The sequence below is a fragment of the Paractinoplanes toevensis genome (assembly GCF_018332695.1).
GTDB lineage: Bacteria > Actinomycetota > Actinomycetes > Mycobacteriales > Micromonosporaceae > Actinoplanes > Actinoplanes toevensis.
Window position 1 is genome coordinate 1 of the sequence record NZ_BOQN01000105.1, and the last position, 42,236, is coordinate 42,236.

Genomic DNA, 42,236 nt, shown 5'->3' on the forward strand with positions numbered 1-42,236 from the left:
GCCACCCCGCAAGCAGCGTGCGACACCAGCACGTGCCGCGACTCTCGCGCAACGGAAACACGCACGCAGCCCCCGCGCGGCAACGCCTCGCGGGGGCTGCCCCATACGGCGCTCTGCGCTGCCAGAGGGCGTTTTATGCCTATTCGGCCGGTCGGTGGCGGGTCGAAGCCACGTCGTGGGGCCGGCATCGCAGATCTTGTGGCGTTGCTGCTCTGTCCGCACGCTAAGTCCACTAGGTTGCATCTGGCCGGGCTGTCGGGGTGGGTTGCGAGCTTGGGCCGGGCCCGCCCGCAGCGGGCGCGCGGAGGGTGGGTTGCACCGGCCGGGACCGCGTGCCATGGGAGTGCTTCGGCGCGTACGGCAAAGGTTTGATCTTCCGCGCGAAAGCAGCCGGCCTCCGTCTCGAGGAAGCCTGGCCGGGGTCCCGTTCCTTTTGGACATTGGCGGGACCCCGACCCGAAAGATCTTTGGAGACGCTCAGGAGCGTTCGGCCAGCCGTTCCTCGTGGTCGAGTTCGCGCTCGAGCACGCGCAGGCCCTCGTCGGTGAGGTTGCCGGCGTCCCGCCATCGCAGCAGCTCCTCGCGCTGTGCGTCGATCACCTCGCGGCGCACCGCGAGTGCCGCTTCGTACTGGGGGGACACCGGCACCTCGTCCGATTCGGACCGCTCGATCAGGTCGAGCCGCCGGCGGTACCGCTCGAGCCGGATCGTCAGCTGCTTGCGCATGCTCTCGATGGCCTTGTCCTCGATGTGGTCGTGCTCCTCCTGCTTGATCTCGTCGAGCCGGTCGATCGCGGCCTGCACCGCCGCCGACCGGGCCTCGTTGCGCTCCCGGGCCAGGTCGGCCTTGTTGGCCCGCAGCCCGAGCCAGCGCACCAGCGGCGCGAAAGTGAGCCCCTGACCGAGCAGCGTGACCAGCACGACCACGAAGGCGCAGAACTGCATCAGGTCGCGGTCCGGCACGTTCTCGTGCAACGTGAAGATCGCCGCGAGGGAGATGACGCCGCGGGTGCCGGCCCAGCTGAGCGCCACCACCTCGCGCTTGTCGAGCGCCTTGTCCTCCCGCCCCTCCGACGAGCCGCCCAGCCGGGCATGCATCCGGCTGGGCAGCAGTTGGGTGACCACCAGCCAGAGCGGGCGCAGGAGCAGGACGGCGCCGACCGAGATGGCCACCGCGATGACGATGGTGCTGGTCTCGTACTCGTGCAGGTGGTCCACGACCTCGGGCAGCTGCTGACCGATGAGCAGGAAGACGAAACCTTCGAGGACGAAGTCGACGAGCCGCCACACCGCGCTGGTCTGCAGCCGGCTGGCGCCGGTGGAGTGGCGGGGCGCGTTGTGCCCGATGATCAGGCCGGCCACCACCACGGCCAGCACGCCGGAGACATGGACACTCTCGGCGAGCAGGTAGGCCGCGAACGGGGTGGCCAGCGAGATCGTGTTGGCACTGATCGGGTCCTCGCGCAGGGTCCGCAGCAGTCGCACCAGGTAGGCGATGACCACGCCGGCCACGACGCCGCCGGCCGCCGACATCACGAACCGGCCGACCGCGGTCGGGAACGAGAATCCGTTGCCGTCCACGGAATCGACGGCGACGGCCAGGATGGTCAGCGCGGTCGCGTCGTTGAGCAGGCCTTCGCCCTGGATCAGGGTGATCATGTTGCCGGGCAGGCCGGCCCGGCGCCCGACGGCGAGCGCGGCCACCGGGTCGGGTGGGGCGATCGCGGCGCCCAGCGCCACCCCGGCGGCCAGCGTCGCCCCGGCCACCCAGAGGTGGAAACCGACGCCGACGAGCATCGCGGTGGCCAGCACCAGCAGCACCGAGAGGCTGATGACGATGCGCAGGTTGTGCCGGATGTCGAGCAGTGAGGAGTCCAGCGCCGCGTTGTAGAGCAGCGGCGGGATCACCAGGGTGAGGATCAGTTCCGGGTTGAGCGGAATGTTCTCCCCGGGCAGGAACGCGTAGACGATGCCGATGATGGTCAGCAACGCGGCCGAGGGAAGCCCGGTCCGGCGGGAAACCCACCGGGTCGCCACGATGACGGCCACGGTTATCAGGACATAGAGCAGGATTGCCTCGAGATGGTGCACCCGCTCCATCTTTCTATGACGGGCCGCGCCAGGCAGCGCAGCCCGTCACAAAAAGCCGATCAGTAGCGGTAGTGCTCCGGCTTGTACGGGCCGTCGACGTCGACGCCCAGGTATTCCGCCTGCTTCTTGCTCAGCGTGGTCAGCTTGACGCCGAGGGCGTCCAGGTGCAGCCGGGCCACCTTCTCGTCGAGGTGCTTCGGCAGCACGTAGACCTGCTTCTCGTACTCACCGGGCTTGGTCCACAGCTCGATCTGCGCGATGACCTGGTTGGAGAACGAGTTCGACATGACGAACGACGGGTGACCGGTCGCGTTGCCGAGGTTCATCAGGCGACCCTCGGACAGCACGATGACCGAGTGGCCGTCGGGGAAGGCCCACTCGTGCACCTGCGGCTTGATCTCGATCTTCTTGACGCCCGGCACCTTGGCCAGGCCGGCCATGTCGATCTCGTCGTCGAAGTGCCCGACGTTGCCGACGATCGCGTTGTGCTTCATCCCGGCCAGGTGCTCGGCGGTGATGATGTCGGTGCCGCCGGTGGTGGTGACGAAGATGTCGACCTCGCCGAGCACGTCCTCGATCCGGGCGACCTGCATGCCGTCCATCGCGGCCTGCAGCGCGCAGATCGGGTCGATCTCGGTGACCACGACGCGGGCGCCCTGGCCGCGCAGCGTCTCGGCCGCGCCCTTGCCGACGTCGCCGTAACCGCAGACGAGCGCCAGCTTGCCGCCCAGCATCACGTCGGTCGCCCGGTTGAGGCCGTCGACCAGCGAGTGCCGGATGCCGTACTTGTTGTCGAACTTGCTCTTGGTGACCGAGTCGTTCACGTTGATGGCCGGGAAGAGCAGGGTGCCCTCCTTGGCCAGCTTGTAGAGCCGGGCCACGCCGGTGGTGGTCTCCTCGGTGACGCCGCGGATCTCGGCGGCGATCTTGGTGAACCGCTGCGGGTCGTCGCCGAGCGACTTGCGCAGCGTCTCGAGGATGATCGTGTATTCGTGGCTGTCGCCCTCGCCGGGCTGCGGGACGGCGCCGGCCGCCTCGAACTCGACGCCCTTGTGCACCAGCAGGGTGGCGTCGCCGCCGTCGTCCAGGATCATGTTGGGGCCGAGGCCGTCGCCGAACTCGAACAGGCGCATGGTGGCCCACCAGTACTCGTCCAGCGTCTCGCCCTTCCAGGCGAAGACCGGGACACCGGCCGGCTTCTCGACGCTGCCGGAGCCGACGACGACGGCGGCGGCCGCCTCGTCCTGGGTCGAGAAGATGTTGCAGGACACCCAGCGCACCTGCGCGCCGAGGGCGACCAGGGTCTCGATCAGCACGGCGGTCTGCACGGTCATGTGCAGCGAGCCGGCGATGCGGGCGCCCTTCAGCGGCTGCGACTCGCGGAACTCCTCGCGGATCGACATGAGGCCGGGCATTTCATACTCCGCCAGGCGGAGCTGGTGGCGACCGGCCTCAGCCAGCGTGAGGTCGGCCACGGCGAACTCCAGGCCATTCACAACCTGCAGTTTTTCGGACATGAAGAGGGCTCCTCCCTCTCAGGAGGCGCCCTTGCGTCAGCAAGCCGGCGGCCGAGCGTGGCGGACCCCACAGATGAGCTTGGGTCCGTTGCAGCGCCTCTCGACCGGGCCTTTACAGGGTAACCCGAGCCTGCGATTCTTAGCCGCCCCCCATGTGATTCGACGGCAGGTAGGGACGTGCCAGAGCCGCTACCTCGGGTTTTCCGGCCCAGGACCATTCGCGTACAACTGACGCTCGCCATCACGGCGGTCGTCGCCCTCGTGGTGGCGCTGGCCGGTCTGGCGATCGTTCTGTACGCCGATCATCGCGATCGCGACGCCGTGGACGCGGCGCTGACGACCCGGGTCGCGCAGGTGCGCACGGCCGCGGCGAAGTCCGGCTCGCTGCCCACCGACGGCACCTTCGCCGTACGCCTTCTGGACGGCACCGGCCAGCGCGCCCTGGTCGGCGCGAAGACGAAGTTCTCGGAAACCGTCAAGGACGGCTATTCCACCGTTACCGCCGAGGACGGATCACATTGGCGCTCATGGGCCGAAACACTCAAGACCGGCACACAGCTGCAGGTCTTGATCGACCTCCAGGACGTGGAGGATCAGCATGACGGAAATGTCAGGATGATTGATCTCATTGTGGTTCTCGCCGCGATCATCGCCGCGGTGGGCACCTGGTTCGTCGGCGGTCTCGTGATGCGCCCGCTGGTCAAGCTCGCCCAGGGCGCCCAGGCGATCACGCCCGACGCCCCCACCCAGCGACTGCCGGTGGTGACCAGTCCGCCCGAGGTCGCCGACCTCGGCCTGGCGCTCAACGAGGCGCTGGACCGGATGAACATCCCCGACCGCGAGCAACTCGCCAGCGACGCGGCCCAGGAGGCGACCGAGCACTTCGCCAAGGAGGCCGCCGAGAGCCTGCGCGCGCCCCTCGCCGACCTCGGCGAGGGCCTCGACCAGCTGCTGGACAACCCCGACCTGCCGGTGACCCAGCGCCACCTGGTGCTCGCCGCGATCCAGACGGAGTACCGCCGGATCGTCACTCTCGTGGACGATCTCGGGCCCAAGTCGCACTCGTAAGCATCAAAGACCTTCCATAAACCCTCAAAAACACCTCATCCTGTACGGCGTGAAGCACCCGTACCGGATTCGCGAGATCGCCGCCCGGGCCGGCCTGAGCGAGGCCACCGTGGATCGAGTGCTGCACCAGCGGGGCGGGGTACGGGAGAGCACGGCCCGCGAGGTCCATCAGGCCATCGCCGCCCTCGACCGGGAGATCCCGCAGTCCCCGGCCGTCCCGATCGACGTGATCGTCCCGGAGTCGATGGCCGCCGCCGTCCGGCAGGCCCTGGAGACCGAGCTCCCGGTGGTTGTCCGCCCCCGCTTCCACCCCGTCGCCGACGCGGTGGAGGTGCTGAACCGGGGGCGGTCGCAGGGCGTGATCCTGACCGCGCCGGACACTCCGGAGATCATCGAGGCGATCGGCCGGGCCGGGGTGCCGGTGGTCACCCTCGGCACCGACCTGCCGGCCAGCAAGCGCGTCGCGTTCGCCGGCATCGACCAGGCCGACGCCGGTGCCACCGCCGCCTATCTGGTCGGTCAGTGGCTCGCCGATCGGGCCGGTGACGTGCTGGTGGTGCGCGGCACCGGCGCGGACGGTGAGGACGAGCGGGTGGCCGGTTTCCGGGCCGCGATGACCGCCCGGAAGCTGATCGAGGCCGCGGCGGTCGATCAGGTGCTGGCCGGCAACTCGGCGATCCGGGCGGTCTATGCGCCGGCCGGCGACACCGCCGGGGTCGTCGACGCCTTCGCCGAGCAGCACCGCGTCTATGACGTGTTCGTCGCGCACGGCCTCGATGCCGCCAACGCCGCGCTGCTGCGTGCCCACAAACTGTCCGCGGTGCTGCACCATGACCTGCGCGCCGACGTGCGGCAGGCCGGCCTGACCATCCTGCGATCCCAGGGCGTACTGCCCGGCCCGATCCACACCCAGCCGGCCGCCGTCCAGGTGATCACCCCGTACAACGCAAGTCTCTAAAAATCTTTGTGGTCGGCTGTCCGGTTCCGGTCCGGCCGTTCGTCACCCTGGTGAAAGTCAACCTGAGGGAAGTGGGACAGCGATGAAGTACATGATGTTCGTCTGCACCGACACCGAGCCGGAGACCGACGAGTCGATCGTCCCGGACATCTTCCAGTGGGTCGCCGACAACGACGCGTCCGGCCGCCGGGTCGCCGGCAACCAGCTGGTCAGCCCGTCGTCGGCCACCACGGTCCGGGTCCGCGGCGGCGAGGTTCTGCTCAGCGACGGGCCGTTCGCCGAGACGAAGGAGGTCATCGTGGGCTTCGACATTCTCGAGTGCGCCGACCTCGACGAGGCGATCGCGGTGGCCGCCGCGCATCCGATGGCCTACAACGGCCGGCTCGAACTGCGCCCGTACCACGGATGACGGATCTCCCCGACTCCTACGGCCGGATCGTCGCCACCCTGATCCGGCTGACCGGGGACTGGAACCTGGCCGAGGACTGCGCCCAGGAGGCGATGGCGGCCGCGCTGGAGCGGTGGCCACGCGACGGTACTCCGGACAATCCGGGCGGCTGGCTGATGACGGTCGCCCGGAACCGGGCCATCGACGTGCTCCGCCGCTCCTCCGTCGAACAGACCAAGCTTCGGGAGGTCGCGATGCTCTTCCATCCCGGGGAGCAGCACGAGATCGAGGACGACCGGCTGCGGTTGATCTTCACCTGCTGCCATCCCGCGCTCGCCCTCGATGCCCGGGTCGCGCTGACCCTGCGGACCGTCGCGGGCGTGCCGACCGCGGACATCGCCCGGGTCTTCCTGGTCGGCGAGTCGGCGATGACCCGGCGCATCACCCGGGCCAAGTCGAAGATCACCGAGGCCCGCATCCCCTATCGGGTGCCCGAAGGGCAGGCGCTCGTCGAGCGCCTGCCCGGGGTGCTGGCCGTCCTCTACCTGCTCTTCACCCGGGGGTACGACGCGGACGGCGAACCCGCTTTCGCGGACGAGGCGATCCGGCTCGCCCGGCTGCTGACCACGTTGATGCCGGCCGAGCCGGAGGTGTCCGCGCTGCTGGCGTTGTTCCTGTTGCAGCACTCGCGGCGGCACGCGCGCCGGGACGCGCTCGGTGATCTGGTGCCGCTGGATCGGCAGGACCGGTCCCGCTGGGATCACGCGGCGATCGCCGAGGGCCGGGCGATCCTGTCCGGCGCGGCGGTCACCGGCCCGTACGCCGTGCAGGCCCACATCGCGGCCGGGCACACCGCGGCCGGCAGCGACTGGGTGTCGATCGCCGGCTGGTACGACCAACTGGTCCGGATCCAGCCCACGCCGATGGTCGAGCTGAACCGGGCGGTGGCGCACGGTTACGCGTACGGTCCGCAGGCCGGGCTGGCGCTGCTCGCCGGCTTCGACGGCTACCCGGCGGTCGCGATCGAGGCCGATCTCACCGCCAAGGCCGGTGACCGGGACCGGGCCGCCGCCCTGTTCCGCGCGGCGGCCGCGGCGGCTCCTTCGGAGGTGGAGCGCCGCGCCCTGCTGGCCCGCGCGGCCGAACTCTAGGCGGCGGCCAGCCGGTTCGACTGGGCCAGTGCCCGGGTCGACCAGCGGACCGCGTCCATGTACTGGCCGGCCAGGTCGAACGTGCCGAACTCGCCCTTCTCGTACGCGTCCACCGCGCGCAGCACCCGGCCGAGACGCCCGGTGCCCTCGGTCAGCGCTGCCACGATCGCGGGCGCCAACGGGAACTGTTCGGCCATCTGGTCCGGGCCGATGTCCAGGAGGTGGGCCACGCCGCTGATCACGCCGGCCATGAACGCGCCGTCGGACGAGGCGCCGAACCAGGTGGCGATGTTCTCGCAGAGCCGGGCCCGGGTGAGCACGGCCAGCATGTGCTCCTCGGTGGTGGTGGCCGCGTCGTCCAGCGCCATCAGCAGCGCCCACTGCCGGATGTGCGGCAGGCCGACCATGACCACGGCCTGGCGCACCGAGGAGACCCGGTTGGCGTGCCCGGCCGCGACCGAGTTGCTGGCCCGCAGCACGCGCAGGGACAGCGGCGGGTCGCTGGCGATGATGTTGACGATCTTGTGCAGGTCCGGCTCGTTGTCGCTGAGGGCGCCGACCAGTTCGAGGCGGCGCAGATGGGACGGGGACAGGCTGGCGACGGTGAGCACCTGGGGGTGGCTGAGCGCGTAGCCCTGGCGCAGTTCCATGCCGTACTTGTCGGCGATGGCCAGCTGCGCGTCGGTCTCCAGGCGCTCGGCCACGATCTGGATGTTGGGGTACTCGCGGCAGGCGGCGACCACCTCGTCGAGGCGGGACAGGTCGCCGTCGAGCAGGTCCAGCTTCACGTAGGAGGCCAGGCTGAACAGCACCTCGTGGCCGGATCCCCAGACGAAGTCGTCGAGCGCGATCCGGTAGCCGGCCTCGGCCAGCTTGGTGATCCCGGCGACCACCTCGTCGTCCATCTGGACGGTCTCCAGCACCTCGAGCACGACCTGCTCCGGACCGAACGGCAGCGCGATGTTGCCGACCAGGAACTCCCTGGTCAGGTTGATGAAGCAGAGCCGATCGCCGGCGACCTCGCGGATGCCGAACTCGGTGAACGCATTCACCATCACCGTGCTGGTGGCGTAGGTGTCCTGCCGGCCGGCCGCAACGGCGTCCATGCTGCCGCGGAACAGCAGCTCGTAGGCGACCACGTCGCCGTGGACGTCGAAGATCGGCTGCCGTCCCACGTGCACCAGCTGGGTGCCGTCCGAGCTCGCCGAGGGTTTCACACCGCTTGCTATCGGTTGGCAACCGGAAGATCTGACGAAAACGTAAAGGTCAGAGTGTTGTCTGCCAGATCCGGTCGGCCGCTACCAGCAGCAGAGCGTCGCCGCGGCCGGCCACCGCGACCGGCGTGGCGGGCGCGTCGGCGCTCTTCCCGTCGATCCACAGGCCGCCGCCGACCAGCACCGGCCGCCCGCCCGCGATGGTCAGGGACCGGACGCCGGCCGGGTCGCCGCCGAACGTCTCGCCGGCCGTCCAGGTGCCGCCCCGCCGGTGCCACAGCTGGAACTCGGTGTCGTGGATGCCGGCCGCGACCACCTCGTCGCCCTGCCGGACCACCCGCTGGATCTCGGTGACGCCCTCCTCGGTCGGTGGGTACTCCCGAGCCCAGCCCGCTCCGCCCACCCAGGCGGCGGCCTGCCCATCCGCGCTGCCGAACACCGCCCACCGGCCGTCCGGCAGGGTGATCGCGTCCCGGGCCACGGTGTCGCCGGCCAGCCCGGGGTCGTTCTCGTGCAGGGTGAAGGTGCGCCCGTCCGGGGACAGCCAGGCCGCGGCGCCGCTGGTCCGGTTGCCGGCGATGGCGAAACCGGCCGGTCCGGCGGCGATCGGGCCCACGTCGACCGCGGTGTCCCCGCCGTACGTCTCGAACGGCGCCGCGTTTTCCACCATCCGGTCGCCGTCGAGCCGCCAGGTGCTGACCCGGGGGTTGCCGTGTGCGCCGCCGGGCACCGCGCCGACCATCGCGACCCGCCCGTCCGCACAGGCCACGCTGGTGATCACCTGCTGCGGGCCGTAGTAGCTCGTCGGCAGCGGTGCGAACGTGACCGGCTGCCAGCCGGCGTCGGTGCCGGTCCAGGCGGCCGGCCGGGTGCTGCCGTCGGCCGCGCGCAGGCCGCCGACCACCCACCACCGGTCGCCGCAGTCGGCCGCGTCCCGCAGGTCGGCGCCGCCGGATCCGGGTAGATCGACCGGTTCCCACCGAAGCGGGTGGTTGCTGCAAGCGCTGAGGGAAAGCACCAGGATCGCGGCAGCCAGACCGCAAGAAAACGATGGCCTCATGTAACCACCGAACAATCTCCCGAAAATATACGACCGAACCTTGTGGACTGCGTCACAGCGATTCTATGGTCACTGCACCTCCCGGCGTCCGTCCCGCTTGGAGAGTCGCTCCCCTCGAGAAAGAGCTCCGTCCATGTTTCTGGAGAGATCTCGGTTGGCCGCCGCAGTGGCGGCCGGCCTCGCCATTGCGGTCGGCGCGACCGGCACCGCGTACGCCTCGGAAAAAGCGCAAGCGAAAGTCACCCGCGCGGCCATCGACCCGGCGCTCGTCGCCGGGCGCGGCGCGAACGTCGCGTTCCAGGAGCAGGAAGCCGAGAACGCCGCCACCAACGGCACGGTCATCGGCCCCGACCGCACCGCCTACACGCTGCCGGCCGAGGCCTCCGGCCGCACCGCGGTCAAGCTCACCCCGGGTCAGTGGGTCGAGTTCACGCTGCCCAAGGCGGCCAACGCGATCACCGTGCGATACAGCATTCCGGACGCGGCGAACGGTGGCGGGATCACCGCGCCGCTGGCCGTGAAGGTCCGCAACACCACCCGAAGCCTGTCGCTGACCTCGCAGTACTCGTGGCTCTACAACCAGTATCCGTTCAGCAACGACCCGACCGCGGACCTGCTGCACCCGGACTGGTGGATCACCGAGTGTGCCTGCGTGCCGGCCGCGACCCCGGACGCGCCGCCGATCAGCAAGCCGTTCCGGCCCAGCCACTTCTACGACGAGCAGCGGCTCCTGCTCGGCACCACCTACCGGGCGGGGGAGAAGGTCCGGCTGACCGCCTCGGCCGGTGCCGCCTGGACCGTGATCGACCTGCTCGACTCCGAGCTGGTCGGCGCCCCGAAGGTCAACCTGCTGGCCGCGAACGTGCTGCTGTTCGGGGCCGACCCGACCGGGCGCCGCGACTCGGCGCCGGCCTTCGACAAGGCCATCGCCTTCGCGCGCAAGGCGCATCTGAAGGTGTACGTGCCGCCGGGTGTCTTCCAGGTCAACCGGCACATCGTCGTCGACGACGTGACGATCGAGGGTGCCGGAAACTGGTACACGATCATCAAGGGGCGTTCCATTGCCCTGCCAGTTCCCGCTCCCGACAATTCGGTCCATTCGGGCGTCGGCTTCTACGGGAAGTACGTTGCCGACGGTGGCTCGAGAAATGTCCACCTCGCCGGCTTCGCCATCGAGGGTGACGTCCGCGAACGCATCGACACCGACCAGGTCAACGGCATCGGCGGCGCGATGAGCGACTCGACCATCGACGGCCTCTACATCCACCACACCAAGGTGGGCCTGTGGTTCGACGGTCCGATGTCGAACGTCAAGGTCACCAACAACGTGATCGTCGACCAGATCGCCGACGGCCTCAACTTCCACACCGGGGTCACCGGGTCGGTCGCCCGCAACAACTTCCTGCGCAACACCGGCGACGACGCGCTGGCCATGTGGGCCGAGGGCACCACCAACGCGAACAACACGTTCGACCACAACACCGTGCAGACGCCGGTGCTGGCCAACGGCATCGCGATCTACGGCGGCACCGACATCACGGTCTCCGGCAACCTGATCGCCGACCCGATCCGGGAGGGCAGCGCGCTGCACGCCGGCTCCCGCTTCGGCGCCCAGCCGTTCGCCGGGCACCTGTGGTTCACCGACAACACCACCGTCCGGGCGGGCACCTACGAGCTGAACTGGAACATCGGGCTCGGCGCGATCTGGCTCTACGCGCTGGAGAGGAACATCGACGCGGACATCCAGGTCGTCGGCGACAGCTTCCTCGACAACACGTACAACGCGGTCATGATGGTCGCCGACTGGCCGGTCAAGGACCTCTACTCGATCACCAACACCCACTTCAGGAACATCAAGATCGACGGTACGGGTACGAGCGTGCTCAGCGCCCGCGTCGCCGGGTCCGCCACCTTCGAGAACGTCGACGCCCGCAACGTCGGCGCGGTCGGCGTCAACAACTGCGGATCGTTCAATTTCACCCCGGCCGGCTCCGAGTTCAAGGTCACCGACCTGGGCGGCAACGACGGCGGCTGGCTCGCGCCGTGGATGCTGCCGAACACGATCACCTGCAACGACCGTCCGCCGGTGGTCGCCCCGCCCGCGCCTTCCACCTGGTAGATCCGCTACGGCAGCCCCGCTCGTTGAATTCGGGCGGGGCTGTCGTGTGTTGGTAGCCTGGGCCGCTGAACTCGGGACTCGGAGGACGTTTGTGAGCCAAACACTGCTGGTGACCGGCGGTGCCGGATTTGTCGGGACCAACCTCATCCGGGCCCTGCTCACCGACTATCCGTCCGCCGCGATCGTGTCGCTCGACAACTACTTCACCGGTGTCCCGGAAAACCACGTCAACGACCCCCGGGTGACCTATATCGACGGCTCGACCGTCGACCTCGCCAAGACCTGGGCCGACCGCGGCCTGCCCAGCCCCGAGATCGTCTTCCACCTCGGCGAATACTCGCGGATCGTGCAGTCCTTCGACGACCACGACCTGACCTGGGAATTCAACCTGCTCGGCACCAAAGAGGTGGTCAAGTTCGCCTCGGCCAACGGGTCGAAGCTGATCTACGCGGGCTCCAGCTCGAAATTCGGCAACGACGGGCAGGACGAAAACCTCAACCCGTACGCCTGGACCAAAGCCAAGAACATCGAGTACATCCGGAACTATTCGTCCTGGTACGGCCTCGACTACGCGATCACCTACTTCTACAACGTGTACGGCCCTGGCCAGATCACGGCCGGCCGCTACGCCACGGTGATCGGCATCTTCGAAGACCATTACCTGCGCGGCGAGCCGCTGCCGGTGGTGTCGCCCGGCACCCAGACCCGCGACTTCACGCACGTCGACGACATCGTCCGGGGCATCGTGCTGGTCGCCCAGAAGGGCAGCGGCGACGGCTACCTGCTCGGCATGGGCCGCGAGTGGCCGCTCATCGAGGTCGCGAAACTCTTCGGCGTGCCCTGCGAGATGGTGCCGGCGCTGCGCGGCGAGCGGGTGCGCGGCCAGGCCGACACCACCCGGGCCGGCGAGCTCGGCTGGCGCCCGCAGAACAGCCTCGACGCGTACATCGCCCGTTTCGTCAGCACCCACCGGCCGGGAGAGTTGGCTCACTGATCGGCCCGGGACGCCCCACGACCGGGTTGACTGGCGTGAGTGCGCCGCTCCCTGATCTTCGTACTGGCCCTGGCCTGCGGCCTGACCGTGGCCAACCTGTACTACTCGCAGCCCCTGCTCGACCTGATCGCCGACGCCTTCGGCGTGAGCCAGGGCGCGGCGACGATCGTGGTCACCCTCACCCAGATCGGGTACGCGCTGGGCCTGCTCTTCCTGCTGCCCCTCGGCGACCTGGTCGAGAACCGCAAGCTGACCACCCGCCTGCTCGTCGGGACGGCGACCGCCCTGCTCCTGGCCGCGGTCTCCCCGGCGTACCCCCTGTTCCTGGTCGTTTCGGTCTTTGTCGGGGTGACCTCGGTCGTCGCGCAGATCCTCGTGCCGCTGGCGGCGCACCTGGCCCCGCCGGAGCAGCGCGGCGCCCTGGTCGGAAAGGTGATGGGCGGCCTGCTGCTCGGGATCCTGCTGGCCCGCACGGTGTCGAGCTTCGTGGCCGACCTCTTCGGCTGGCGAGCGATCTACTTCGTCTCGGCGGCCCTGATGATCGTGCTGGCGGTCATTCTGCGGCGAATGATCCCGGTTCTTGAGCCGTCCCACACCGCCGGCTACGGCAAGCTCCTGCGCACCGTCGGCGATCTGGCCCGCACCGAGCCGACCCTGCGCCGGCGGGCCCTCTGCCAGGGGCTGCTGTTCGGGGCGTTCAGCGCTTTCTGGACCGCCATCGCCTACGAATTGATCGGCGAACACGGCTTCGGCCAAGCCGAGATCGCGATCTTCGCGCTGGTCGGGGCGGGCGGCGCGACCGCCGCGCCGCTGGCCGGCAAGCTGGCCGACCGAGGGTACGGCGTAATCGCCAGCGGCGGCGCGATCCTGCTGGTGGGCGCGATGGCCGTGCTCGCCGCGGTGGGCCACGGGTCGGTCGTGGTGCTGGCGGTGGCCGGCTTCCTGCTCGACTTCGCGGTACAGGCCCACCAGGTGATGAGCCAACACGAGATCTACGCGCTGCGCGAAGACGCCCGAGCCCGGATCAACACAGTCTTCATGACCACGGTCTTCACCTGCGGCGCCCTCTCGTCAGCGGCGACGGGCCTGCTGCACCACCGCTACGGCTGGACGGGAGCCTGCGTCCTGGCCGCCGCCCTGTCCCTGGCCGCCTTCGCGGTGTGGGCCGTCGGCCGCCGAGCATCCCGCCGCCGCCCAGCACCGGCCGTCGCCCGCTGAGGCCCGGCGCCGGCGTCTCTCCGTTCGCGTTACGGACCCTGATCTTGTGGATCTGCGGTTAGGAGCGCGCAGTAACTCGACGAGATCGCGGCGGGTTTGGGGGTGACGCCTTGCGCGAGAGGCGCGCTGCGGCCGGTTGGGTCGCCTGGCTTGCGCTGGTAGGCGGGGGCTTTTTGCTGCCTCGTACTTATCGGGGTCTTTGTTTCCTTGGGTTTCGGAAGGGGGTGGGTGTTGGCAGGATTAGGGCGTGACCGATGGTGCGCTTGGTGTGGCTGTGGTGGGGTTTGGGTGGATGGGGCGGGTGCACGCGCAGGCCTATGCGCGGGTGCCGCACCATTTTCCGGGGGCGCCTCGGGTTCGGCTGGTTGCGGTGGCCGACGATGTTCCGGGGCGGGCTGAGGGCGCGGCGGCGCAGTTCGGGTTCGGCGCTTTTCGGGTGGACTGGCGGGAGTTGCTGGATGATCCGGCCGTTCAGGCCGTCAGCGTTACCGTGCCCAATTTTCTGCATCGCGAAGTCGGGGCCGCGTTCGTGGCGGCGGGGACGCATGTCTGGATTGAAAAGCCGGTTGGTTTGTCGGCTTCGGAAGCGCGGGCTTTGGCCGGGTCTTCGGTGCAGGTTGCGGTTGGCTTCAACTATCGCAATGCGCCGGCCGTTGCTCGGGCGCGCGAACTGCTGCTCGGTGGACACATCGGGAAAGTCACTCATGCTCGATTTCGGCTGCACAGTGACTATGCCGCTCACCCTGATGGTGCGCTGACCTGGCGTTACTCGCGCGAGCGCGGCGGCAACGGTGTTCTCGGGGATCTCGGGTCGCACGGGGTTGATCTGATTCGATACCTGCTTGGCGAGATTTCCGCGGTCGTCGCGGACACCGCCATTTTCATTCCTACCCGGCCGCGGCCTTCCGGGGCGACCTCGGGGCATGAGCGGGGGAGTGGCGAACCGGGGCCGGTCGAGAACGAGGATTGGTTCGGGGCTCTGCTGCGGATGGATTCCGGGGCTCGGGTGGTGCTCGAAGCCAGCCGGGTCGCCGTTGCCGAGCAGAACAGCTACGGCTTCGAGATTCACGGAACCGCGGGCGCCTTGTTCTGGGATTTCCGGCGAATGGGGGAACTCGGCGTGGGCACCGGCGCGTCCCCCCAGGACGTGCCGGTGCACACCATTTTCGCCGCCCCCCTCGACGGCGATTTCGCGGCGTTCCAGCCGGGCGCGGGCATTCCGATGAGCTTCGACGACCTCAAGGTCATCGAGGCGTACCGGTTTCTGCGCTCGATCGCCGATGGTGGCACCTCGCACGGTGCCACCATCGATGACGCCATTCGCAGCGCCGAGGCGCTGGACGCGATCGGCCGGTCCGCCGAGACGGGAGGCTGGGTCAGCGTTCCCCGGTAGCCGGCTGGACGATCTTGGCGGTGTTCAGTGGGAGCAGGTAGGCGCCGCGCTCCGGGCCCGAACCGACCACCGAGACGCAGATCAGGTCGCCGGTCGTGACGTCGCCCGCGTACAGGTCGTCGTGCAGCATCTTGGCGGTGCTGGCGCTGACCAGGTTGCCGAAGCGGCGCGCGTTGGTCGGGGCCTTGTCCGGCGGCAGCTCGGCGAGCCGCGCGAACGACTCGACCAGTGCCGGACTCGCCTGGTGCGTGTAGATCCTCTTCACGCGGTCGACGTAGCCGGGCAAAGCGTTGTTGAGCGCCGCGTGATTGAGCATCATGCCCTGCGTGTAGTAGCGCTTCACGGCCGGACCGTTCATGCCGTAGCAGGCCAGTTCGGCCGCTTCCGGGGTGCCGTAGGGATGCCGCGAACCGCCACCGAAATGGTGGATCAGCGGGTCGGTGAAGCCGGGCTCGTCGCCGAAGGCCTGCGAGTCCCGCGAGTACAGCACCAGGCCGGCTTCTTCGTCGTTCCGGCTCAGCACCATCGCCGCCGCGCCGTCCGAGAAGATCCCGGCCGACGCCCACAGGCTCTTGCCGAGCGGATGCGTGGTGTTGTGCAGGTAGATCGGGTTGACGCCGCCGTCCAGATCGCCGGTGATCCGGGACGGCGCGTTGTAGGTGACGATCAGGGTGTGCCGCGAGTTCATCCGGGCGGCCAGTGCGGCCGCGCGGGCCAGCCCGGCGCAACCCGCGCCGATCTGGATCGGCACGACGTGGTCCGGCAGCTGCAATTCCCGGGCCATCCGGAAGGCGTCCTGGTCCAGCATGATTTCGTACGGCGAGCAGGTCACCAGGATCATCGTGTCGATGTCCCGTGGTTCCAGGTCGGCGGAGAGCAGCGCCTCCCGCCCGACCTCGGCGATCCGGCCCAGGTCGGCGAATGTCCACGGATCCCAGCTCTTGCCCTGAATGCCGAGCACCCGTTCGACGAGTTCGCCGCTCATCAGCCCGCCCGTGCGGGCCGGGATCTTGGCGGCGTCCGCCCACTCGTTGATGGTGAGGACCCGCCCGATGAGGGTGGCGAGGCCCGTGATGGCGTACGGCAAAGGCAGTGCACTGTCGACAGTCATCACTCCGGCTTTCGGTCGACATGTTTGACAGCTCAAAGTCTGTTGATCACCGCTCGGTCGATACACCGGGGAAATCCCTAGTACCTAGAGTTCGTACGTGTCCAGCGATCTTGAAGCTGAGGCGTTGGTTGCGGCAGCGCTCCGGTCATCCGACCCGCGCCTGTTGTTCCAGGCCTTCCTGGTTTTGACCCGCAATTCCGGGGCGTTGGATCTCCAGCCTCTCGTCGGGGAAATGTCCCGATTTTCCGTGCAGGAACCGTTTCTGGCGGCCGTAGTTACCGGGGTCGCGCTTTCCCGTGCGGGCTTACCTGGTGCTGTTGTTCATCTGGAACGCGCGCTGGCGCTCTTCGACTCGCTGGGTCTGCACGACGACCCGCTCTATCTCGAGTGCGCGATCTTCGTGACCCTGACGCTGATCCGCCCGCACGAGGCCCGTCTGAAGTACGCCGGCTACGTCGACCGCCTGAGCTTCGACCCGGTCGCCCGCGCCCGGCTCCTCGCCATGATCGGGCTGGGCGACGCCTGGGCCGGCAACCTGGTGCGCGGTCAGGCCGAGATGCTCGAGGCCCGCGACCTGGCCCTGCAGGCCGGCCGCCCCGACGTGCAGGCCGAGGTGACCTCGTGGCTGATCAAGTGCGAGGCGCTGCGCGGTGACCTCTCCTCCTCGGCCGCACACCTGGCCGAGGCCCGAACCTTGGCCGCCCGGAACGGCTCGGCATGGGTGGCCGGGCACATCGTCGAGGGCTCGGCCACGCTGCACTTCGCCCAGGGCGACACCGAGGCCTGGGTGGCGATGCTCGAACTGATGGTGGCCGGCGGCATGGGCGTCGATTCCGGCCTGACCTTCGAATACCGCTGGGAGCTGGCGACCCACCACGCCCTGCACGGCTCCCTCTCCACGGCCGCGAGGCTGCTCGACGGCGTGCCACCCGCGCCCGTCTTCCTGCCCGGTGGACCGGCGATGGCGGCCTGGCGTTCCTGGATCGAAGCACCCGACGATGAGCAGCGGATGCACGAGTTCGAGTCGGTGCTGCCGGAGTTGACCCGGCCCGCCGAGCGGTTGCCGCGCGCCCGGATGGCCTGGCTGCTGGGCGCGCACCACGGCCGGCGGGGTCGGCGGGCCCCCGCGGTGCGCCTGCTGGAAGCCGCGTGCGCCGGCTACGCCGCGATCGGTGCGGGCGGCATGCTGGCTCTCACCGAGGCCGATCTGCTCGGTGTCACCGGAGGTCGCCCGTCCTACACGCCGCCACCGCCGCTCGCCTCGAAACCGGGCGAGGCGGCCCTGACCGGCGCCGAGATCCGGGTGGCGGTCGCGGTGGCCGACGGTCTCAGCAACAGGGAAGCGGCCGAGCGCCTGTTCGTCTCGGTGAAAACCGTCGAATTCCACCTCGGCAACATCTTCCGCAAGCTCGACGTCCGGAACCGCACCGAGCTGGCCCGCCGCCGCGACACCCTGTAGTTGATTTATTTGCCTTTCGGCAAATGTTCCGCCCCCGGCTGGCCTATAAAGGGGGGTGTCGGGCTGAAACGTGCGCTGGTCCGCTCGCTTTTCAGCAGATCGGGCCCTGATGGATGAGTCTTCGGCGGGGAACGGCTCGATGCCCGGTGACGCGCTCGCCCGGCTGGCGGCGCGGCTGGTGCGAGCGCCGATGGCGGCACTCCTCATGACGCGTGACGAGGCCGTGGAGACTTTCGGCCATTTCGGGTTCGTCACCCCCGGTCGGCTGCCGCTCGCCGATCCGCTCTACTCGCAGGTGATCACCGACGCGCGCGTGGTGCGCAGCGACGACGACACCTGGCCGGGATTCGGCAACCAACTGGCCGTACGCGCGGTTCTCGGCGTTCCGGTCCGCGACGACCGCGACGACGTGATCGGCGCCCTGCTGGCGATGGACCGGCGTCCGCACCGGTGGACCGCCGAAGACGTGACCTCCCTGCTGGCCGTGGCCGACATCGGCGGAGTGCGCTCCCGGGCATCGGCCGACCCCGACGACGGTTCCGCGCATAGCCTCGCCAGCCGTTTCCGCACCTGTCACCACGCCGTCGAGCGGAGCCTGCGCTCGTCCCGAACCGGAGGCGAAGCCGCCCCCCGCCTCCTCGAGGCGGTCGCCACCGCCCTCGACTGGCCGGCCGCCGAACTCTTCCTGGTCGACGAGCAAACCGGAAACCTCGACGCCGTCGGCCACTGGAGCAACTGGCCCGGCGAGCCGGACGACCTCTTCGGCCACACGCCGATCAAGGGCGCCGGCATCACCGGCCGGGTGTGGCAGACCGGCCGCCCGATCTGGGTCGACGACATCACCGTCTACACCGACCTGGTGACCCCGTTCGAACGTAACCGCGTCGAAGCCGCCGCCGACCACGGCATCCGCACCGTGATGGCAACCCCGGTCTGCGACGGCGACACCCTCCTCGGGGTGCTGACCTGCTACGCCGGCAGCTCCCAAAGCCACCAGGAACTACTGACCGTGCTCCTCGACGGGGTGGCCGCCCAGATCGGCATCTGGATAGCGCTGCGCCGCGCCGAACGCCTGGGCCACGAACTGAGCCGCACCCAAGACGACTTCATCGCCCTGGTAGGCCACGAACTCCGCACACCGTTGGCCTCGATCACCGCCCACGCCGGCATGCTGCACGACGAGCTGGACGCCCTGACCGTCGACCAGCAAGAAATGATCGAAACCATCGCCCGCAACGCCGGCAGCCTGCAAAACACGGTAAACGCCCTGCTCGACCTGGCCGGCCTGGAAGCCGGCCACCTGCCGATGCGCCGTAAGAAAATCGACCTGTGCGACCTGATCACCGCCGCGGTGAACAGTGCCCGCCCGCGAATCGCGGCGAACGGCATCCGCCTGCACACCGAACTGCCGAAAACCATCCGGCTGACCGCCGACCCCGACCGGCTACGCCAGGTGATCGACGACATCCTGGCCAACGCGGTCCTCTACACGCCACTGGGCGGCGCGGTGCGGGTGACCGCGACCATCGACGAGACCGCGATCCAGTTCCAGGTGGCCGACACCGGCATCGGCACCCCTACCGACGAGCGGGCCCGGGTTTTCGACCGGTTCTTCCGCGGCAGCAACGTGCGCCATCACGGGACTGCCGGCAGCGGGCTGGGGCTGAGCCGGGCACGCGCGATCATCAACCTGCACGACGGCCACATCCACCTGACCAGTAACGCCCCGACCGGCACGGTGGTCACGGTGCGGTTGCCCGTGCCGCCGTGATTTGTGGTGCCCCCGGCAGGAATCGAACCTGCGACACACGGTTTAGGAAACCGATGCTCTATCCCCTGAGCTACGAGGGCCTACGGCCCTTATCTTACCGACCTGGGGATACCCACGAGTGCCCGGGCGTCCCGTGGAGTTCCGAGTGGTGCCATTGGGTGTTGGTGGCGGTTTCGTCGTCGGCCGGAGCACGTTCGGCTTGGCGTGCCCAGCGGTGACTTCGCGAGGAGTCACCCGCCTGTTCCGGCACCGGCACCGCGGGGTGCACCTCCTGGGGCGGCGACGCCGGACACTTCTTAGCTTGCCGACTGCGCAGATCGAATGTGAGCGCTTCTGCAAATCGAACACCGCCCGTCCTGCAAATCGAAAGCCGACTGCCCCGCAGATCGAAACCGGCGTGGTTACCATGACGTGTGCCCACACCGCCGCTGATTCCGCGTCGCGCCGCGGCGCAGGTGGACGCCGCACTGGCCGACACCCGCGTGGTGCTCATCAGTGGAGCGCGCCAAGCCGGCAAGAGCACTCTCGTCCGGCTCGTCGCCGGCGATCGGCTCGCTGAGCGCCGCGACCTTGACCGAGCCCAGGACCGGGCGGCCGCGCTTGCCGACCCGATCGGCTTCGTCGACTCCCCGGAACTGCTGGTGATCGACGAGATTCAGCGCGATCCGGAGCTCCTGCTGGCTATCAAGGCCGCCGTCGACGAGGACCCGCGCCCTGGTCGATATCTGCTCACCGGGTCGTCCCGGCTGTTCGGCATGGTTGCTGCCCCGGACGCGCTGCCGGGCCGGATGGAAACGATCGAACTGTGGCCGTTCTCGCAAGGAGAACTCGACGGTGAACCGGACGGATTTGTCGACGCCGTCTTCGCCCGCGGCCCGGATTTGCGGCACGAGTCGCAGGTGACCAGGGCCGACTATGCCGCCCGAGTCGTGCGGGGCGGTCTGCCCGAAGCTACGACCCGGGATGACCCGCGCCGCCGCCAGCGATTCTTTGACGCGTACGTTCAAGCACTTATCGACCGTGATGTTCGGCAGCTGTCCGACATCCAGCACAAAGGGGAACTGCGCAAACTGGTGCGCCTGCTGGCGGCCAGATCCGCCACTCTCATCGCAGCGAACTCGCTGGAATCCGCGCTCGGACTCAGCCGGCCGACGATCGCGCGTTACCTCCGGGCACTGGAGGAGATCTTTCTTGTGAAACGGATCCCCGGCTGGTCTCGCAACCTCGGCACTCGAACCACCGCCAGCCCCAAGCTGATTTTCGTCGACTCCGGGATCGCTGCCAACGAGGTCGCGACCGACGCCCGGGCGCTGCTCCGGCCAGGGGCGCCATTCGGCCCACTGCTCGAAACCTTCGTCCTGTCCGAGCTGTCCCGCCAACTCACCTGGTCCGAGCAGCGGATCGACCTCTCGCACTACCGTGACCAGGCCAGGTACGAGATAGATGCGGTACTCGAGAACAGATCCGGCCAAGTCGTCGGCATCGAGGTCAAGGCGGCCACCACCGTCGGACCTGACGATTTCCGCGGGCTGCGGCGCCTCGCCGACCGCCTCGGCGACGACTTCATCGCCGGGATCGTCCTCTACACCGGAACATCCACACTGCCGTTCGGTGACAAACTTCGCGCCATGCCAGTCAGCGCCCTGTGGCAAGTCCGTGCCCCGGCGGCGACCTGAGCTCGCTCACCTCGCGTAGGAGATGCCAGTTGGCAGGCCCAGCGTGGTGCGCAAGTCGAAGTCGCGCCGCAGTGTTTCGCCAGCCCCGATCACGCTCTTACCTGAGAGCACCGGTCGTCGCTTCTGAATTCTCGGAGACTCTTTCTTTCGCCTGATCCCGGCACGGCGACGTATTGAAGGAGGGGTGCCTACACGGTAGACGCGGCTCCGCATACCTGGAGAATGCTCAGTTCACCAGGTGCGGGACCAGTCCGGTGGGGGCACGACCGGGAGGTCTGGTTCGCCGGTGATTGGCTCCAGGGCATACAAGATGGTGAGTTCGTCGCTGTCGGGGTCGGTTTGTACTCGGCCGTAATTGCCGTTCGTGGTGACCAGGAACCAGTAGTCGGGAGCGGGGCTGCCGTCGTCCAATAACGCTCGGGCTCGCGCGACTCGGCAGATCGCCTGGGCAAGTTCCAACTCGGTGGCGTTCGTCAGTTCCCGGAGGCGGTCGCCCGCGCTGAACTCGTGGCCGAACTGTCCGCCGGTGGGCGTGATCAGAGCGATCGGATCCGGGCCCGGGTGCTCGTTGAGTGCGTCGTGCGGGCCGGTGTACACCAGTTCCGGCGGCACGTTGTAGACAGCGTGCAGCGCCTGCCGCAATGCCTCGGCGGGCACCCTGCTGTCGAAATAGATTCCGTAGGTCATGACTCGCCCCTGTAGCTCCTGTGGTGCTTGAAGACCTCGAGCGCCGAACGCCAGTCCGCGTCGCTGACGCTTGGACCGCGGCGCAACGCGGCCCGAGCCGCCTCGAGGTCGCCGCCGGAGCCGATCAGCTGCTTGAGCACCTTATATTCGGGCCGGGAGAGACTCACGAAGCCTGGCCCGGACACCGGGAAGACAGTCCCGGTCGATTCCACGGCATATGACCGGCCGTTGACCCCGTACCGGTTGCTGTCGGCGTTCCACCTACCCCCGGCCGGCGGAGATTTCCGCCAGGTTGGCAGCCACGTCCGTGCCGGAGAGCACCACGGAGTTGTCGGGCCGAATGCTGTTGAGATTGTGCCGGGGGTTCGGCGGCAGCAAGGGGATCTTCGCCGCCGGTCCCAGGGCCGACATGGAGCCGGACGGCGTGAGGCGGCGGGACTCGCCGGGACGGCCTCCCTGGGCGAGGTGCGCGACCCTTGCCTGGGCCGCGGCGACGTTGTCCGGCTCGTCGGCCGCTCCGCCGGTGGTCGTTCGCCGCTTCGGAGGATCGCCGCCACCGCCTCCGCCCGACTGCGGCGGCTGATCGGGCGTACCCCCGTGCGGCGGCGTTCGAGGTTTCGCCATGACCGTCCGCCGTTCGTCCGCGTCGAGCTCTCCCGGTGACGGTATCGACGACTATCAAGTTTCGTGACCGGTGGGCGTACGGAACGTAGCCTCGGCGGTATGACGGATATGCAGACGCGGACCCTGAATTTGGCGGATGTCGACCTCGTTTATGACGTTCGTGGGGCGTTTCCGCCGGTTGGTGGGCTTCCCGTTCTGCTCATGATCGGGCAGCCGATGACCGCCGACGGGTTTGCGGTGCTGGCCGGGCACTTCCGGGACCGGACCGTTGTCACCTATGACCCTCGTGGGCTTGGGCGCAGCGTTCGCAAGGATGGGCGGGACTCGCACACCCCGCAGGATCAGGCGGGTGATCTGCATCGGCTGATCGGGGCGCTTCGGGTGGGGCCGGTTGATGTCTTTGCCAGCAGTGGCGGGGCGGTCACCGCGCTCGAGCTTGTCGCCCGGCATCCGGCGGATGTTCGCACGCTGGTGGCGCACGAACCGCCGATCAACTCGGTGTTGCCGGACGCGGCGGCGGCCGAGCGGGCGCGGGCCGGTTTCCATGATGCCTATCAGGCCAAGGGGGTCGGGGCGGGTATGGCGGCCTTCATCGTGATGACGTCCTGGCAGGGAGAGTTCACCGACGCGTTCTTCGCGCAGCCCGCGCCGGACCCGGCGATGTTCGGCATGCCGGCCGAGGACGACGGTAGGCGGGACGATCCGTTGCTGTCGAAGAAGTCCTGGCCGATCACCGACTATCAGCCCGATGTGGCGGCGCTGAAGGCGGCGCCCACCCGCATCGTCATCGCGGTCGGCGAGGAGACGCAGGACGCTTACACGGCGCGCACCGCGCACGGTGTCGCCAAGCTGCTCGGGCAGGAAGCGACCGTGTTCCCCAGTCACCACGGTGGGTTTCTCGGCGGGGAGTTCGGTTACGCCGGCAAGCCCGCGGAGTTCGCGGCGAAGCTGCGCGAGGTGTTGGAGGTCAGCTGATCCGGCCGGAGTGCAGCCGGATCACGGTGTCGGCGACGTCGATCACGCGCTGGTCGTGGGTGGCCACGATGACCAGCGTTCCGGTGCCGACCGCGGCGCGCAGCGCGTCGAGGACCAGCGCGACGTGGTCGTCGTCCTGGTGGGCGGTCGGCTCGTCGAGTACCGCCACCGCGGGGCTCAGGACCAGTGCGCGGGCCAGGGCCGTGCGCTGCTGTTCGCCCAGCGAGGTGTCCTGTGCGGGGCGGTGGGCGATGGCGGTCAGGCCGAGCCGGTCCAGCGATTCCGGAGGTTCGGAGAGTCCGCGCAGCGCGGCGGGCAGCAGGACGTTCTCAGTCACGGTCAGCGACGGTTCCAGGGCCAGGCGCTGCGGCAGCAGCGACACGGTTTCCCAGGCGGGAGCGGGGAACGGGGGCCGGCCACGCACCAGCACCGAGCCGCTGGTGGGGGCCATGACCCCGGCGATCAGGTGGCAGAGCGTGGTCTTGCCGGAGCCGGATCGCCCGGCCAGCACGGCGACGGTGGCCGCTTCCAGCGTCAGGCTGATCTCGTGCAGCACGAAGGTGTGGCTGACGTTGTGTACCTCTACCAGCGGCATGTTCACTCCGGCCGGTGCAGTTCGACGTGGCCGTCGACGATCTTGACGGTTAGCGAGCCGTCGGGGAAGAGGGCCAGCGCGTCCTCGGGCAGTTGCAGTCGGCCTTGGCCGTCGATCGTGGTGGTGTGCCGCTGGTCGGCGGAGACATAACCGGTCAGGACTCCGTGGCGCAGGCGGAGCACGGTGTCGGCGGCGGCGATCGCCCGCGCGTCGTGCGTGGCGATCACTACCGCGCTGCCCTGTGCCGCTCGGGCCCGCAACAATCCCAGGACCAGGGCGGCGGAGTCGTCGTCCAGCTCGGCGGTCGGCTCGTCGGCCACCAGCAGCGCGGGGGCGCCGACGGCGGCCGCGGCCACCGCGAGGCGCTGCTGCTCGCCACCGGACATGACTGCCGGCAGAGCGGTGGCCCGGGCCGTGAGATCAACTTCGGCAAGAGAATCCAGAACAGCCAGGCGTACGCCGCGCAAGCGGGCCATCTGTGCGATCTGTCCACGAGCGTCCAACTGCGGGAACAGGCTGTGGGTGGGGCGTTGGGCCACCCACCCGATTTCGCGGCGGCGCAACCTCTGCAACTGGCGGCGAGTCAGACCCGACACCGGCGTGCCGCGATGCCGCAGTTCCCCGCCGGCCGGTCGTTCGCGCAGCGCGAGCAGGGCCAGCAGGGTGGACTTGCCGCTGCCGGACGGGCCGGTGATGGCGCTGATCCGGCCGCCGAGCACGGTGACGTCGACGCCGCGCAGCGCCTGGGTGGGGCCGGTCGGCGCGGCGTAGAGCTGCAGCAGCTCGCGGCCTTCGAGCAACGGTTCAGTCGTCACGGTAGGCGTCCTCCTCCGCGGTGGCCGCGCGCACCGTGGTCAGCGCCACCGCCAGCAGGGCGGCGACGGCCGCGGCCGCGACGGTGACCGCCAGGCCGAGCGGCGAGAGCTGGAAGGCGAACCGGGGGAGCAGCCCGGGCTGGTCGTCGAGCAGGCGCCCGCCGAGGGGTGCGAGTGCCGCCACGCCGGCCACCGCCGCGGCCGCCGACACCGCCGCCAGCAGCGCGAATTCCAGGGCCCGGGCCCGGCGCACCCGGGCCGGGCCGAGGCCGACGCGGGCCAGCATGAGGTCGGTCGGGCGGCGCAGCGCCGTGCTGCGCTGGGCGTAGACGCACAGGGTGAGGACGGCCAGCAGGGCCAGGTAACCGGCGACGGCGACCTGGTAGCCACGGGCTCGGTCGGTCGCGACGTAGGTGGCGTCCTGCCGGAGCAGGGTCGCGCTGGTCACCGAGGAGGCGGCCGGCACGTCCAGCGCGCCGGTGGAGCTCCACAGGGAGGTGCGGAACAGCTGGACGCCGGCCGGCAACTCGGTGCGCGGGCGCAGCCGCGGATCTTCGGGGCCGAGCTTGGCGAACATCGGGGTGGCCGCGACGACGTACATCGGGCGGCCCTGCATGCCGGGGAACGCGGGCACCCGCGCGGCCACCGTCAGGTCCTCGGTAGAGGCCCCGATCGACACCCGGATCGTGTCGACCAGGGCGGACGCCGGATCGCCGACGACGATGGCCCGGACCGAGCCGCTCCCGTTCGTCTCGGAGGCGGTGCCCGGGTCGGCCGCCAGCGCCCGCACGGCCGAGCGGGCGGCCGCCAGGTCGGGGCCGTTGCCCCACAGCGCGACGTCCAGGAACCGGGCCGGGTCGATGACCAGCAGGTCCTTCCGGAAGTCGTCGAGCGGGGTCAGCACGTCGCTGCGCCAGACCAGGGTGTTCCCGTCCGGCAGCGGCGGGGTGCGTACGCCGGGAACCGGTGCGTCCGGCGGCGCGCCCAGGGTCGGGTCGTTGGGCGGCACCGACACGGCCGCGTCGTCGAGCTGGGCGGAACCGTCGTCCAGGACCGCGACCCGCTCGGCGCCGGCCGCTACCGCGATCCGGTCGTCGGCGGTGGTGGTCGTGGACTCCACCGCCGACAGGCCGAACAGCAGCATGCCCAGGCCCGCGGTCACCACCGTGACGGCGAGCCGCCGCTCGGCCCCGCCGGAACCCAGCCGTCGGCGGGCGAGCCACACCGCGGCCCGCCGTGGCGACGAGGGTAGCCGGGCACCACCGGCCAGCAGGCCGGGCAGCCACCCGGCCAGTACGCCGGCGGCGGCCAGCACGAGCAGCGGGACCAGCAGGTCGACGGTGGAGGCCCGGCCGCCGGCGCTCACCAGGCTCGCCGCCGCTACCAGGGCGGCGACCACGATGATCGCGGGCCACGGCAACGGTCGCCGTGCGGTTGCCGGAGGCGATGCCCGTACGCGAAGGAAAGCGGCGACCGATCCGACTGCCGCCACCGAGACGACTCCGGCACCCACCGCCGCCGCGCCCGTCAGGGCGGCCGGCGCGAGCGATTCCGAGATCGTCCCGGGCGGGCCGAGCAGTGCCATCAGTTGCCACGTGGCGAGCCAGCCGAGGACCGCGCCGATTGCCGCCGGCAGCAGATGTTCGAGCAGCCACAGCCCGCCCACCCGCAGCGGGGTCAGGCCGACGGCGACCGCGTGCCGCACCTCCCGGTCCCGGCGGCGCGCCGACAGCAGGGCCACGGCCAGCACCGATGCGAAGCCCACGCCGATCGCGGCCCACTCCACCGGCCGGGTGCGCTGCCGCACCGCCTCGGTGGTGGCCTGGGCCGTCGCGACGATCCGGCCGATGCCACTGGCGAACCGCAGCGCGAGCGGGTCGTCGCCGTCGGCCGGCGAGGCGGTCGCGTACTTGCGGCGGACCTGTTCGAGGCGATTGGCGGTCGTTTTCGTCTCGGCGAAGGTCGCGCCGGGCGCGAGCGACGCCTCGACCGACCAGAACATCTGGTCCTTCGTCGCTTTCGCCAGGCGTTCCACCGTCGGCACCTCGCCGACCAGGAGGTACGCCGGGAGGGTGCGGTACTCGGTGTCCTCGGGGGTGTCGCCCCGCCGCAGCGCCCATTTCCGCCCGCCCGGCAGCCGGCCGGTGGCGTCCACCGCATAGACGCCGTTCACGGTAGTGGTGACCCGTTGCGGCTTGCCGCGAGTGCCCCGGACGAGGGCGAGCACGATCTGATCACCAGGCTGCACGCCGAGGTCGGCGGCCATCGGCCGGGGCAGCCACAGTCCGTCCTGGCCGGCGGGCGCACCGACCGCGGTCAGTTCGGCGGCCGGCGAGCCGACCGCGAACAACCGGCCGCGCTCGCGTCCGTTGACCGTGAACCCCCAGAAGTCGGGGCGGGCCAGCTCGGCGCCGACCGAGGCGCCGGTCAGATCGAAGTCGGTCAGGCCGGGCACCGACCGCAGGTCGTCGACGACCGACTGCTGGTCGAAGGCGGCTGGGCCGACGTTGGCCGAGATGCGTACGACCGCGGCGTCGTTCTGCCGGGTGGTTTCCGCGACCTCGCCCAGGCGGACCTGGAAGGCGGCGTTGTCGGAGGCCTCGGCGAAGATCGGCCCGGCGGCGCCGGCCGCCGACAGCACCAGGAACGCGGAGACCGTCAGCACCGACCAGGCCCGCTGCCGCAGCCCGCCGAGCACGGCGGCGGCCGTAAGGGTCATGACGCTGCCTCCGGCCGGTTGCTGAACCGCTTCAGCAGTGAAGCTACAACACCTCGGCTAATGCCCACATAGGCCACAAAGCTAGTTGCGTTATCGTTGCGCGGCTATCGAGCGCGAGGAGTGCATTGGTGGATGGCCGATTGCGGGTCGAGGGCCTCGGATCGTTCCGTGCGTTCGTCGACGGCGACGAGATCGAGCTGGGCCCGCCGAAGCAACGTGCCGTCTTCGCCGTGCTGGCCCTGTGCGCCGGCACGACCGTCTCCCGGGAGCAGCTCGTCGACCGGATCTGGGGCGAGGCACCGCCCGCGACCGCGGCCGGCAGTCTGCACACCTATCTCTCCGGCCTTCGCCGCGCGCTCGGACCGGCGAAGGACCAGCTGGTCAGCAGCCGGGCCGGATACTGCCTGCGGCTCGAGCGGGCGGCGTTCGACGTCACCGTGGCCGAGGATCGGGCGGGGGCTCAGGCGCTGGAGCTGTGGGGGAACGGGCCGGCCTTCACCGGGGTCCCCGGGCCGTTCGTCGCGCAGGCCCGGGACCGCCTGGCCGCACTTCGACTGCAACTGCTGATCGAGTACGCCGAGCAGGCCCCGCCCGGCGAGGTCACCGCCCGGCTGCTGGCTGAGGTCCCGGCCCACCCGTTCGACGAGCGGTTGCGCGGCACGCTGATGACCGCCCTGCACCGCACCGGCCGCACCGCCGAGGCCCTGAGCCAGTACGCCGACCTGCGCCGGGTGCTCGCCGCCGAGCTGGGCATCAGCCCGTCGCCGTCGACCCAGGCCGTGCACGCCGAGATCCTGGCCGACGACCGCCGACCGCCGCGACCGGCTCAGCTCCCGCACGACAACGACGCCTTCGTGGGCCGTGCCGAGGAACTGCTCACCCTGCTGACGCCGGGCCGGCGGCTCGTCATGATCGTCGGGGTCGGCGGGATCGGGAAGACCACCCTGGCCATCCGGGCCGGGCACCTGCTGCGCGACAGCTACCCGGACGGGCAGATCTACATCAACCTGCGCGGGTTCGATCCGTCGCACGCCGCGCTGACCCCGGAAGCCGCCCTGCACCAGCTGCTCACCTCGGCCGGTGCCCGCAACGTGCCGAGCGGCCGGGAACAGCGGGCCGCGCTGTGGCGCAGCATGCTGGCCGACAAGCGGGTGCTGCTCGTCCTGGACAACGCCGCGTCCACCGACCAGATCGAGGACCTGCTGCCCGGCGGCGGCACCTGCTTCGTGGTGGTGACCAGCCGCAACCGGCTCTCCGGGCTGGCCGTCCGGCATTCGGCCCGCCGGATCTCGCTCGGCGCGCTCAGCGACGACGAGTCGTTGCGGCTGCTCAGCACGCTGATCGGCGCGGACCGGGTGGGCGCCGAGCCGGCGTCCGCCCATCGGCTAACCGCGCTGTGCGACCGGTCGCCGTTCGCCCTGCAGATCGCGGCCGAGCAGGTCGTCTCGGCCGCGGGCACCGGCATCGAGGACCTGGTGGCCCAGTTGGAGCGGTTCCGGCTGGACACCCTGCAGCTGGCCGATGACGTGCTCTACTCCGTACGCGGCGTGTTGTCCTGGTCGTTCGCGGCGCTCGCCGCGGACGCGGCCCGAGCGTTCCGCCTGCTCGGCGTCTTCCCCGGGCCGAGCGTCACGCGGTCGACGGCGGCCGCTCTGTTCGGGTCCGGAGTGGACGAGGCGGCGGTCCGCCTGGATCGGCTGTGTGCGCTCAGCCTGATCGAGGAGGACGACGGCCGGTACACCATGCACGACCTGGTCCGGGCCTACGCGGCCGAGCTGGCCGGCGAGCTCACACCGGACGAGCGGGGTGACGCCCTCGGCCGGGTCCTCGCCTGGTACCGCGTGTCGCTCTCGGTGGTCGGCGACCGGATGGTCGGCCGGGGCGCGCCTATGGAGCCGCCGCACACCGACGTTCCGCCGGCCCTGTTCGCCGGGCAGAGTGACTCCCTGCGCTGGTGCGGCCAGGAATGGCAGAACATCGTCGCGCTCGCCCGCCGGGCCGGCCGCGGTGGCCAGCACGAGTCGGCGTGGCACCTGACGCAGTTGCTGTTCAACTACTTCTACGCGGCCGGCCGGCCCCTCGAGTGGCTCGAATTGCTGGGCGTGGGGATGCGCGCGGCCGAGACCTCGGGCAACCGGGTGGCCCAGGCGATCATGTTCAACCACCGCAGCGTCGCGCACTCCCGGCTGGGCCGGAACGACACCGCGGTCGAGCAGTTGCGCCGCGGGCTGGAGTTGCTCGACCAGCCGGCCGACTGGCAGCACCGGATCAGCCTGCTCGGCAACCTGGCGTCCACGCTGCGCGAGGCCAAGGAGTACGAGGCCGCGCGCACGCCGGCCCGGGAGGCGCTCGAACTCGCCCGCCGGGAGGGCATCGACTACTACCTGGCCGCCACCCACGACGTGCTCTGCGAACTCAACGCGGAGACCGGGCGGTGGGCCGAGGCGATCGAGGAGGGGCAGCCCGGCCTGGAGTATGCCCGGCGGTCCCACAGCCAGCTGGTCGAGGCCAACCTACTGATCAACATCGGACTGGCGCAGCACGGTCTCGGCCGACCGGCGGCCGCCGAGGAGACGTTCGGCGAGGCCCTGCGGATCAGTCAGGACGCCGGCGACCGTTACCACGAGGGGCTGGCGCTGTTCGGCCTGGCCCGGGCGGGCGCGGGCGCCGCCCTCGCCCGCCGGGCTCTCGCCCGGTTCGAGGAGATCGACGCCGAGGAGGCCGGCGAGGTCCGTGCCTATCTCGCGGCGCTCACCTAAGTACGCTGCCAGATCAGCACCGCGTCGACGCGGTTACGGGCGCCGAGCTTGGTGAAGATCCGGTTCACGTGGTTCTTCACGGTCTTCGGCTGCACCTGGAGCAGGCCGGCGATGTCCGCATTGGACCGGCCCCGGCTGATCCAGTCCATGACCTCGGCCTCGCGCGGCGACAGCGGCCCTCGCCCGTCCCGTGGCTGGTCGGCCGGGCGGCCGTGCGGGACCAGCGCGAGCCGGTAGCGGGCGGTGGCCGGATCCCGGCGGTGGGTGTGCGGCCCGGCCAGGCCGTTGAGGGCGTCGGCGAGGGCACCCGTCGAGGGCGCGACCCCGCTGCCCGGGGTGATTACCACCTCGACCGAGGGCAGCCCGTCGATCTGCACGTCGAGGCCTTTGCTGGCGAACTCGTGGCGGATGCGGGCGAGGATCTCCGGACTGGAGATCGCGATGCGCACCCGGCCACCCGGTTTGGCGGGAACCGTGATCACGTGCGTCAGTCTGGGGGATCTTTCTTCATGAATGCTTCACGCGGCTCGCGCCGGCTCGGCCAGCATGCCCGTGTCGACGCTGCCGTCCACACCGACGGTGAGCCGCCAGGCCGCGTCGCCGCCGTCGACGGCCACTACCGTCCAGCGCCGGGCCGGCTCGGCGAGCAGCCGTTCGACCTGGTAGGCCTCGCGGCCTTGGGGCCGATCGGCGAACAGCAGGATCCCGCCGTACGGGTCGTCGAGTTCGGCGGCCGCCTCCGCCAACCGGTCAAGATCCCACCCGGCGAAGTCGGAATCGGGCGGAAAACCCACACGGATCGCCCGGACCCGGCCCGACCAGGGGCTGGTGGTGAGCCGCCGGGACCACGACCGCACCAGGTTCCGGGCCAGTTCGAGGTCGCCCTCCACGCTGACCAGCCCGCCGGCCTCGGCCAGGTTGAGCAGCAGCCGTCCACCGTCGACGACCCCGACCGAGACGAGCAGCGGGTACGGCTCCGGGATCCGGTCGTCCACCGCCGCGTTCGCCAGCTGGTGCACCGACGCCGCCCAGGTGCGGCCCTGGTCGGTCGCGGTCCAGCCGGGCGGGGGTGCCTCGTCGGGGGTGGTCAGGCGCAGCCGCACCGACTCCGGGCCCAGGACGACAGCGCCGACGGCGGGAAGGGCGGCGCACCCCGTCGCCAGGGCACGTAACGCGTGGTCGACGGTCCAGGCTCCACTTCTCACGCCGGAATCGTCAGCGGCCGGCCCGCGGCTGTCAACGAGGGCCGTGGGCCCATGGGCCCACATTCGCGTACTTCGATCTGGACCGCAGCCGGTCGTCATTCCTACGTTGATCAGCGTTGACCGGACCAGCGAAGGGACGACCCGATGGCGAACCTGAACATCACCTACACGGAGATGTCGGACAGCGCGACCCGGATGCGTAACAACAAGAACGAGATCGACTCGCGGCTCACCGAGTGCAAGGCGATCGTGGACAACCTGACCGGCTCGGGCTTCGTCACCGACCAGGCGTCCGGCAAGTTCGACGAGGTGCACACCGAGTTCGTGAACGCGGCGAACGAGCTGATGGAGAACCTCGACCTGCTCTCCGAGTGGCTGGACAAGGCCGTCGAGGCGCTGCGCGACATGGACACCCAGCTCGCCGGCTCGCTGAACAAGTAATGCGCATGCTGATCACGCTCGCGTCGCCGGGGGCGTGGTCGGCCGACGTGGTGGTGGACGCCGATCCGGCCACGCCGGTCCGGGACATCGTCAAGAACCTGCTCGACAGCCTCGACGTTGCCCCGGCGCAGGGCCCGATCTACCGCGACGACCGGCCGCTCGACCTCGACCTTCCGCTGTCCGCCAGTGGCGTGCACGACGGCTCGGTGCTGTGGGTCGGCGGGCCGGGTCCGGCCCCGTACGCCACCGGCGGTCTCGTCACGATCCGGGCCGTGACGGGCGCCGGGGCCGGGCGGATCTGGTCCCTCACCCCGGGTGAGCACCGGATCGGCTCGGCCCCGGCCTGCGCGATCCGGCTGGACGGGCTCGAGCCGGTGGCCGCCGTCGTCCGGGTCACGTTCGACGCCGCGGTCTACGTCCGGGGCGAAGGCCTGCTGCTGGACCGGGTCGACCTGACCGGGGGTGAGGTCGTCTGGCGGGAGACCGCGCAGCTGACCGCGGGCGGCACCGCCCTGGAGGCGCACCCGGTGCGCTGCCCGGACGCGATGGTCGAGCCGTCACCGGAGAGCGAGTACCTCGACTACAACCGCCCGCCGCGGTTGCTCCCGCCGATCCGCCCGGACAAGTTCAAGATCCCGGCCGAACCGAAGGCGCCCACGCCGAACGCTCTGCCGTGGCTGGCCGCCGCCCTGCCGGCGGCGTTCGGCGTGGTCATGTCCACGGTGCTGCGGAACCCGATGTACCTGATGTTCGCGGCGATGTCGCCGGTCATGGTGGTCGGCAACTGGTGGTCCTCGCGCCGCCAGGGTGGCCGCACCTATCGGGCCCAGGTCGCCGAGCACCGGGCCCGGGTCACCGCGATCGAGGCCGACATCGCCGAGACCACCGTCCTGGAGCGACAGGATCGCCGGGTCGCCGCCCCGGATCCGGCCGAACTGCTGATCGTGGCCACCGGTCCGCGGGCCCGGCTGTGGGAGCGCCGCCGCACCGATCCGGATCATCTGGTCACCCGGATCGGCATCGCCGACCTGCCCAGCGCGATCAAGGTGGAGGCGGCCGGGCAGGACCGGCAGACCGGGCGGCAGCTGAACGACGTACCCGTCGCGTTTTCGATCGTGCAGGCCGGCGTGGTCGGCGTAGCCGGCCGCGGTGAGTGGCCGCGCCGCCTCGCCCGCTGGATGATCGGCCAGCTCGCGGTCGCGCAGAGCCCCCGCGACCTGCAGCTCTACGTGCTCACCGACCCGGACGGCAGCGCCCTGTGGGAGTGGGCGGCCTGGCTGCCGCACACCCGCCCGCTGCTCGGCCAGCAGACCCTGACCCTGCTCGGCACCGACGCCGAGACGATCGCCCGGCGGATCGCCGAGCTGATCGAACTGATCGAGGCCCGGCGGCAGGCCCGGCTGAACGCCGGCTCCGGTGCGGCGATCGGCGACCCGGACGTGGTCGTGGTGCTGGACGGCGCCCGCCGGCTGCGGTCCCTGCCCGGCCTGGTCTCGGTGCTGCTCGGCGGCCCGGCCGTCGGCGTCTACTTCGTCTGCGTGGACAGTGACGAGCGCACCCTTCCCGAGGAGTGCACGACCGTGGTCGTCGGCGGCGACGGCCTGCCCACCACGCTGCGGCAGCAGCGGGCGGCGACGATCGAGGGCATCCGGGTCGACGAGGTGATCGACGAGTGGTTCCCGACCGTGGGCCGGCGACTCGCCCCGATCCGGGACGTCAGCGACACCCACGGCGACGCGGCGCTGCCCGGTTCGGCCCGCCTGCTCGAGGTGCTCGGGCTGGAGGACCCGTCGGTGGCCGCGGTCAGCGCCCGCTGGACCTCGTCGCCGCGCGGCACCCGGGCGATCGTCGGCGTCAGCCTGGACGGTCCGTTCGCGCTCGACCTGGTCCAGCACGGTCCGCACGGCCTGGTCGCGGGCACCACCGGGTCGGGCAAGTCGGAGTTCCTGCAGACCGTGGTGGCGTCGCTGGCGGTGGCGAACCGGCCGGACGCGATGAACTTCGTGCTCGTCGACTACAAGGGCGGCGCCGCGTTCAAGGACTGCGTCGACCTGCCGCACACCGTCGGGATGGTCACCGACCTCGACACCCACCTGGTCGAGCGGGCGCTCACCTCGCTCGGCGCCGAGCTGACCCACCGGGAGCACCTGCTGGCCGCGGTCGGCGCCAAGGACCTCGAGGACTACCTCGACTACGCGACCCGGCGCCCGGTGCCGGAACCCATCCCGCGGCTGCTCATCGTGATCGACGAGTTCGCCTCGATGGCCCGGGAACTGCCCGACTTCGTCACCGGCCTGGTCAACATCGCGCAGCGCGGCCGGTCGCTCGGCATCCACCTGATCCTGGCCACCCAGCGCCCGAACGGCGTGGTGAACGCGGAGATCCGGGCCAACACGAACCTGCGGGTCGCGCTGCGGGTGACCGACGCGGGGGAGAGCGCCGACGTGATCGACGCCCGGGAGGCGGCCAGCATCTCGGCGGCGACCCCGGGCCGCGCGTACGCCCGACTCGGGCACAGCTCGCTGATCCCGTTCCAGACCGGCCGGGTCGGCGGCCGGCGGCCGCGGTCGAACCGGGCCGAGGCGGTGGTGGTGCCGTTCCTGCACCCGGTGGGCTGGCAGGACCTGGGCCGGCCGGTGCCGCAGCGACCCCGCAGCCTGGCCGAGGCCGACGAGGCGACCGACCTGTCGGTGCTGGTGGCGGCGATCCGGCAGACGAACGACATGCTCGGCCTGCCCGCCCAGCGGCGGCCCTGGCTGCCGGCGCTGCCGACCCTGTCGGTGACCGATCTGTCCGACGGGACCTGGGCCGTGCAGGACCTGCCGCGGACGCAGCAGCAGGTGCCGATGAAGCTGGACCTGGACACCTTCGGCCACCTGCACATCGTCGGCGCACCGCGGTCGGGCCGGTCGCAGGCGCTGCGCACGATCGCCACCGCGGCGGCCTCCGCCGCGGGTGTCGCCGACCTTCATCTGTACGGGCTGGACTGCGGCAACGGCGCGCTGCTGCCGCTCACCAAGTTTCCGCACTGCGGCGCGGTCGCCCAGCGCACCGACGTGGAGCGCGCCGCGCGTTTGCTGCGCCGGCTGCACGAGGAGGTGCAGCGCCGGCAGCGGGTGCTCGGCGAGGGCGGGTTCGCCGACCTGTCCGAACAGCGCGCGGCCGCCCCCGCCGCGGACCGGCTGCCGCACATCCTGCTGTTGATCGACCGCTGGGAGGGGTTCATGGGAACCCTCAGCGAGCACGACAACGGGACGCTCACCGAGATCGTGCACATCCTCATGCGGGAGGGCGCCAGCGCCGGCGTGCACCTGATCGTGGCCGGCGACCACAGCCTGCTCAGCGGCCGGATGAGCTCGCTCTGCGAGGAGAAGCTGGTGCTGCGGCTCTCCGACCGCAGTGACGCCACGATGGCCGGGCTGAACCCGCGGAAGATCCCGGAGAACCTGCCGCCCGGACGCGGTTACCGGGCGATCAGCGCGATCGAGGTGCAGGTCTCCCTGATCGCCGCCGATCCGAGCGGCCCGGCCCAGGTCGCCGCGATGCACGCGATCGCGGGTCAGCTGACCGAACGCGAGGTCTCTGTCGAGAACAGGCTGCGGCCCGCCAGGATCGCCGCGATGCCCAGTCAGCTGACCTTCGAGCAGGCCTGGTCGTCGGCCGGAAAACCGGGGCCGGGGTGGGCGCTGATCGGCGTCGGCGGCGACGATCTCGCCCCGGTCGGCATGGATCTGCTCGGCGACCAGCCGACGTTCCTGATCGCCGGGCCGTCCCGATCCGGCCGCAGCACCGCGCTGCGCGTGATGGCCGAGTCGATGCTGCGCACAGGCTTCGAGCTGGTCATCGGCGCGCCGCTGCGGACCCCGTTGACCGACCTGGCCGGCCGCCCCGGCGTGCGCGGGATCGTCAGCGGCGACAGCCCGACCGAACAGGAGTTCGCCGCCCTGGTAGATCCCGGTGACGGGCCGGTCGCGCTGTTGGTCGACGACGCCGAAGCCTGGCGGGACGTCTCCTGCCGGGACTGGTTGCGCCAGCTGATCCGGACCGCGTCCGGCCGGCGGCGGGCGGTGGTCATCGCCGGCGAGATCTCCTCGGTCGCGATGGGCTTCTCCGGCTGGCAGGTCGAGGTCAAGAAGAACCGCCGCGGCGCCCTGCTCTCCCCGCCCACCCTGAGCGCCGGCGACCTGGTCGGCGTGCGGCTGTCCCGGGCCAACCTGGCCGAGCGGGTGGTGCCCGGCATGGCCCGGGTGCACCTCGGCGACGGCACCCTGCAAACCGTTCAGATACCGACTATGGAAGCGGTGAGTTGATGGCCGACATCGTGGTCAAGGACCTGGCCGACCTGGCCCGGGACCTCAGCGAGCTGATCAGCCAGTTCGAGGGCGCGCTCGACTTCCAGGACGATTTCAAGGGCCAGTGGGGGCAGCACAACGCGAACCTGTCGATGGGTGACTTCGCCGACAACTGGACCGGCAGCCGGGACAAGATGGTCGAGGCCATGAAGAAGTTCCGCGACTCGGTCGAGGGCGCCGACCAGGCGTGGGCCGAGGCCGAGGCGAAGATGGTCGCCAGCCTTCAGGAGGGCGACAAGTGAGCGACGGCCGCCTCGGCACCCTCCGCAAGGCCGACCCGGCCGAGATCGACGCGGCGCAGAAGCGCTACGAGCACATCTCGATGACCATCGACGACGCGGTGGCGAAACTGCAGAAGATCGTCGACGCCGGTGACGAGGGACTGCGCGGCCAGTGGGTGGAGCCGCTCAAGGAGGACGCCGAGTCCCTCAAGGACAGCCTCACCAAGGCCGCGGTGCGCTACCGCGACGTCGCGAACGAGGCCAAGAAGTACGAGCCGGACCTGCAGCACGCGATCGACGAGGTGAACGCGGCCGAGCGCGACGAGTCGGCCGGCACCGATTCGCTGACCAGAGCCAACGGGTTGCCCGACCCGCAGAAGGACGCGGACGGCAACATCCCGCCGGCGGAGCAGCAGAAGGGCACCGACAAGCAGCGCGCGCAGGAGGAGGCGAACTCGGCGATCACCGCGGCGAAGAACCGGCTGACCGGCGCGCTGGACGCCCTCGACGTGGCCGGCAAGCGCTTCGGCGACGCAGTGAACTGCAAGAACTACGACGACGGGCTGACCGACAAGATCAATTGGCGGGTGATGGCCATCTTCAAGAAGATCAGCGAGATCTTCGGGATCATCGCGATGGTCCTGACCGCGCTGGCCTTCCTGATACCCGGGCTCAACGTGCTCGCGATAGCCGGGTTCGCGGCCGGTGCCGTACTCCTGGTGGCCGACAGCATCCTCCTGGCCGGCGGCGACGGCAGTGTGCTCAGCGTCGTCCTGGACGCCGTCGGGCTCGGCTTCGCCGGCCTCGGCGCGGCGTTCGGCGCCTTCGGCAAGTCGATCGAGGGCTTCACCAAGTTCCTCAAGGGACTGCCCTACCTGAAGTTCAAGCCCGGCGTCGGGCCGAACGGGCAGATCATCGAGCTGTTCGACTTCAGCAAGCCGCTGATGATCGGGGCCGGCAAGCCCGGCTTCTTCGACGTCGGCAAGAGCTGGCTGAGCGGCCTCTTCGAGCTGGGCAACCTCAAGAACCTCGGCTGGCTGAGCGGCCTCGGCACGTTCGGCAGCGGGTTCAGCTGGGCGACCGGCGGTCTCAAGTGGATCTTCGGATCCTGGGGCGGCCTCAACCAGATCTTCAACCTCGGCGCGGGCCTGATCATCGCGGGCCTGCAGGCCACCTCCAACCCGGCATTCGAGAACGCCTGATGATCTCCTGGTACTGGGACTGGGTTCCGGCCGCCGCCAGCGACGACTGGACGGCGTCGCTCGTGAAGCTGCTCGACGAGTGGCTGGGCGTCGGCGTCGACGCGCCCGAGATGGGCGCCGCGCTGGCCCGGGACCTGCTCGCGCGCACCGACGGCATGCCCGCCAACTGCCGGCTCATCTGGGGCGGCGGCTTCCTCGAGGAGCGGCCACGCTGGCTGCCGCTGCTCATCCTGGCCGAGTTCCGGCCGGCCCGGCCGGAAGATCCGGCCTACCTGATGGCCGAGGTGGGTGCCGAGGGCTTCGCCGATGACGTACGCCCACCAACCGTCGACTATCTGACGACCGAGCGGGGCGACGGCGTACGCGTGTTCGCGATGGCGAGCTCGAACGGCGAGGGACTGCACGGGCGGGTCAACGCGGCGCTGCGCCTCGACGACCAGGCCGTCGACGTCCTGCTGACCACCCGGGTCAAGGCGCTCGACCAGCTCGCGGTGATCGGCTCCGGGGTGGAAGCCGTGATGCACATGATCGCCACTCAGCCGTTGGAGTTCATCCATGCTGGACTTTGAGCTCATCGTCCCCGAGGGCTGGGTGCACGTTCCCACCCTGCCCGAGCTGCGCCGGGTGCGGGCCAAGACGATCGAGGCGATCGTGCGGCACGCCCTGCCCGACACGCTGCCCCGGGACAAGGCCGGACCATGGCGCCGGATGCTGAACCGCGACCTCACCGACGCGACCGACCAGGCCGAACGGCAGGGTGCCCGGGCCGTCGTGCTGCCGGTGACCGAGATGCACGGCATGCGGCTGCCCGGCACGCTGCTGCTGTCGGTGATCGAGGACGACGGCGAGCCGCAGGACCCGCGGTCGGTGCTGAACTCGATCCTGGCCGACGCCGGCCCGGACGGCATGGCGCTGGAGATCGACGGTTGCCCGGCGGCCCGGGTCCGCCAGGTCGTCGACAGCGGACCGATCAAACGCAAGGCGCCGGCCGTACGCGTGAACTACTACGTGGCCGCGCCCGACGCCCCCGGCGTCTGGGGCGTACTGACCTTCACCGTGCTCACCGACGGCGACGTCGAGGCCGACCCGGTGCAGGCCATCGTGCTGCTGTTCGACGCGGTCGTGACCACCCTGCGCTGGGCGCCGGACGTCGACCTGCCGACCGAGGACGAGCTGCTGACGGAAGGAACGAGCCGGTAATGGTCCGCTTGCCGAGACCGACCCGGCCGGTGGCGCTGGGCATCGTGCTGGCCCTCGCCGTCCTGACCGGCGCCGGCGGCTTCGCGGCCCGGCAGGCGGCCAACGCGGCCGAGCCGCTGCGGGGCAACCAGCTCACCGCGCCCGACGTGCGCATCCTGGTCGGCGCCGCGTCGTCGTGCACCGCGCTCACCCCGGCCCGGCTGGCCGGCCAGGTCATGGTGGCCTCGCACTTCACCGATCGGCCGGTCGGTGACCTGCGGGCGGGCGGCGCCATCGGGGTGGCCGCGCTGACCCCGGGGCAGTGGCAGCAGAACGCGCCGTGGACCGGCGCCGAGCCGACCGACCGCGCGGCCGCGATCACCGGCCTCGCCCACCTGATGTGCCGGCTCGTCGGCCAGTCCCGCGCCCTGCACCTGGACGAGGACCCGTGGCGGATCGCGCTGGCCGCGTTCCGGCTCGGGATGGACCAGGTGGTCGCGGCCGGCGGCATCCCGGATCGGGCCAAGGACTATGTGGACACCGTTTCGCGGTACGCCACCTGGTATGCCCTGCAACCGGCCCTGGGCGGCGGCGGCGCGCCTTCTTCTCCGGCCGGTGGTGCGGCGGTGATTCCGGTGCCCGACGCCTACCTGCAGGCGGTCGTCGACGCCGGCAAGAACTGCGCCGATCTGCCGCCCAGCCGGGTCGCCGCCCAGATCATGGTGACCTCCGGATTCAGCGCCACCAAGCTCGGCGCGGTCGGTGAACAGGGCATCGCCCAGTTCCAGCCGCAGGCCTGGACCGAGGACGGCTCACCGTGGGAACCGGGCTACGCCATCCCGGCCCTCGGCCGGGCGATGTGCAAGCTGATCGAGCAGGCCGGCGGGCAGTACCCGGCCGCCCTGGCCGCCTTCGACCGGGCGGCGTCGGCCGACGCGGTGACCAAGGCCGAGGCGGAGTACGCCAAGGACCCGCGGCTGCAGATCGCCAAGCCGTCGGCGGCCCCGTCGGCCTCGGCCGCACCGAAACCGGCCAAGACGACCACGAGTCCGGCCGCGAAGCCCACCAAACCGGCGCGGGCCAACCAGCCGGCGATCAAGGGGGCCGACTCCACCGGCCGCGGCTACGGGCCGTACTTCATCCTCAACCTCGTCACCAAGATGTGCGCCGACCTGCCCGGTTACGGCGCCGGACCGCGCGACGGGCCGGTCACCCAGTTCACCTGCAGCAAGACCGGCGACGACAACCAGGAGTGGACATTCGAGCCGCGGGCCGTCGACGGCGAGGGCTACCAGCTCTACTGGATCCGCAACACCGACGACGGGTTCTGCATCGACCCGCCCGGCAACGAGGCGGTCGCGTCCGGCACCGAGCTCACCGAGACCGGCTGCTTCGACCAGGACAACCAGTACTTCCGGCTGGAACCGAAGAAGACGGCGGGCGGATTCGTCTACTACTGGCTGCGCAACACGGTCGCCGACATGTGCATCGACGTGCCGGGCGCGGGCAACGGCGGGTCCGACGTACGCCTGGCTCTGGTGCCCTGCCTGGCGAACGACGACCACGAGTGGGCCCTCCTCGAGAAATCCGAGTGGTGAGATGCCGACGATGAGGTCGCGGGTGGCGGCACTGGCCGCCGCGATCACCGTGCTGTTCGCGGCTCCGGCCCAGGCCGCGCCGCCCGCGAACCAGCTGTATTACACGGTGACGGTGTCCTACCAGAGCGCGCCGGAGAACCTGTGGGAGATCGCCACCCGGTTCCTCGGCGACGCGAGCCGGGCCGGTGAGATCCTCGACCTGAACGCGGGACGGGTGCAGCCCGACGGCGACCGGCTCGCCGATCCGGGCGACCTGACCGCGGGCTGGCAGCTCCTCCTGCCGTGGGACGCGACCGGCGCCGAGCTGCACAACGGCCCGCTGCCGGCCGGCGCCGGCTCGTCCTCCGGGTGCGCCCGGTCGTCGGACACCCCGGCCGAGGCGTCCTGGGCGCAGACCCTGCTGACCCCGAGCCGGGCCTGGCCGGTGACGAACGGCGCGGGCGTCAAGGTCGGCATCGTCGCCTCCGGCGTGGACGGGTCGGCGGCCGAGCTGGCCGGCCGGGTCGCCCCGGGTGCCGACGTCGTGGCCGGCGCCGGCCGCGGGGACGTCGGCTGCGAAGTGGCCGGGACCAACCTGGCCGGCATCGTGGCCGGCGACGACGACACCTTCGGGGTGGCGCCCGGCGCCCGGATCGTGCCGGTCCGGGCCGGCAACCAGGCGCGCTCGGCCGCGACCGGCATCTCCGTCGCGGTCGCCGCCGGCGCCAAGGTCGTCCTGCTCGGCGTGGGTGCCGACGCCTCGGACGCCGACGTGCGGGCCGCCGTCAGCGACGCGATCTCCCGGGACGTGGTGGTCGTGACGCCCGCGTGGGCGAAGGGTGAGGCGGCCGACGGCCTGCTCCGGGTGGGCGCGATCGGGGCGGACAAGCAGCCGGCCTTCCCGTACGCGGCCGAGTCGGTGGACCTGTTGGCCCCCGGCACCGGCGTGACGAGCATCGGCGGGGTGGTCAGCGGCGACGAGTACGCCGCGGCCTACGTGGCCGGCACTGTTGCCCTGGTCCGGGCGGCCCACCCTGGGCTACGGGCCGCCGACGCGACCCGGCAGGTCCTGTCCACGACCACGGATCGGCTGGTCAACCCGGTCGCCGCGGTGAACACGGCGCTGCCCGCCGGGGTCGGCGTGAACGCCGCCGCCGCGCCGCCGTCCAGCGGCCTCGGCACGCTGAGCCGGGTGCTGCTGTGGATCGCGGTGGCCCTGGCCGTACTCCTGCTGCTGCCCTTCCTGCTGCGGCGCCCGGCCCGCATGGTGACCGGCGTGGCCCGCCGGCGCTGGGCGCTGCGGCAGGCCCAGCGGGCCCGGGCCCGCCTGACCGCCGACCACGACGACCCGTTCTGGGAAGCGCCGGTCAGCGGTCCCGGTCGGAGCTGATGTCCTCCTGGTAGGTGGCGCCGCCGTCGGCCTCGCTGGTCAGCAGCCGGGCGCCACCCTCCGGCGGGCCGGCCAGGGACTGCTCGCCGGCCGCCAGCTCGGGGAACTTCGCGTCGAACGCCGGGCGCTCCGAGCGGATGCGCGGCATCCGGTCGAAGTTGCGCAGCGGGGGCGGCGACGAGGTCGCCCACTCCAGCGAGTTGCCGTGGCCCCACGGGTCGTCGACGTTTACCAGTTGGCCGACCTTGTAGGAGTGCCAGACGTTGTAGACGAACGGCAGGGTGGCCAGGCCCAGCACGAACGAACC

At 70.7% G+C, this 42,236-nt stretch carries 33 protein-coding genes, 1 tRNA gene and 1 pseudogene; 21 read left to right on the top strand and 14 right to left on the bottom strand.

The window, feature by feature from the left end; all coding sequences use genetic code 11:
* Positions 1-477 precede the first annotated feature (477 nt).
* Together Ato02nite_RS39055 and ahcY are read right to left on the bottom strand one after the other, a co-directional pair.
* The gene (locus Ato02nite_RS39055) at positions 478-2,100 is read right to left on the bottom strand and encodes a Na+/H+ antiporter (protein ID WP_213011738.1); all 1,623 of its coding nucleotides are present in this window, start codon (positions 2,098-2,100) and stop codon (positions 478-480) included.
* 50 nt (positions 2,101-2,150) lie between these two features.
* Positions 2,151-3,608 carry an adenosylhomocysteinase gene (ahcY, locus tag Ato02nite_RS39060; protein ID WP_213011739.1) on the bottom strand — a complete coding sequence of 486 codons (1,458 nt, stop codon included), beginning with the start codon at positions 3,606-3,608 and terminating at the stop codon, positions 2,151-2,153.
* Positions 3,609-3,785: 177 nt separating this feature from the next.
* On the opposite strand from ahcY, the gene Ato02nite_RS39065 reads away from it, so the two are divergent.
* From Ato02nite_RS39065 to Ato02nite_RS39080, 4 genes are all read left to right on the top strand, one after another.
* Positions 3,786-4,676 (top strand): HAMP domain-containing protein, encoded by an 891-nt coding sequence (locus tag Ato02nite_RS39065; protein ID WP_213011740.1) that lies wholly within the window; start codon positions 3,786-3,788, stop codon positions 4,674-4,676.
* Positions 4,677-4,725: 49 nt separating this feature from the next.
* On the top strand, positions 4,726-5,634 hold the full coding sequence (locus Ato02nite_RS39070; protein WP_213011741.1) for a LacI family DNA-binding transcriptional regulator: 909 nt from the start codon (positions 4,726-4,728) through the stop codon (positions 5,632-5,634).
* 82 nt (positions 5,635-5,716) lie between these two features.
* Entirely contained in the window at positions 5,717-6,043 is a 327-nt protein-coding gene (locus Ato02nite_RS39075; protein WP_213011742.1) for a YciI family protein, read from the top strand.
* Positions 6,040-7,173, top strand: coding sequence for an RNA polymerase sigma factor (locus tag Ato02nite_RS39080; protein WP_213011743.1), 1,134 nt, complete (start codon positions 6,040-6,042; stop codon positions 7,171-7,173). The genes Ato02nite_RS39075 and Ato02nite_RS39080 overlap by 4 nt, the downstream gene beginning before the upstream one ends.
* Here the strand turns inward: Ato02nite_RS39080 and Ato02nite_RS39085 are convergent.
* Together Ato02nite_RS39085 and Ato02nite_RS39090 are read right to left on the bottom strand one after the other, a co-directional pair.
* Positions 7,170-8,390 (bottom strand): EAL and HDOD domain-containing protein, encoded by a 1,221-nt coding sequence (locus Ato02nite_RS39085; RefSeq protein ID WP_246607954.1) that lies wholly within the window; start codon positions 8,388-8,390, stop codon positions 7,170-7,172. The two genes, Ato02nite_RS39080 and Ato02nite_RS39085, sit on opposite strands and share 4 nt — an antisense overlap.
* A 49-nt stretch (positions 8,391-8,439) precedes the next feature.
* The gene (locus Ato02nite_RS39090) at positions 8,440-9,447 is read right to left on the bottom strand and encodes a hypothetical protein (protein ID WP_213011744.1); all 1,008 of its coding nucleotides are present in this window, start codon (positions 9,445-9,447) and stop codon (positions 8,440-8,442) included.
* A gap of 133 nt (positions 9,448-9,580) precedes the next feature.
* Between Ato02nite_RS39090 and Ato02nite_RS39095 the strand changes: the two genes are divergently transcribed.
* From Ato02nite_RS39095 to Ato02nite_RS39110, 4 genes are all read left to right on the top strand, one after another.
* A complete protein-coding gene (locus Ato02nite_RS39095) occupies positions 9,581-11,566 on the top strand; it encodes a glycosyl hydrolase family 28-related protein (RefSeq protein WP_213011745.1) in 1,986 nt (661 codons plus the stop codon).
* A 91-nt stretch (positions 11,567-11,657) separates the two neighbouring features.
* Positions 11,658-12,560 carry an NAD-dependent epimerase/dehydratase family protein gene (locus Ato02nite_RS39100; protein WP_246607955.1) on the top strand — a complete coding sequence of 301 codons (903 nt, stop codon included), beginning with the start codon at positions 11,658-11,660 and terminating at the stop codon, positions 12,558-12,560.
* A 39-nt stretch (positions 12,561-12,599) separates the two neighbouring features.
* Positions 12,600-13,778: an MFS transporter gene (locus tag Ato02nite_RS39105; RefSeq protein ID WP_246607956.1), complete on the top strand. Its 1,179-nt coding sequence runs from the start codon at positions 12,600-12,602 to the stop codon at positions 13,776-13,778.
* Positions 13,779-14,025: 247 nt separating this feature from the next.
* Positions 14,026-15,171, top strand: a complete 1,146-nt coding sequence (locus Ato02nite_RS39110; RefSeq protein ID WP_213011746.1) for a Gfo/Idh/MocA family protein — start codon at positions 14,026-14,028, stop codon at positions 15,169-15,171.
* On the opposite strand, the gene Ato02nite_RS39115 is transcribed toward Ato02nite_RS39110, so the two are convergent.
* A complete protein-coding gene (locus tag Ato02nite_RS39115) occupies positions 15,155-16,282 on the bottom strand; it encodes a 3-oxoacyl-[acyl-carrier-protein] synthase III C-terminal domain-containing protein (protein WP_213011747.1) in 1,128 nt (375 codons plus the stop codon). The genes Ato02nite_RS39110 and Ato02nite_RS39115 overlap by 17 nt on opposite strands.
* A 232-nt stretch (positions 16,283-16,514) precedes the next feature.
* Here Ato02nite_RS39115 and Ato02nite_RS39120 point away from each other — a divergent pair, with 232 nt between their 5' ends.
* Both Ato02nite_RS39120 and Ato02nite_RS39125 read left to right on the top strand, forming a co-directional pair.
* The gene (locus tag Ato02nite_RS39120) at positions 16,515-17,741 is read left to right on the top strand and encodes a helix-turn-helix transcriptional regulator (protein ID WP_213011748.1); all 1,227 of its coding nucleotides are present in this window, start codon (positions 16,515-16,517) and stop codon (positions 17,739-17,741) included.
* A gap of 109 nt (positions 17,742-17,850) precedes the next feature.
* On the top strand, positions 17,851-19,512 hold the full coding sequence (locus Ato02nite_RS39125; RefSeq protein WP_213011749.1) for a sensor histidine kinase: 1,662 nt from the start codon (positions 17,851-17,853) through the stop codon (positions 19,510-19,512).
* 4 nt (positions 19,513-19,516) lie between these two features.
* Here the strand turns inward: Ato02nite_RS39125 and Ato02nite_RS39130 are convergent.
* Positions 19,517-19,592, bottom strand: a tRNA-Arg gene (locus tag Ato02nite_RS39130).
* Positions 19,593-19,925: 333 nt separating this feature from the next.
* On the opposite strand from Ato02nite_RS39130, the gene Ato02nite_RS39135 reads away from it, so the two are divergent.
* Positions 19,926-21,188: an ATP-binding protein gene (locus Ato02nite_RS39135; RefSeq protein WP_213011750.1), complete on the top strand. Its 1,263-nt coding sequence runs from the start codon at positions 19,926-19,928 to the stop codon at positions 21,186-21,188.
* A 231-nt stretch (positions 21,189-21,419) separates the two neighbouring features.
* Here Ato02nite_RS39135 and Ato02nite_RS39140 read toward each other — a convergent pair whose 3' ends face one another.
* Together Ato02nite_RS39140 and Ato02nite_RS39145 are read right to left on the bottom strand one after the other, a co-directional pair.
* Entirely contained in the window at positions 21,420-21,875 is a 456-nt protein-coding gene (locus Ato02nite_RS39140) for a hypothetical protein (RefSeq protein ID WP_213011751.1), read from the bottom strand.
* 261 nt (positions 21,876-22,136) lie between these two features.
* Positions 22,137-22,499, bottom strand: coding sequence for a hypothetical protein (locus Ato02nite_RS39145; RefSeq protein WP_213011752.1), 363 nt, complete (start codon positions 22,497-22,499; stop codon positions 22,137-22,139).
* A gap of 99 nt (positions 22,500-22,598) precedes the next feature.
* On the opposite strand from Ato02nite_RS39145, the gene Ato02nite_RS39150 reads away from it, so the two are divergent.
* The gene (locus Ato02nite_RS39150) at positions 22,599-23,474 is read left to right on the top strand and encodes an alpha/beta fold hydrolase (protein ID WP_246607957.1); all 876 of its coding nucleotides are present in this window, start codon (positions 22,599-22,601) and stop codon (positions 23,472-23,474) included.
* Here Ato02nite_RS39150 and Ato02nite_RS39155 read toward each other — a convergent pair.
* From Ato02nite_RS39155 to Ato02nite_RS39165, 3 genes are read right to left on the bottom strand one after another with little or no spacing between them, the layout of a single operon-like run.
* Entirely contained in the window at positions 23,467-24,069 is a 603-nt protein-coding gene (locus tag Ato02nite_RS39155) for an ABC transporter ATP-binding protein (RefSeq protein WP_213011753.1), read from the bottom strand. The genes Ato02nite_RS39150 and Ato02nite_RS39155 overlap by 8 nt on opposite strands.
* Positions 24,070-24,071: 2 nt before the next feature.
* Positions 24,072-24,884, bottom strand: a complete 813-nt coding sequence (locus Ato02nite_RS39160) for an ATP-binding cassette domain-containing protein (RefSeq protein ID WP_213011754.1) — start codon at positions 24,882-24,884, stop codon at positions 24,072-24,074.
* A complete protein-coding gene (locus tag Ato02nite_RS39165) occupies positions 24,874-27,603 on the bottom strand; it encodes an FtsX-like permease family protein (protein ID WP_213011755.1) in 2,730 nt (909 codons plus the stop codon). Before Ato02nite_RS39165 ends, Ato02nite_RS39160 begins: the two co-directional genes overlap by 11 nt.
* Before the next feature lie 128 nt (positions 27,604-27,731).
* Between Ato02nite_RS39165 and Ato02nite_RS39170 the strand changes: the two genes are divergently transcribed.
* Positions 27,732-30,362, top strand: coding sequence for an AfsR/SARP family transcriptional regulator (locus Ato02nite_RS39170; protein WP_213011756.1), 2,631 nt, complete (start codon positions 27,732-27,734; stop codon positions 30,360-30,362).
* On the opposite strand, the gene Ato02nite_RS39175 is transcribed toward Ato02nite_RS39170, so the two are convergent.
* Both Ato02nite_RS39175 and Ato02nite_RS39180 read right to left on the bottom strand, forming a co-directional pair.
* Positions 30,359-30,844 (bottom strand): helix-turn-helix transcriptional regulator, encoded by a 486-nt coding sequence (locus tag Ato02nite_RS39175; protein ID WP_213011757.1) that lies wholly within the window; start codon positions 30,842-30,844, stop codon positions 30,359-30,361. The two genes, Ato02nite_RS39170 and Ato02nite_RS39175, sit on opposite strands and share 4 nt — an antisense overlap.
* Positions 30,845-30,880: 36 nt before the next feature.
* The gene (locus tag Ato02nite_RS39180; protein WP_213011758.1) at positions 30,881-31,567 is read right to left on the bottom strand and encodes a hypothetical protein; all 687 of its coding nucleotides are present in this window, start codon (positions 31,565-31,567) and stop codon (positions 30,881-30,883) included.
* Positions 31,568-31,711: 144 nt separating this feature from the next.
* Here Ato02nite_RS39180 and Ato02nite_RS39185 point away from each other — a divergent pair, with 144 nt between their 5' ends.
* Genes Ato02nite_RS39185 through Ato02nite_RS39220 form a run of 8 tightly spaced genes read left to right on the top strand, consistent with a single transcriptional unit; the run spans position 31,712 to position 41,929 of the window.
* Positions 31,712-32,008, top strand: coding sequence for a WXG100 family type VII secretion target (locus tag Ato02nite_RS39185; protein ID WP_203803721.1), 297 nt, complete (start codon positions 31,712-31,714; stop codon positions 32,006-32,008).
* Between the two features lie 5 nt (positions 32,009-32,013).
* Positions 32,014-36,318 carry an FtsK/SpoIIIE domain-containing protein gene (locus Ato02nite_RS39190; RefSeq protein WP_246607958.1) on the top strand — a complete coding sequence of 1,435 codons (4,305 nt, stop codon included), beginning with the start codon at positions 32,014-32,016 and terminating at the stop codon, positions 36,316-36,318.
* Entirely contained in the window at positions 36,318-36,602 is a 285-nt protein-coding gene (locus tag Ato02nite_RS39195; protein ID WP_213011760.1) for a hypothetical protein, read from the top strand. Before Ato02nite_RS39190 ends, Ato02nite_RS39195 begins: the two co-directional genes overlap by 1 nt.
* Positions 36,599-37,783, top strand: a complete 1,185-nt coding sequence (locus Ato02nite_RS39200; RefSeq protein ID WP_213011761.1) for a hypothetical protein — start codon at positions 36,599-36,601, stop codon at positions 37,781-37,783. The genes Ato02nite_RS39195 and Ato02nite_RS39200 overlap by 4 nt, the downstream gene beginning before the upstream one ends.
* Positions 37,783-38,352: a hypothetical protein gene (locus Ato02nite_RS39205; protein WP_213011762.1), complete on the top strand. Its 570-nt coding sequence runs from the start codon at positions 37,783-37,785 to the stop codon at positions 38,350-38,352. The genes Ato02nite_RS39200 and Ato02nite_RS39205 overlap by 1 nt, the downstream gene beginning before the upstream one ends.
* The gene (locus tag Ato02nite_RS39210) at positions 38,339-38,983 is read left to right on the top strand and encodes a hypothetical protein (RefSeq protein ID WP_213011763.1); all 645 of its coding nucleotides are present in this window, start codon (positions 38,339-38,341) and stop codon (positions 38,981-38,983) included. The genes Ato02nite_RS39205 and Ato02nite_RS39210 overlap by 14 nt, the downstream gene beginning before the upstream one ends.
* Before the next feature lie 8 nt (positions 38,984-38,991).
* On the top strand, positions 38,992-40,560 hold the full coding sequence (locus Ato02nite_RS39215; protein ID WP_213011764.1) for an RICIN domain-containing protein: 1,569 nt from the start codon (positions 38,992-38,994) through the stop codon (positions 40,558-40,560).
* Between the two features lie 10 nt (positions 40,561-40,570).
* Complete coding sequence (locus Ato02nite_RS39220; protein WP_213011765.1) at positions 40,571-41,929, top strand: S8 family serine peptidase; 1,359 nt, start codon at positions 40,571-40,573, stop codon at positions 41,927-41,929.
* Here Ato02nite_RS39220 and Ato02nite_RS39225 read toward each other — a convergent pair.
* A pseudogene (locus Ato02nite_RS39225) lies at positions 41,907-42,236 on the bottom strand (aa3-type cytochrome oxidase subunit I); the annotation flags it as partial. The gene Ato02nite_RS39220 and the pseudogene Ato02nite_RS39225 overlap by 23 nt on opposite strands.

Bases quoted from the DNA above. Each gene is read 5' to 3' on its own strand.
- Ato02nite_RS39115 (WP_213011747.1), bottom strand. From the start codon at position 16,282: ATGACTGTCGACAGTGCACTGCCTTTGCCGTACGCCATCACGGGCCTC.
- Ato02nite_RS39205 (WP_213011762.1), top strand. From the start codon at position 37,783: ATGATCTCCTGGTACTGGGACTGGGTTCCGGCCGCCGCCAGCGACGAC.
- Ato02nite_RS39190 (WP_246607958.1), top strand. From the start codon at position 32,014: ATGCTGATCACGCTCGCGTCGCCGGGGGCGTGGTCGGCCGACGTGGTG.
- Ato02nite_RS39090 (WP_213011744.1), bottom strand. From the start codon at position 9,447: ATGAGGCCATCGTTTTCTTGCGGTCTGGCTGCCGCGATCCTGGTGCTT.
- Ato02nite_RS39140 (WP_213011751.1), bottom strand. From the start codon at position 21,875: ATGACCTACGGAATCTATTTCGACAGCAGGGTGCCCGCCGAGGCATTG.
- Ato02nite_RS39195 (WP_213011760.1), top strand. From the start codon at position 36,318: ATGGCCGACATCGTGGTCAAGGACCTGGCCGACCTGGCCCGGGACCTC.
- Ato02nite_RS39150 (WP_246607957.1), top strand. From the start codon at position 22,599: ATGACGGATATGCAGACGCGGACCCTGAATTTGGCGGATGTCGACCTC.
- Ato02nite_RS39080 (WP_213011743.1), top strand. From the start codon at position 6,040: ATGACGGATCTCCCCGACTCCTACGGCCGGATCGTCGCCACCCTGATC.
- Ato02nite_RS39185 (WP_203803721.1), top strand. From the start codon at position 31,712: ATGGCGAACCTGAACATCACCTACACGGAGATGTCGGACAGCGCGACC.
- Ato02nite_RS39125 (WP_213011749.1), top strand. From the start codon at position 17,851: ATGGATGAGTCTTCGGCGGGGAACGGCTCGATGCCCGGTGACGCGCTC.
- Ato02nite_RS39220 (WP_213011765.1), top strand. From the start codon at position 40,571: ATGAGGTCGCGGGTGGCGGCACTGGCCGCCGCGATCACCGTGCTGTTC.
- Ato02nite_RS39155 (WP_213011753.1), bottom strand. From the start codon at position 24,069: ATGCCGCTGGTAGAGGTACACAACGTCAGCCACACCTTCGTGCTGCAC.
- Ato02nite_RS39095 (WP_213011745.1), top strand. From the start codon at position 9,581: ATGTTTCTGGAGAGATCTCGGTTGGCCGCCGCAGTGGCGGCCGGCCTC.
- Ato02nite_RS39075 (WP_213011742.1), top strand. From the start codon at position 5,717: ATGAAGTACATGATGTTCGTCTGCACCGACACCGAGCCGGAGACCGAC.
- Ato02nite_RS39120 (WP_213011748.1), top strand. From the start codon at position 16,515: ATGTCCCGATTTTCCGTGCAGGAACCGTTTCTGGCGGCCGTAGTTACC.
- Ato02nite_RS39055 (WP_213011738.1), bottom strand. From the start codon at position 2,100: ATGGAGCGGGTGCACCATCTCGAGGCAATCCTGCTCTATGTCCTGATA.
- ahcY (WP_213011739.1), bottom strand. From the start codon at position 3,608: ATGTCCGAAAAACTGCAGGTTGTGAATGGCCTGGAGTTCGCCGTGGCC.
- Ato02nite_RS39165 (WP_213011755.1), bottom strand. From the start codon at position 27,603: ATGACCCTTACGGCCGCCGCCGTGCTCGGCGGGCTGCGGCAGCGGGCC.
- Ato02nite_RS39145 (WP_213011752.1), bottom strand. From the start codon at position 22,499: ATGGCGAAACCTCGAACGCCGCCGCACGGGGGTACGCCCGATCAGCCG.
- Ato02nite_RS39210 (WP_213011763.1), top strand. From the start codon at position 38,339: ATGCTGGACTTTGAGCTCATCGTCCCCGAGGGCTGGGTGCACGTTCCC.